The sequence below is a fragment of the Sphingomonas sp. DC4900 genome (assembly GCF_049896485.1).
Taxonomy (GTDB): Bacteria; Pseudomonadota; Alphaproteobacteria; order Sphingomonadales; family Sphingomonadaceae; genus Sphingomonas; species Sphingomonas aquatilis.
In genome coordinates, this window is record NZ_JAFCUK010000022.1 from 1 (window position 1) to 40,681 (window position 40,681).

General features: G+C 64.9%; 34 protein-coding genes and 2 pseudogenes. 22 read left to right on the forward strand and 14 right to left on the reverse strand.

Annotated features, from left to right (window positions below; all coding sequences use genetic code 11):
- Window positions 1-40: 40 nt before the first annotated feature.
- Together ACP690_RS16970 and ACP690_RS16975 are read right to left on the reverse strand one after the other, a co-directional pair.
- A complete protein-coding gene (locus ACP690_RS16970; protein ID WP_426261785.1) occupies window positions 41-724 on the reverse strand; it encodes an enoyl-CoA hydratase/isomerase family protein in 684 nt (227 codons plus the stop codon).
- A gap of 98 nt (window positions 725-822) precedes the next feature.
- Window positions 823-1,719: a LysR substrate-binding domain-containing protein gene (locus ACP690_RS16975; protein WP_426261784.1), complete on the reverse strand. Its 897-nt coding sequence runs from the start codon at window positions 1,717-1,719 to the stop codon at window positions 823-825.
- A 97-nt stretch (window positions 1,720-1,816) separates the two neighbouring features.
- On the opposite strand from ACP690_RS16975, the gene ACP690_RS16980 reads away from it, so the two are divergent.
- Genes ACP690_RS16980 through ACP690_RS16995 form a run of 4 tightly spaced genes read left to right on the forward strand, consistent with a single transcriptional unit; the run spans window position 1,817 to window position 4,629 of the window.
- Complete coding sequence (locus tag ACP690_RS16980; protein ID WP_426261783.1) at window positions 1,817-2,452, forward strand: glutathione S-transferase family protein; 636 nt, start codon at window positions 1,817-1,819, stop codon at window positions 2,450-2,452.
- Window positions 2,453-2,476: 24 nt separating this feature from the next.
- The gene (locus tag ACP690_RS16985; RefSeq protein ID WP_426261782.1) at window positions 2,477-3,151 is read left to right on the forward strand and encodes a peroxiredoxin-like family protein; all 675 of its coding nucleotides are present in this window, start codon (window positions 2,477-2,479) and stop codon (window positions 3,149-3,151) included.
- A 50-nt stretch (window positions 3,152-3,201) separates the two neighbouring features.
- Window positions 3,202-3,918: an SDR family oxidoreductase gene (locus ACP690_RS16990; RefSeq protein WP_426261781.1), complete on the forward strand. Its 717-nt coding sequence runs from the start codon at window positions 3,202-3,204 to the stop codon at window positions 3,916-3,918.
- Window positions 3,919-3,942: 24 nt separating this feature from the next.
- Window positions 3,943-4,629: an SDR family NAD(P)-dependent oxidoreductase gene (locus ACP690_RS16995; protein WP_426261780.1), complete on the forward strand. Its 687-nt coding sequence runs from the start codon at window positions 3,943-3,945 to the stop codon at window positions 4,627-4,629.
- Window positions 4,630-4,879: 250 nt separating this feature from the next.
- On the opposite strand, the gene ACP690_RS17000 is transcribed toward ACP690_RS16995, so the two are convergent.
- Window positions 4,880-6,514: an alpha/beta hydrolase family protein gene (locus tag ACP690_RS17000; RefSeq protein ID WP_426261779.1), complete on the reverse strand. Its 1,635-nt coding sequence runs from the start codon at window positions 6,512-6,514 to the stop codon at window positions 4,880-4,882.
- Between the two features lie 127 nt (window positions 6,515-6,641).
- Between ACP690_RS17000 and ACP690_RS17005 the strand changes: the two genes are divergently transcribed.
- The gene (locus tag ACP690_RS17005; protein ID WP_426261778.1) at window positions 6,642-7,433 is read left to right on the forward strand and encodes a LytTR family DNA-binding domain-containing protein; all 792 of its coding nucleotides are present in this window, start codon (window positions 6,642-6,644) and stop codon (window positions 7,431-7,433) included.
- A gap of 337 nt (window positions 7,434-7,770) precedes the next feature.
- Here ACP690_RS17005 and ACP690_RS17010 read toward each other — a convergent pair.
- A protein-coding gene (locus tag ACP690_RS17010; RefSeq protein ID WP_426254431.1) for an IS5 family transposase occupies window positions 7,771-8,480 on the reverse strand; the annotation gives its coding sequence in 2 pieces (ribosomal slippage) (window positions 7,771-8,150 and window positions 8,150-8,480; 711 coding nt in all).
- 112 nt (window positions 8,481-8,592) lie between these two features.
- Window positions 8,593-9,372: a hypothetical protein gene (locus ACP690_RS17015; RefSeq protein ID WP_426254430.1), complete on the reverse strand. Its 780-nt coding sequence runs from the start codon at window positions 9,370-9,372 to the stop codon at window positions 8,593-8,595.
- Window positions 9,373-9,894: 522 nt separating this feature from the next.
- Between ACP690_RS17015 and ACP690_RS17020 the strand changes: the two genes are divergently transcribed.
- From ACP690_RS17020 to cobA, 10 genes and pseudogenes are all read left to right on the forward strand, one after another.
- The gene (locus ACP690_RS17020; protein ID WP_426261777.1) at window positions 9,895-11,025 is read left to right on the forward strand and encodes a hypothetical protein; all 1,131 of its coding nucleotides are present in this window, start codon (window positions 9,895-9,897) and stop codon (window positions 11,023-11,025) included.
- A gap of 243 nt (window positions 11,026-11,268) precedes the next feature.
- Window positions 11,269-11,443 (forward strand): annotated as a pseudogene (locus tag ACP690_RS17025) (integrase core domain-containing protein); the annotation flags it as partial.
- A gap of 219 nt (window positions 11,444-11,662) precedes the next feature.
- Window positions 11,663-12,244, forward strand: coding sequence for an ANTAR domain-containing response regulator (locus ACP690_RS17030; RefSeq protein ID WP_426261787.1), 582 nt, complete (start codon window positions 11,663-11,665; stop codon window positions 12,242-12,244).
- On the forward strand, window positions 12,241-13,461 hold the full coding sequence (locus tag ACP690_RS17035; protein ID WP_426261776.1) for a CmpA/NrtA family ABC transporter substrate-binding protein: 1,221 nt from the start codon (window positions 12,241-12,243) through the stop codon (window positions 13,459-13,461). Before ACP690_RS17030 ends, ACP690_RS17035 begins: the two co-directional genes overlap by 4 nt.
- A 209-nt stretch (window positions 13,462-13,670) precedes the next feature.
- The gene (locus ACP690_RS17040) at window positions 13,671-14,909 is read left to right on the forward strand and encodes a nitrate/nitrite transporter (RefSeq protein WP_426261775.1); all 1,239 of its coding nucleotides are present in this window, start codon (window positions 13,671-13,673) and stop codon (window positions 14,907-14,909) included.
- A gap of 58 nt (window positions 14,910-14,967) precedes the next feature.
- The gene (locus ACP690_RS17045; RefSeq protein WP_426261774.1) at window positions 14,968-16,173 is read left to right on the forward strand and encodes an alginate export family protein; all 1,206 of its coding nucleotides are present in this window, start codon (window positions 14,968-14,970) and stop codon (window positions 16,171-16,173) included.
- Between the two features lie 315 nt (window positions 16,174-16,488).
- The gene (nirB, locus tag ACP690_RS17050; RefSeq protein WP_426261786.1) at window positions 16,489-18,930 is read left to right on the forward strand and encodes a nitrite reductase large subunit NirB; all 2,442 of its coding nucleotides are present in this window, start codon (window positions 16,489-16,491) and stop codon (window positions 18,928-18,930) included.
- An 11-nt stretch (window positions 18,931-18,941) separates the two neighbouring features.
- Window positions 18,942-19,274, forward strand: a complete 333-nt coding sequence (gene nirD / locus ACP690_RS17055) for a nitrite reductase small subunit NirD (RefSeq protein WP_426261773.1) — start codon at window positions 18,942-18,944, stop codon at window positions 19,272-19,274.
- Between the two features lies 1 nt (window position 19,275).
- Window positions 19,276-21,873: a molybdopterin-dependent oxidoreductase gene (locus ACP690_RS17060; RefSeq protein ID WP_426261772.1), complete on the forward strand. Its 2,598-nt coding sequence runs from the start codon at window positions 19,276-19,278 to the stop codon at window positions 21,871-21,873.
- Window positions 21,857-22,669, forward strand: coding sequence for a uroporphyrinogen-III C-methyltransferase (cobA, locus tag ACP690_RS17065; protein ID WP_426261771.1), 813 nt, complete (start codon window positions 21,857-21,859; stop codon window positions 22,667-22,669). The genes ACP690_RS17060 and cobA overlap by 17 nt, the downstream gene beginning before the upstream one ends.
- A 605-nt stretch (window positions 22,670-23,274) precedes the next feature.
- Here cobA and ACP690_RS17070 read toward each other — a convergent pair.
- From ACP690_RS17070 to ACP690_RS17085, 4 genes are read right to left on the reverse strand one after another with little or no spacing between them, the layout of a single operon-like run.
- Window positions 23,275-23,919, reverse strand: a complete 645-nt coding sequence (locus ACP690_RS17070) for a methyltransferase (RefSeq protein WP_426261770.1) — start codon at window positions 23,917-23,919, stop codon at window positions 23,275-23,277.
- The gene (locus ACP690_RS17075; protein ID WP_426261769.1) at window positions 23,916-24,569 is read right to left on the reverse strand and encodes a PIG-L deacetylase family protein; all 654 of its coding nucleotides are present in this window, start codon (window positions 24,567-24,569) and stop codon (window positions 23,916-23,918) included. The genes ACP690_RS17070 and ACP690_RS17075 overlap by 4 nt, the downstream gene beginning before the upstream one ends.
- A complete protein-coding gene (locus tag ACP690_RS17080; protein WP_426261768.1) occupies window positions 24,566-25,528 on the reverse strand; it encodes an acyl-CoA dehydrogenase in 963 nt (320 codons plus the stop codon). The genes ACP690_RS17075 and ACP690_RS17080 overlap by 4 nt, the downstream gene beginning before the upstream one ends.
- Window positions 25,525-26,544 (reverse strand): glycosyltransferase, encoded by a 1,020-nt coding sequence (locus ACP690_RS17085; protein WP_426261767.1) that lies wholly within the window; start codon window positions 26,542-26,544, stop codon window positions 25,525-25,527. The genes ACP690_RS17080 and ACP690_RS17085 overlap by 4 nt, the downstream gene beginning before the upstream one ends.
- 369 nt (window positions 26,545-26,913) lie before the next feature.
- Here ACP690_RS17085 and ACP690_RS17090 point away from each other — a divergent pair, with 369 nt between their 5' ends.
- From ACP690_RS17090 to ACP690_RS17105, 4 genes are all read left to right on the forward strand, one after another.
- Window positions 26,914-27,465 carry an RNA polymerase sigma factor gene (locus ACP690_RS17090; RefSeq protein ID WP_426261766.1) on the forward strand — a complete coding sequence of 184 codons (552 nt, stop codon included), beginning with the start codon at window positions 26,914-26,916 and terminating at the stop codon, window positions 27,463-27,465.
- The gene (locus ACP690_RS17095) at window positions 27,455-28,420 is read left to right on the forward strand and encodes a FecR family protein (RefSeq protein WP_426261765.1); all 966 of its coding nucleotides are present in this window, start codon (window positions 27,455-27,457) and stop codon (window positions 28,418-28,420) included. Before ACP690_RS17090 ends, ACP690_RS17095 begins: the two co-directional genes overlap by 11 nt.
- A 55-nt stretch (window positions 28,421-28,475) precedes the next feature.
- Window positions 28,476-31,574: a TonB-dependent receptor gene (locus ACP690_RS17100; RefSeq protein WP_426261764.1), complete on the forward strand. Its 3,099-nt coding sequence runs from the start codon at window positions 28,476-28,478 to the stop codon at window positions 31,572-31,574.
- Between the two features lie 66 nt (window positions 31,575-31,640).
- Complete coding sequence (locus tag ACP690_RS17105) at window positions 31,641-32,753, forward strand: pectinesterase family protein (protein ID WP_426254432.1); 1,113 nt, start codon at window positions 31,641-31,643, stop codon at window positions 32,751-32,753.
- Window positions 32,754-32,932: 179 nt separating this feature from the next.
- Here ACP690_RS17105 and ACP690_RS17110 read toward each other — a convergent pair whose 3' ends face one another.
- Both ACP690_RS17110 and ACP690_RS17115 read right to left on the reverse strand, forming a co-directional pair.
- The gene (locus ACP690_RS17110; protein WP_426261763.1) at window positions 32,933-33,346 is read right to left on the reverse strand and encodes a hypothetical protein; all 414 of its coding nucleotides are present in this window, start codon (window positions 33,344-33,346) and stop codon (window positions 32,933-32,935) included.
- 942 nt (window positions 33,347-34,288) lie between these two features.
- A pseudogene (locus ACP690_RS17115) lies at window positions 34,289-35,026 on the reverse strand (IS6 family transposase).
- A 146-nt stretch (window positions 35,027-35,172) separates the two neighbouring features.
- On the opposite strand from ACP690_RS17115, the gene ACP690_RS17120 reads away from it, so the two are divergent.
- Together ACP690_RS17120 and ACP690_RS17125 are read left to right on the forward strand one after the other, a co-directional pair.
- Entirely contained in the window at window positions 35,173-35,742 is a 570-nt protein-coding gene (locus tag ACP690_RS17120; protein ID WP_294217170.1) for a Dps family protein, read from the forward strand.
- Between the two features lie 28 nt (window positions 35,743-35,770).
- Window positions 35,771-37,273, forward strand: a complete 1,503-nt coding sequence (locus tag ACP690_RS17125) for an FAD-dependent oxidoreductase (protein ID WP_426261762.1) — start codon at window positions 35,771-35,773, stop codon at window positions 37,271-37,273.
- Between the two features lie 410 nt (window positions 37,274-37,683).
- Here ACP690_RS17125 and ACP690_RS17130 read toward each other — a convergent pair whose 3' ends face one another.
- Genes ACP690_RS17130 through ACP690_RS17140 form a run of 3 tightly spaced genes read right to left on the reverse strand, consistent with a single transcriptional unit; the run spans window position 37,684 to window position 39,733 of the window.
- Entirely contained in the window at window positions 37,684-37,968 is a 285-nt protein-coding gene (locus tag ACP690_RS17130; protein ID WP_294217175.1) for a DUF3325 domain-containing protein, read from the reverse strand.
- Entirely contained in the window at window positions 37,965-39,557 is a 1,593-nt protein-coding gene (locus tag ACP690_RS17135) for a PepSY-associated TM helix domain-containing protein (protein ID WP_426261761.1), read from the reverse strand. The genes ACP690_RS17130 and ACP690_RS17135 overlap by 4 nt, the downstream gene beginning before the upstream one ends.
- Complete coding sequence (locus ACP690_RS17140) at window positions 39,554-39,733, reverse strand: hypothetical protein (RefSeq protein WP_426261760.1); 180 nt, start codon at window positions 39,731-39,733, stop codon at window positions 39,554-39,556. Before ACP690_RS17140 ends, ACP690_RS17135 begins: the two co-directional genes overlap by 4 nt.
- Before the next feature lie 331 nt (window positions 39,734-40,064).
- Between ACP690_RS17140 and ACP690_RS17145 the strand changes: the two genes are divergently transcribed.
- A partial coding sequence (locus ACP690_RS17145) for a TonB-dependent receptor plug domain-containing protein (RefSeq protein ID WP_426261759.1) occupies window positions 40,065-40,681 on the forward strand: 617 nt, incomplete at its 3' end.

Sequence of the window (40,681 nt, forward strand, 5' to 3'; positions counted from 1 at the left end):
ATCCCGATCTCGCCGCCTGACACACCGCCAAGCGAACAGCCTAGAACACCAGGATGAGGGGTCCCTTTTCGACGCCGATCACCCCGCTAACGGGGTCCCTTTTCCACGCCGATCCACACTCGTGTGCGCGGGCGAGCAGGCGGTCGGCCGGGACGATCTCGTTGACCGCACCATAGTCCCTCGCGGTCTCGGCATCGAGGATCTGCCGGGTCAGCAGGAAGTAACGCCCGCGCACCGAACCGATCACATGCGGCCACAGGATGTGAACGCCGTCGCCGGGCACGATGCCGAAGTCGAAATGGGGTTTGTCCTGAAAAACGGTGTCGGGGGTGGCAAGGACGATGTCAGCGAGCAGGGCATATTCACTGTGGAGCAGCACCGGACCGTTGAGTGCGGCGATCACCGGCACCTCGATGTCGAGGATGTTCGACAGTATCTTGCGACCCTCGCGGAGAATTTTGTCATACCCCTGCGGCGTGAAGAAGTCGAAGCCGTCCGGGTCGATCGCATCCATAAAGGCGTCGCCCGATCCGGTCAGGATCACCGCGCGGGTATCGCGGTCCTCACCGATCTGATGGAACAGCTCCACGAAATGTTCGTGGGTGTGCCCGTTGAAGACGAGCTTGCTGCCATCGGTGTGCAGCGCGACTTCCAGCACACCATTGGCCTTGCGGGCCAGGCGGGCATTGGGAAATGCATCGCGATAGGTGTCGAACTTGGCCATGGTGCTGATCCTTGATCCTGGCGCGACCGGGGTGGTCGGCATGACGATCAGCTAGGCCATTGAGCGCGGAAGCGGACGACGGCGTGTGGCGATAAGGCTTATGCCGGTCGGGAATAGACCTCGTCGAGCGCGGCTTCGACGAAGCTTGCAAACGCACGGGCTTTCGCGCTGGCCATGCGCCCCGCCGGAAATACCGCCCAGAGATCGATCGGCGGCAACGACCAGTCGGTCAGCACACGCCTGATCCGCCCATCGGCCAGTTCGGGACCGAACATCCAGTCCGACCCGATCGTCAGTCCCATGTCGGCCAGCACCGCCGCGCGCAGGCCCTCCGCCGCATTGACTCGGACCCGTCCGTGCACGGTCACGGACGCCTCTGTACCGTCCCGTGTAAAGGACCAGACGTCGGTCAGCTGGCTGTAAATGATGGTCTCATGAGCGGCGAGATCGGCCGGGCTCTCCGGCTCACCAGCGTGTGCCAGATAGCCGGGCGTCGCGAACACCGAGCGTCCACCCGTAGCCAGCTTGCGCGCGACGGCCGCAGAGTCGGGCAGATTGCCCATCCGCAACGAGACATCCACGCCTTCCGCGACCAGATCGATCACGCGATCGTCCAGGATGACGTCGATTTCGAGATCGGGGTGATCGGCGAGAAAACGCGGCAGCAACGGCAGCACGTAAAGCCGGGCAAAGGTCGTCGCAGCCGACACACGAAGGCAACCAGACAGTCCGGCACCCGCACCGCGAGCAGCGAGGTCCGCCTCGTCCGCCTCGCGCAGGGCCGCCTTGGCGCGTTCGTAAAACCGCAGCCCGGCCTCCGTCGGCGTCAGTCTGTGGGTGGACCGCATCAGCAGGCTGACCTGCAGCCGCCCTTCCAGTTGCGCGATCGTCTTGGACACGGCGGGCTGACCGACATTGAGCTGGCGCGCGGCGGCCGAGAACGAACCGGTTTCGACCACTCGCACGAGGGTCGCCATTGCCTGATATCGATCCACGCTCATTCCTCCTGGGAATGAGCGTTATCGCTCATGGCCTGCTGCCATGTCCAGCGGGAAGACAGCATCTGTTCCTCACACCGCCGAGGAGCCCTCCATGATCAACGTCTATGCCTTTGCCACCCCCAACGGCATCAAGGTGCTGATCACCCTGGAGGAACTGGGGCTCGACTATACGCTGCACGGCATCAACGTCCGCAAGGGCGAACAGAAGGATGCCGCGTTCGTCGCGCTCAATCCCAATGCCAAGGTGCCGGTGCTGGTCGAAGCGTCGGCCGATGGCGAACGCTTCGTGCTCACCGAGTCCGCCGCGATCCTCGTCCATCTCGCCGAGACGACCGGCCACCTGCTGCCCGAAAGCGGTGAACACCGTGCGCGCGTCTTCGAACAGCTGTTCTTCCACGCCTCTGCGCTCAGCCCGGCCTTCGGCCAGGCCGGCTTCTTCCAACGCCTGGCCGCCGAGCCGCAGCCGATCGCGATCGACCGCTTTGCCATGGAAGCTCGTCGGGTTGTGTCGGTCCTGAACGGTGTGCTGTCCGAGCGCCGTTTCATCGCCGGGAGCGAATTCAGCATCGCCGACATCGCCCACTACGGCTGGCTTTGGCGGCGTGAGTTCGCCGCGATCGACCTCGACGATGCGCCGCACGTCGCCCGCTGGTTCGCCGAGATCGATGCCCGTCCCGCCGTCCAGCGCGCGATCGCCCGCGTCAACGCCCTTGTTCCCTCTGCCTGACCTTCATTCCCGAGGAGAAGACCCATGACCCTGCAAGCCAAGCTCGACGCCTTCAAGACCGACTTCGAAGCCGGCAAACCGCCTTATAACGTCCCACCATCGGTCATCGAGACGATGCACCGCGCCACAGCCGAACTCATCGCCAGCGGCGCAGCGAGCCGCGCGTTAAAGGCGGGCGATGAGGCACCGGCCTTCACTCTTCATGATCCCGACGGCCAGCCCGTCTCCTCGGCGGAACTGCTCGTCCAGGGGCCGCTCGTCGTCAGCTTCTATCGCGGCGTGTGGTGCCCCTATTGCAACATGGAGCTGCAGGCGTTGCAGGCGGCATTGCCGGAGTTTGAGGCGCTCAGCGCGAACCTTGTCGCCATCTCGCCCCAGACCGCCGTCAACAGCCGCAAGTCGGTACGCCAGAACGCGCTCGGCTTCCCGATTCTTTCAGACCCGCACAACGACGTCGCGGCCAGCTTCGGGCTGCGCTTCGAAATGCCGGACTATCTGGTCGACCTCTACAAGGCGCTGAAGAACGATCTACCCTCGTTCAATGGCGATCCGAGCTGGACGCTGCCGATGCCCGGCCGCTTCGTGATCGGGCAGGACGGCACCATCCTCTATGCCGAGGTGAACCCGGACTATACGCGCCGCCCCGAGCCCGAGGACATGCTGCCAGCGCTCCGCCGAGCGGCCAGCGTCGCCGCCTGAACGATCGGCCCGGTCGCCATCGCGACCGGAGCTTCCCGACGGAGCATTCCATGTCCCGCACCTTCCTCGTCACCGGCGCCAGCAAAGGAATAGGGCTCGCGCTGGCCCACCGTCTGGTCCGCAACGGCCATCACGTCGTCGGCATCGCGCGTGGTGACGCCCCGGACTTTCCCGGTACGCTCGTTCAGGCCGATCTGGCGGAACCGCAGGCTACCGAGAGGACGCTTGCCGGACTGACGAAGTGCAGCGCGTTCGACGGGGTCGTCAACAATGTCGGGCTGGTCCGTCCACAACCGCTGGGCCGGATCGCTCTGCCGACGTTCGAGGAGGTGCTTCGTGTCAACCTCCATCCGGCACTTCAGACGGTGCAGGCGCTGCTGCCCGGCATGAGCGCCCGTGGCTGGGGCCGCATCGTCAACATCACCAGTCTCACCGTCCTCGGCGCGGTCGATCGGACCGCCTATGCCGCTGCCAAGGCAGCGCTGGCGAGCTTTACGCGCAGCTGGGCGCTCGAGCTGGCGATGACGGGCATCACCGTCAATGCCGTGTCACCGGGGCCGACCGAAACCGAACTGTTCCGGGCCAATAATCCCCCGGGTAGCGATGGCGAACGCCGGTACCTGGCGAACGTGCCGATGCTCCGTTTCGGCCAGCCGGACGAGATCGCCGCAGCGATCGCCTTCGTGCTGTCGGACGATGCCGGGTTCATCACCGGTCAGACGCTGCACGTCGATGGCGGAGCCTCGATCGGCAAGGCCGCGTTCTGATTGCAAACACTATTGGAGACAATCATGACCCAACAGACCGTTCTTGTCCTGGGCGCCTCCCGAGGCCTGGGCTTCGCGCTTGCCAAGGAATGGCTTAGGCGGGGGTGGCACGTCATCGCCACCGCACGCGGCGCGTCCGACGCACTCGACCGCCTGAGCGAGCGACATCCAGGGCAACTCGACGTCGAAACCGTCGACATCAATGACGGGGACGGCGTGCGCGCACTTCATGGCCGGCTGCGTGATCGCCGCCTCGACGTGCTCTTCATCAACGCGGGCATCGCCCGTGCGATCGAAGCGAGTCCCGCCACCGCCAGCGAGGGCGACTTCCTCGACATGATGCTGACCAACGCCTTCTCGCCTGTCCGCGCAGCCGAGGCCCTGCATGACCTGGTTCCTGAGCGCGGGACCATTGCCATCATGACGTCCGAACTCGGCAGCATCGCCAATGCGAACGGCGGATGGCAGCTTTACTCATCAAGCAAGGCCGCGCTCAACATGCTGATGAAGGGATATGCCGCCAAGAATGCGAACGACGGCCACACGCTTCTGCTCGTCGCACCGGGCTGGGTGCGGACCGACATGGGCGGCAGCAATGCGTCCCTTTCGGTCGAAGAAAGCATTCCGCTCGTTGTCGACATGATCGAGGCCAACCGGGGCAAATCCGGGCTTCGCTATGTCGATCGCTTTAATAAGACTTTGCCTTGGTGACGAGACGCGCGATTGCCCTACCGCATACGCCTTTTTTGGGAGCATCGCCCGATCGATGAGCGGTGAGACCCACTTGCGGTCATTCACGGCTCGCTATCGGTATTCCAATTCCGGCCATTCATTCCTCCGAGCCCTTAGCCGAGATAGCCGCGAGATGCCGCCATCACGGGTCGGCCTTCCCTGAGAAAATCGAGAAACCGCAAAGCCTTGGCATTCCCAAAATCCCGTTCCATGCGGCTAAGGACGAAGACTATTCCAACCCCGTGCACGTTCCTCCGAGCCGTTGCCCGCCCTGCGGTGCGCTATAGCCGAGCTCTCGTCCACCATGTTTGGCAATCAGATAGCGCAGGCGCTGGTTTGCACTTGATCCGGCATCGAGCACCCACGCCTCCACCCGGCCTGTCGGCGTCATCACCGCTTCGGTTCCTGTGACGGCGACCGTGAACGCACCCAAGCCGCGATCATATTGGTAGAAGGGTAACGTGAAGCGCTTCCCCCGAGCCAGCGGCATCGCGGCGAAGGTCGGTCCGAACAGATTGCCGTCCCAAACGGGGGGCACCAAAGCCTGATCGATCGTCACGCGGTTGCCTTGGCGATCGAGCTTGTACCCGGTGACGCGATCCGGTTCGTAGGACAGTTCGGCGTGGGGTTTGCCGTCGCGCGTCGTCGTCAACGAGATCGGGCGCAAGGTGCGCGCATCGAGCGTGAAAGCATCACGCAGATCGAACCGGCCGTTTGCGAGACGCTGATGCACGACGATCCGCCAGATCGACCGCCCTTCCAACCTGTCCTGCCGAACGGACTGCAGCGTCGAACCGATTACGGGATAGCCCTCGGCCGATGATCCGACGATGGCATAACAGGCCGTATAGGGCCGTAACCGCGTAGCATCGGGCATGACCGCCAGCCCCGGTCGGCCTAGCTTTTCGACAAAGAACCGCACCACCTGCGCGTTGAAACGGGTATGAAATTTCGCGCGGTCGAAGCCCTGCGCGCTGGCGCAAAGCAGGGGCATAGTCGCAGGTTCGGCGCATGGGGCCAGAAAGTCGAAATGCCCTGCGCCGGGAACGGCATGGAACTCGGGCTTGTTCGGCAATGCAAAGCGAACCGCATCTGCCGACGATGGCGCCGGGAGGATCTGGTCGTTGTCAGCCCGCCAGAGCTGCACCGGGATGCGCACGCCGTCCAGCCCGCTACGGTCGAAGGTGAAGCCGATCGCCGGTGCCGCGACGGCGATCGCCCTGATGCGCGGATCTGTCATCGGCGGCCAAGCGCTCGACAGCGTTCGGGGCTGGGACTTCAGGAGAGTGCATACGAAGAAGGTGGGATGCTGCGCGCAGTGATCGACAAACCGCGTCATGTCCGGCCTCCCTCCGGCAGCCGCCAGAACCGTGAAGCCACCGGCCGAGAAGCCGAAGGCGCCGATACGATCGGGGTCGATGGCGGCGCGCCCCGACCAGCCCTGCAACATGTACGATATGGTCGCACTCAGCGCGGGAGGACGCCCTTCGATGCGGGTTGCCCGGCTATTGTCGCGCCAGTTGTCACCAGGATGGGTGAGTGCGGCGACGATGAAGCCGGTGCGTGCGAGCGCCACGGCGGTGTCGACGTGACCGGCGTAATCGCCTCCGGTACCGTGGGAGATGACGATCAGCGGATGCTTGCCGCCCGGAACGGCCGCATCGGGCACCACATCCTGCGCGTAAAGGCCGAGCCGCTGGCGAACGGGCGTCCCGGTTGCGGGATACCAGATGCCCACCTCGGTGCCGTCCCCCGTCACCTGTCGCTCGAAACCCGCCTGCGCTGGCCGGGCTTCGGCCGGGGAAGACACGAACGCAAGGGAGAGGATGGCAAGGGCTAGTCGCAGGGACATGACGAACTCCAAGGTGGCGCCCCTTGGATGACCCAAGCCAAACGCTTGGCGAAAGCTGTCTATTCGCGAATGGGCGAATGGGTACGCCAGTCGGCAAACGGGCTTCGCTCGCCCTCCCAACCGGGGTAGAAGATGCTGCGTGACCCAACTGCCCGCCTTCTTCAGCTCCGACCGGCGTTCGATCCTGCTCGCGGTGCAGTGGGTCGGCCTAGCCGTTATCGCCGGAATCCTTCTCGCGATCCTCGGGCCGTTCGGCAGCTACCTGAATGGCGGCCCCCTACGCCTGTTCGGCTACTGGATCGGCGCAATGCTGCTCGGCCTGCTGTTCTATGGCCCGGCATACAGGATCGTCGCCATCTCGACCGTTACCGGCTCGCGGGCGTGGTGGCTCGCCCTGATCGTGGCGAGCGTGGTCGCCAGCATGCCCGAAGCGCTGGCGACACGAATGCTGGCGTTCCGATTGTGGCCCGATCTGGCGCGGCTCGATCTTTCACCGGGACCATGGTTCGTGCAGACGGCCACGATCGGTGTGGTCGCAATGACGAGTGTCGGCCTGGCCCAGCGCCGCGCGCTTTCTGCCTCCCATGATGATCGCAAGTCATCGCCCTCGGCTGCTCCGATCACGGCACCGCTCGGCGGGGACGTGCTGGCACTGCAGATGGAAGACCATTACGTCCGCGTCCATAGGCCGGCCGGTTCCGAGCTGATCCTGATGCCGCTCGGCCGTGCCATTGAGGCGGTCGAGACCGATGGCCTACGGACACATCGATCTTGGTGGGTCGCGGCACATGCCGTCGCGGCAGTCGAGGGAAATGCCCGCTCCATGCGTCTCCAGCTATCCAACGGCTTGGTCGCACCCGTTGCTCGATCCGCTGTTACCCATCTCAAGGCGGCCGGGTGGATCAAGGATTCGGAAGGTGGCGCCGCATAATGACAGGCAAGCATCTGTCGTTCCGGCCTGGGAACGGCAGGTGTTGGGCGGTATTTCGTCCAATGGACCGTAACGGCAAAAGGACCCAGTTGTGGACATTCCGCGCTATCGTTCCCGTTCTCGCTTTCAGCCGTCTATTCATCCCGTCGACTGAGCGTCGCATTGCCCGCTGATGCTTCACTCGACGGCAAACCGCCCGGTTCGCGAAGGTAGTCTGTGCAGGCCTGCGGCTGCCGTCGCCGCCTGAGGCTTCGGCCGCGGCTCGAGTCGGCGAGATGCGAAGGTCGGCAAGCCTTCGTCAGAAGGGTAATTTTCACCGCTGGGCTAGGGCTGGGACTCACAACCACCAAGCGATGATGGCGGCGAGGCTGATGGCGGCGGCGTAGGTTGCAGCGAGCTTGTCGTAGCGGGTGGCGACGGGTCGGAAGTCTTTAATGCGGCCGAAGGGGTGCAGGTTCTTGCGGCGAGGTCCGTTCGGGATGACAGGCGTGGTGCCGCGGGCGATCAGCAGGCGACGAAGCGCGTCGCTGTAGTAGGCTCGGTCGGCGGCGAGCGTGTTGGAAGCGGGCAGCAGGGCGACTAGGTCTGCCGCGACTGGCGCGTCGCCGCGCTGGCCGGGCGTGATCGTGAAGGCGATCAGTCGCCCACGGCCATCGACCAGCGCGTGCAGTTTGGTCGTGGGGCCGCCTCGCGACCGGCCTATGGCGTTGGCGTGAGCCCCCCTTTGCCGCCGGTTGCCGAGCGGTGCGCCTTGGCCCATGTGCTGTCGAGCATCAGTTCGGTCGATGGACCACCCGCTGCTGCCAGCGTCTCGAAGGCACGCTGCCATACGCCCTTCTGCGCCCAGCGCACCCAACGGTTGTAGAGCGTCTTCTTCGGACCATAACAGGCAGGTGCATCCACCCAGCGACCGCCGCTCATCAACACATGCACGATGTCCGAGATCACCCGTCGGTCATCCACTCGCGCTACACTCCGTGTGTCGGTCGGCAGCAACGGCGCCAATCGACCGAACTGCTCCTCGCTTAGCCAAAATTCGCCTGCCATGATCGCTCTCCTCAAAGAGCTTGAATCACATCAGCCCCGGCGCGTGCATCCATTTTATGGGCCTCAGCCGTAGACGAACCACTTAGATCGAGCGTTGACCTCAGCGAACTTTTCAAATGGGATTTATAGAATTTCCGTCATGGGGCACATCACGATCGACTGAACTCTCGATGCGCTCCTGAACCCTTTTAATCAGTTCGGGTGAGAAGCCTCGGTTAGTGGCGACGATGAAGCGGTACTCATTGAGGTACATTCCGCAAATCGCCCTTACCCAATAATCTTCGGCGGCGTCACGGTGGTCCGCGCCGAATACGCCGGCCTTCACAAACGCGTCCGTGTCTGAAAGCGTCTGCATTACGTAGCACAGGAACAAGAAGCGACGAACAAATTCAATGCCGTCCGCCTTCCCCTCGTTCGTTGAAAGATTTTTGCCCATTTGCTTCTCTAGCCAGTCGATGATCTCGGGATCATTGCGTAGGAAGTAGGTGCAGTCTTCAGTGGAACGGAAGCTTAGATTAATGGCCTGCCATTGCGAAGTAATCGACTGCTGCGCCTCGGCCTTGGCGGATTTCTGGCTGAGGGTTTTGATCTCGTCGGCTACGCGTCGGGTCACATCGACGGCCCACGCGGCCACGACGAGCGCAACTGCGGCGAACGGCAGCGAGTAGTACTGGGCCGAATCCCGTAAGTAGGCTGGAAAGGCCGAGGGCGTCCCACGCACTTCATTAGCGTCGAAGAGATCGGCAACCCAGAGCGAGAGAGCACAGCCTGCCCCAAGCAGCAGGAGCACGGTGATGAACGTTCGCCAACGTCTAGTGATCGACACGATCCGCGGATGACGACGTGAGCGCAACGCCACTGTCACGATGGCTGCGGTTGCGGCAGGGTTCAATGCAGCCGCTCCCTGCAAGCTGCCAAAACGATTGGCTTTAGTTGATCGGCGTGTTGCAGCGCAACTGCCTCAACCGTGTGCTCAACATTTTTGCGGTCGACCATTCTCCGCCCCCCGGGAAGTTCCGACATCCTGAACGCACAACCAAGACTTGTCGATGACTATTTGATCACGCGGGAACTGATTGTCCCACTTTCATCATCCTGACCCAATAGTCGACACTCGCATGCCCATTCCGCCTTCCCAAGTTCGGCCGCTCGTTCATGTCGAGGAACGCGGGTCGGAATAGCTTGGTTTGGGACGAAGCCGCCATTCCGGTGAGAGCGGCGAACAACGGCTTTCGACGAGAGCGGCTGCTCCCGTCGAGCGTAGATGTCACCCGCGCCACGCGATGCTCACCGCAAGGTCGAGACCTGCATCGGGGCTCGGGAAGGAACTACCAGCGACGGCCTGGAGCGCGACCGTGCCGTCCGGCGGCACACGGCGCCTTCCCTTAACGACCAGGCGACCTAAATTACCCGCATGGTTCAGGATAATACACTTGAGGCAATCTCCCGGCTGTATCTGCCGCAGCAGCATTGGGCCGCTGTCGAGAGCAAGATTCTCCACCAGAACGAGGCGCTCGCTGCACCGATCGTCCCGGCCGATCAACTGCAGCAGGTGGCGGTATCGCCGAGCCTGCTCGCGTTGTCGGATGCGATCGGCAATCTCACGCACCAGCTCGTGCTCGACCGCCCAATCTATTGGTGCATCACGCGAGCACGCGTCGTGAACGCGATGATCGCGGGCTACCGCTCACCCGACATGTATTGCGTTGTCATCGCCGAGGGCGCGCTCGACACGATCCTCAATTTCTGCGCGGCGATCATGGCGAGCGAGCCGCTATTCCGGTTCCTCAGCGAGGGTATCGATCCAGTCGATGAGATGAAGCCTCCCGAACGGTCGCGCCGCGAAGCCTGGATGCATATTAGCGCCGAAGCCGACAGCCGAGTGACCGACGAGAATATGGTGAGGTCGTTCCTTCTCACCTTCATCGCCAGCCACCTCCTGATGGCGCATGAGATCGGGCACCTCGCGGGCGGGCATCTGCCGCTTTATACGGGCAGCTTCACCGCCGAAGCGGACGGCTCCGGCCGGCCCAACTTGGCCGAGAGCCGCACCCTCGAGCGCGACGCGGACGCACTGGCGGCAGGGGCAACCTTATATCTGCTCGGCAATTCGGACTTTGTGGCAAGTTGGGGCGATGTCCTCAAGGAGCGCGAGGCCGGGATGCGGTACTTCCTGACCACGGCCTATATTTTCTTTTCGGTGATGGACCTGTTCGGACCAGAAGATCCGTTCGCCATTGAGCGCACCCATCCCCCGGCTTTGGTGCGTGTCGGTGTCATGTCGACGATGGTGTCACTGCTGCTCGACAATTTCGGCGGCTATACGAAGGATGAAGCATGGGAACTGGCGCGCCGCTCGATTCGTGCCGTGGAAATCGCGGTGATGGAGCTGGGCGGCGGCATGATGACGGCCGAGGAGATCGCGTTGCTCGACGCCGATCTCGAGCGCAATTTCAAGGAGCATGCCAATGTGTGGCCTGCGCTCAGCGCCCGGCTGGATCGCGGCCATCTCGAGAAGTATTGGTGGTCGCAAGGGCTGCGGTAACTGGGGCGCCCAGGCGGCCGGCCGGTTTGCACGACCTGAACGGCGGGTTCCCGTAGAAGCTGACGCTCACATCAACAGCCCTGAATGTCTTGAGTTGGTTGCGAGCTGCCGCTCTGCCCTTCTGTCCTGGCGACCCACAACACGACATTCAGCGGTCATTTCGCACTCCCCAACTTCGGACAACCATTCATGTTCGCCGACGCCTCGACCGGCGATGGTGGAAATGGCGAGAATTGGGATGACCACGGTCGCCCGCGGGACGAGCACCTGAACACACTGGTTCCTGTCCGTCGAAGACGCGCGGGCTAAGATCGAGGCCTGGCGGCGGAACTACAATGAGAGCCGCCCTCACACTTCGCTTGGCTGGCTGACGCCGGTCGAATATGCTGCTGCCGCGGCTAACATCGCGGCCGAATGAACGCCGGAAACTCATTCTCAAACTGGATGAGAAGCCAGGGGACCCTCAACACCAGCCCCTGAATCCTGTCATGTCTGGTAGAGCTTTGGGGGCACGTCAGCAGCATGACGCAACGTGACGAAGGCGCTTGAGCGTCGCTCCGCAATCACGACGTCTGCTGGATCGCAGTTTGACGTTCGCAGATGCAGCAATCAGAGTGGCGATCGGGAGGATAAGATCCTGCGCATCGTGATCATCGACGACACGGGTCTGCGCGCGACCGTCCTGGAGGAGGGGCTGCGCGAGGCGGGCTATGACGACATCCATGTCGTGCCACCACGAGGCGCCTTCGTCGCCCGGCTGGAGCGGATGGCGCCCGACGTCGTGCTTATGGACCTGGGCGATCCCAGCCGCGACACGCTGGAGGAGATGCTGGTCGTCAGCCGCGCGCTTGCGCGCCCGATCGCAATGTTCGTCGACCGGTCGGACGAGGCGATGATCGGCGCCGCGATCGACGCCGGCGTGTCGGCCTATGTCGTCGACGGGCTGCGCAAGGAACGGGTGAAGCCGATCATCGACCTCGCCATCCGCCGCTTCAACGCCTTCGCCCGCATGCAGGCCGCGCTGGACGAAGCGACCACCGCGCTGGCCGACCGCAAGACCATCGACAAGGCGAAAACCATCCTGATGACCAGCCGCACCCTGTCGGAGCCCGATGCCTATGCGCTGTTGCGCTCGACCGCGATGAACCAGAACCGCCGCATCGTCGACGTCGCCGAAGCGCTGATTACCGCCTCCGGCCTGCTGGGCGGCGGCGCATGACGCCGCTGTCGATCGCCTTCCTGCCGCTGACCGACAGCGCGGTGCTGGTCGCCGCGCGGGAGAAGGGCTTCGCCGCCGATCGCGACATCGACCTGACGCTGGTCCGCACGACGTCCTGGGCGACGGTGCGCGACCGGCTGGTCTTCGGGCAGGTGCAGGCCGCGCATATGCTCGCGCCACTCGCCATCGCGGTGACGCTGGGACTGAGCCAGCATCCCGCGGCGCTGGCCGCGCCATTCAAGCTGAACGTCAACGGCAATACGTTGGTGATGGCGAACCGCTTCGCCGCCGCGCTCGACCCCGATGTCGAGCGGCGCACCGCCGATCCGCTCGGCACCGCGCACGATTTTGCCGCCGCGATCGGGCTGCATCATCGCAAGCCGGTGATCGGCGTGGTCCATCGCTTCTCCAGCCACGCGCTGATGCTGCGCTATTGGCTGGGCTATGCGGGTATTGACGCCGATCGCGACGTGGCGCTGCGCGTGCTCCCGCCGTCGCTAATGGTGGAGGCGCTGCGCACCGGCGAGATCGACGGTTTCACCGCGGGCGAGCCCTATGGCAGCGTCGCGGTGGCCGGCGGCTTGGCCGAAACCGTGGCGCTGGGCCCGCGCATCTGGCAGCGCGGCGTGGAAAAGGTGCTGGCGCTGCGGCGCGACTGGATGGAGGCGAACGCCGACACGGTCGACCGCCTACTCCAGGCGCTCGCCGCCGCCGCCGCCTGGTGCGACGATCCGGCGAACCGCGACGAGCTGGCCGCGCTGCTCGCCCGCGACGACTATGTCGGCCAGTCGGCGGCGCATATCCTGCCCGCGCTGTCGGGGCGGCTCGTCCTGCGCGCCGACCGGAGCGCGGTCGACGTGCCCGATGCCTTGCTGTTCCATCGCGAGGCGGCGGGTTTTCCGTGGCGCAGCCAGGCCTTGTGGATCTATTCGCAGCTCGTCCGTTGGGGCATGATCGGCGCCAGCCCGGAGCATGAGCGCCAGGCTGCGGAGGTGTTCCGCTCCGACGTGTACCGCCGCGCGCTGGGCGAGACGGGCGAGCCGATGCCGGGCGCCAGCCTGAAGCTGGAGGGCGCGGTGACGCAGCCGATGGCGGTGGGCGGGCATCGTGGTGCGCTGACGCTCGGGCCCGACCGGTTCTTCGACGGGGCGGTGTTCGATCCGGCGGACGTGGCGGGCTATCTCAGCCGATATCGCGCGGGCGGTTCCAACGCCTGATATTTTGCACTTGCGAAACGATCGGACTTCGGTCAGCTTTCGCATCTGACCCGCGATGCCGCGGGCGTCAGCCGGGATGCCCCGCCAGCGCGGGCGGGTGTTCCCAATCGATTTCGCCAGCAAAGCCGCTGACCGCCCTTTCGTTTCGGAAGGGGCGGCCGGTGGCGTTTGTCGTGCGAGCAGGCCCCCTTTTCCGACGGAGACATCCGATGGCCACCGCATATTGGAAGGACAGCCCCGCCAAGGCCGACACCAGCTTCTGGTCGAGCGGGCACACCCCGACGCTGATTGCCGCATTCCTGTATTTCGACCTTGCCTTCATGGTCTGGGTGCTGCTCGGGCCGCTGGCGCCGGACATCGCCAAGACGCTGGCGCTGACCCCGGCCGAAAAAGGCTTCATGGTCGCGACGCCGACGCTCGCGGGCGCGGTGCTGCGCGTCGTCAACGGCCTGCTGGTCGACCGGATCGGTCCGAAGCGCGCGGGCGCGATCAGCCAGATCATCGTCATCGGCGGTCTGCTGTCCGCCTGGGCGCTGGGCGTCGATAGTTTCGGTGGCACCGTCGCGCTCGGCGTGATCCTGGGCTTCGCCGGCGCCAGCTTCGCCATCGCCCTGCCGCTCGCCAGCCGCTGGTATCCGCCCGAGCATCAGGGCAAGGCGATGGGCCTTGCCGGCATGGGCAATTCGGGCACCGTGCTCGCCGCCCTGTTCGCGCCGACGCTCGCCAAGCTGTTCGGATGGAACGCCGTTCTGGGCCTCGCCTGCATTCCCCTCTCCCTCGTCTTCATCGCCTATATGATGATGGCGAAGGACGCACCGGGCCGCCCCGCGCCCAAGAGCCTTGCCGAATATCTCCAGCCGTTGCGACAGGCGGATTCCTGGTGGCTGATGGGCTTTTACGCCGTCACCTTCGGCGGGTTTGTCGGACTGGCCGCCAGCCTGCCGATCTATTTCACCGACCGCTTCGGCCTCACCACCATCACCGCGGGCTATTGCACCGCGGGTTGCGTCTTCGCCGGATCCTTGGTCCGGCCGATGGGCGGCGCGCTGGCGGACAAGATCGGCGGGGTGAAAACGTTGACCGGCGTGTTCGTGGTCGCCGCGCTCGCGCTCGCCGGGGTCGGTCAGGCGCCGACGCTGACGCTGGCGCTGCTGCTGTTCGTCGTCGCGATGCTGGCGCTCGGCACCGGCAACGGCGCGGTGTTCCAGTTGGTCCCGCAGCGGTTCGCCGCCGAGATCGGCGTGATGACCGGGCTGGTCGGCATGGCCGGCGGCATCGGCGGGTTCTACCTCGCCTCCTCACTCGGCCTTGCCAAGCAGTGGACCGGCAGCTTCGCGCCCGGTTTCCTGATCTTCGCCGCGCTGGCGCTCGTCGCCCTCGGCGGCCTGACCCTCGTCAAGGGCAAGTGGCGGCGGACCTGGGGCGCCGCAGACGGCGTGCGGATCTGATCGCATCGGGGGCGGGTGGCTATTCACACGCCGCCCGCCCGTTTTCAGGGGGGAATTCATGCAGAAACTGATCGCAACGGCGGCCGCACTGGCCGCCGCCGGGCCGGCATGCGCCCAATCCGTCACGCTGACGCCGCTGATCGACGCCCGCACGCGTTACGAACATGTCACGCAGGACGGCATCGCGCAGGACGCCGACGCGCTGACCGTCCGGCTGCGCACGGGGGTGGAGGCGAAATCCGGCGGCCTCTCCGCGCTGGTCGAGGGACAGGGTACGCTGGCGATCGTCGACCGCTATTTCGACGGGCTGAAAGGCATCCAGACCCGCCCGCTGGTCGCCGATCCGCAGAATATCGCGCTCTATCGTGCCCAACTGCGCTATGCCGGCAAGGAATTCGCGCTCACCGCCGGGCGGCAGCGGATCGCGCTGGACGACGAACGCTTCGTCGGCGCCATCGCCTTCCGCGACAACGGCCAGACCTTCGATGCCGTCCGGGCCGAAATCGCGCCGACGCCGCGGCTGAAGCTGGACCTCACCTATGCCTGGGCCCAGCGGACGATCTGGGGCATCGACGGCCGCGGGGCGCGGCAGCAGGCGGTGTCGGGCGACAATGTGTTCGCCAATGTCGGGTACAAGACCGACCTCGGCACGCTCACCGGCTTCGCCTATCTGGTCGATCAGGACGAGGCCGTGGTGCAGGGATTCCGCCTGTCGAGCCAGACCTATGGCGCGCGCTTTGCCGGCGCCTACGCCCTCTCGAAGGCCGCGAAGCTCAGCTATCAGGCGAGCTACGCGCGCCAGCAGGACTGGCACCGCAATCCCAATCGCTATCAGGCGGATTATTACCTGGTCGATGCGGGACTGGCGCTGTCCGCGTTGAAGCTGGGCGCCGGGTACGAGGTGCTGGGTGCCGATCGCGGCGTGGCGCTGACGTCGTTTCAGACGCCGCTCGCCACCGCATTCAAATTCCAGGGTTGGGCGGACAAGTTCCTGACGACACCGCCCGACGGCGTGCGCGACTTGTATGGCAGCGTCGGCTATGGCGTGCAGGCCGGGCCCCGGCTCGGCGTCGTCACACTGCAGGCGACCTATCACCGCTTCGAAAGCGACCGGCTGGTCCGCCATTACGGTGACGAATGGGATCTGATCGCCTCGGCCAAGGTCGGGCGTACCGCCGTCTCGCTCCGCTACGCCGATTATCGCGCCGACCTGTTCGCGGTGGATACCCGCAAGGTCTGGGTACAGGCGGACTGGACGCTGTGACGATGCTGCGCCTGCGAAAAGGCTCTTGCGGGTCGCAGCGAATCACGGCATCCTTCTACCCGATTGGGCGATGAAGCCCGTCGACCATAGGTCGGCCGCTCCAATGATGGAGGTGGCCGGCGCATCGCCCCGGTCGCGGCCCGTCCGCCACCGATCACGATGATGGCAAGGCCGCCATGCAGGCGCTGGGTTCACCAGCGTCCGCATGGCGGCCTTTTCCGTTTCCGGAGCATTGAGCACATGGATTTCGAAGGCTTCGCACGTACCGAGACAAAGGCGTTGGCCGACCCCGGTTCGGCCGGTGCGCCGACACCGATGGCGCAACGCCGGCATCTGGTCGTCGTCGGCAACGGCATGGCGGGATGCCGCGCGGTCGAGGAACTGATCGCACGCGATCCCGGCCGCTACCGCGTCACGATCTTCGGCGCCGAGCCGCACGTGAACTACAACCGCATCATGCTGTCCCCCGTCCTCGCGGGCGAGAAGACGTTCGACGAGATCGTCATCAACGGCCATGACTGGTACGCCGAAAACGGCATCGAACTGATCGCCGGCGATCCCGTCGAAACGATCGACCGCGCCGCCCGAACGGTGACCGCACGGTCGGGGCGCAGCGTGGCCTACGACAAGCTGCTGCTCGCGACCGGATCCGACCCCTTCATCATCCCGGTGCCGGGCAAGGACCTGCCCGGCGTCATCACCTTCCGCGACATGAAGGACGTCGACCACATGCTCGCCGCCGCGGATAATGGCGGCAACGCGGTGGTGATCGGCGGCGGCCTGCTGGGGTTGGAAGCAGCGCATGGCCTGTCGCTGCGCGGCATGCGCGTGACGGTGATCCACCTCGCCAAGACGCTGATGGAGCGTCAACTCGACGATTCGGCCGGCTGGCTGCTGAAGACTGCACTGGAGGCGCGAGGGCAGGTCATCCTGACCGAGGCGAACACCGCAGAGATCGTCGGCACCGACCATGTGGAGGGGGTAAAGCTCGCCGATGGCACGCTGATCCCCGCCAGCCTTGTCGTCATGGCGGTCGGCATCCGCCCCGCCACCGCGCTCGCCCGCGCCGCCGGGCTCGACGTCGGCCGCGGGATCAGGGTCGACGACCATATGGTCACGTCCGACCCCGACGTGCTCGCGGTCGGCGAGTGCGTCGAGCATGACGGGCAGGTCTATGGCCTCGTCGCGCCCTTGTGGGACATGTGCCGCAGCCTCGCCGACGGACTGGTCGATCGGCACAGCGGCTATCGCGGATCGGTGACGTCCACCAAGCTCAAGGTGTCGGGCATTGACGTCTTCTCGGCGGGCGACTTTTCCGGGGGCGACGGCGCGGAGGACATCGTGCTGCGCGACGCCAGCCGCGGCGTCTACAAGCGCGTCGTCGTGAAGGGCGACCGCATCGTCGGCGCGGTGCTCTACGGCGATACCGCGGACGGCAGCTGGTATTTCGACCTGCTGAAGAAGGGCGAGGACGTTTCGGCCATCCGCGACGTGCTGATCTTCGGCCAGGCCTTCGCCTCGGGAGGGGGGCAGACGGACCCTAAGGCGGCCGTTGCGGCGCTCTCGGACGATGCCGAGATCTGCGGCTGCAACGGCGTCAGCAAGGGCAAGGTGTGCCAGGCGATCATCGATGGCGCGATCAGCCTCGACGCAGTGCGATCAACCTGCAAGGCCTCGGCCTCATGCGGATCGTGCACCGGCCTGGTCGAACAGCTGCTGTCCATCACCCTGGGCGAGGATTACGGCGGCGAGCGCACCGTCAAGACGCTCTGTAAATGCACCAGCTTCGGCCATGACGACGTCCGTCGCGAGATCGTGGCGCAGGACATGCGCTCAATCCCGGAGGTGATGCAGAAGCTGCACTGGTCGACCCCCGACGGCTGCTCCGCCTGCCGCCCGGCGCTCAACTATTATCTGCTGTGCGCGCTGCCCGGCGAATATAAGGACGACCAGCAGAGCCGCTTCGTCAACGAACGGATGCACGCCAACATCCAGAAGGACGGCACCTATTCGGTCGTGCCGCGGATGTGGGGGGGGCTGACGTCGCCTCGCGAGCTGCGCGCGATCGCCGACGTGGTCGACAAGTACAACGCGCCGATGGTCAAGGTGACGGGCGGTCAGCGGCTTGACATCTTCGGGATCAAAAAGGAGGATCTGCCCGCGGTCTGGGCCGACCTGAACGCCGCCGGGATGGTCAGCGGCCACGCCTACGGCAAGTCGTTGCGCACGGTGAAGACCTGCGTAGGGTCCGAATGGTGCCGCTTCGGCACGCAGGATTCGACCGGCCTCGGCGTCAAGATCGAGCAGATGACCTGGGGGTCGTGGATGCCCCACAAGTTCAAGATCGCGGTGTCGGGCTGCCCCCGCAATTGCGCCGAGGCGACGATCAAGGATTTCGGGATCGTCTGCGTCGATTCAGGGTACGAGCTCCACGTCGGCGGCAACGGCGGGATCAAGGTCCGCGCGACCGACTTCCTCTGCAAGGTCGCGACCGAGGCGGAGGCGATGGAGGTCTGCGCCGCCTTCGTCCAGCTCTATCGCGAGGAGGCGCGCTACCTCGAACGGACCGCGCCGTGGATCGAACGCGTCGGCCTCGACCACATCAAGGCGAGCCTGCTCGACGATCCCGATGCGATCCCCGCGCTCGCCGAACGCTTCCGCTTCTCGCAGCAGTTCATGCAGGACGACCCCTGGCAGAAGCGCGCCGCGGGCGAGGACGCGCATTTCTACCAGCCGCTGCTGGTCGCGGCGGAATGATGGAGACGATCATGCAGGACTGGCTCGACATCGGCACGCTGGCCGACATTCCCGCGCAGGGCGCCCGCACGCTGACGCTCGACGGCACCCCCGTCGCGGTATTCCGCACGGTAGACGATCACGTCTTCGCGCTGGTCGACCGCTGCCCGCACAAGGGCGGGCCGCTGAGTCAGGGCATCGTTCACGGCCATGCGGTAGCGTGCCCGCTGCACAACTGGAAGATCGCGCTGGCGAACGGTCAGGCGCAGGGCGACGACAGCGGCTGCACGCCGACGCTGGCGGTGCGGCGCGAGGGGACACGGATCCTGCTCGCCCGCACCCTGCCCTTTGCGGATGCCGCCTGAGATGGCGGAGCCGGTCCGCACCACCTGCGCCTATTGCGGGGTCGGCTGCGGCATCGTGGCGACGCGGACCGGCGAACGGACGGTCGCCATCGAGGGCGACCCCGACCATCCCGCCAACCGCGGCCGGCTGTGTTCCAAAGGCACGCATCTGGGCCAGACGGTGGGTCTCGAAGGGCGGCTGCTGACCCCGATGATCGGCGACCGCACGGCGAGTTGGAATAAGGCGCTCGATCTCGTCGCCAAGCGCTTTCGAGACACGATCGCGCGGCACGGGCCGAACAGCGTCGCCTTCTACGTCTCGGGCCAATTGCTGACCGAGGATTATTACGTCGCCAACAAGCTGATGAAGGGATTCATCGGCTCCGCGAACATCGACACCAATTCGCGGCTGTGCATGTCGAGCGCGGTCGCGGGGCATATCCGTGCGTTCGGCGAGGATATCGTGCCGGCGAGCTACGACGATATCGACGCCGCCGACCTGATCGTCCTGGTCGGCTCCAACACCGCCTGGTGCCACCCGATCGTCTATCAACGGATCATGGCAGCGCGCGAGGCGCGGGGCACCCGGCTGGTGGTGATCGATCCCCGCCGCACCGAGACGGCGGAGGGCGCCGACCTCCACCTCGCCATCCGCCCCGGCAGCGACGTCGCGCTGATGAACGGCCTGCTCGCGCATTGCCGCCGCGCCGGCCTGACCGACGATGCGCCGCTCGACATGCCGGACGGCTTCTGGGACATGATCGAACGCGATGGCGACGTGTGGTCCACGGCGCGCACCTGCGACGTGCCGCACGCCGACCTCAACCGCTTCTTCGAGCTGTTCGCCGCCACCCCGCGCACCGTCACGCTGTTCAGCCAGGGGATCAACCAGTCGCTGCGCGGCACCGATCAGGTCAACGCGATCCTCAACGTCCATCTCGCCACCGGGCGGATCGGCAAGCCCGGCGCGGCGCCCTTCTCGATCACGGGCCAGCCGAACGCAATGGGCGGGCGCGAGGTCGGCGGCCTCGCGACCACGCTCGCCGCGCATATGGATTTCGCGCCGGAGAATGTCGCGCGCGTCGGTCGCTTTTGGGCGGCGCCCAATATGGCGACCAAGCCGGGGTTGAAGGCGGTCGACCTGTTCCGCGCACTCGGCGAAGGCCGGATCAAGGCGTTGTGGGTGATGGCGACCAACCCCGCCGTCTCGATGCCCGACGCCACACGCGTGCGCGAGGCGCTGGCCGCCTGTCCATTCGTCGTCGTCTCCGACGTCATCGCGCGAACCGACACCAGCGTCCACGCGCACGTCCGCCTGCCCGCCGCCGCCTGGGGCGAAAAGGACGGCACGGTCACCAATTCCGACCGCACCATCAGCCGCCAGCGCGCGGTGCTGCCGCTACCCGGTGAGGCCAAACCAGACTGGTGGATCGTCAGTGAGATCGCACGACGCATGGGATGGGCGGCACATTTTTCGTACGATCGCCCCGCCGATATCTGGCGCGAACATGCGCGCCTGTCGATGTACGGCAATACGGGCGAGCGGCTGTTCGCGCTGCCCGGCCATGCGGCGACCGCCAACGCCGCCTATGAGACGATGACACCGTTTCGCTGGGGCGGAACCCCGTTCGCCCACGGGCGCTACCCAACGCCTGCCGGTCGCGCGCGGCTGGTCGCGACGCAGCAGGCACCGATCGCCGCGCCGCTCCCGCAATGGCCGATGACGCTCAACACCGGTCGCTATCGCGATCAATGGCACACGATGACCCGCACCGGACTGAGCCCGAAGCTCGCCCGCCATCGTGAGGAGCCGCTGGTGGAGGTCCACCCCGCCGACGCCGCCGCGCTCGCGCTGACCGACGGCGGCCTCGCGCGCGTATCGACGCCGCAGGGCTCCAGCCTCTATCGCGTCGCGCTGAGCGAAGGGCAGCGCCCCGGCGAACTGTTCGTGCCGATCCATTGGACTGACCGGACCGCCACCGGTGGGCGCACCGGATTGCTCCCCCGTCCGCTCGCCGACCCGCATTCGGGACAGCCCGGCTTCAAGGCCACGCCCGCCGCGATCGGTCCGGTCGCCACCGCATGGCGCGCCTTCGCCATCGTGCGCACCGACTTGCCTCCGCCGCTGCCCGACGTCACCTGGGCAACGCGCGTGGCGGTGCCGATGGGGTGGATGATCGAGCTCGCCGGCGATGGCGACCCCGCCGCGCTGGAGCCGCTGCTCCCCCTCGGCGAGCGCGTGGAGACGCATGACCGCGCTCGTGGCGGCTGGCGCGTCGCGGTACTGGACCAGGGGCGCCTCGCCGCATGTCTCTTCTTCGCCCGCAACGGATCGCTGCCGCCGCGCGACTGGTTGATTCGTCAACTCGGCGAACCCGCTGGGCCGACCCTGCTCGCGGGCCGCGCACCCGGCTTGCAGGTGGATCGCGGCCCGATCGTCTGCGCCTGCTTCGATGTCGGCCTGACGATCATCGTCAACGCGATCGCGCAGCAGCGGCTGACCGATGTCGGCGCGATCGGCCGCGCGCTCGGCGCCGGCACCAATTGCGGCTCGTGCCGCCCCGCTCTCGCTCGCCTCGTGAGCGATCATCAGGAGATCGCCGATGCCGTCGTCCGTTGACTTCGCCCCCGGCACCGTCTGGCTCGTCGGCGCGGGACCCGGCGACCCCGACCTGCTGACGCGCAAGGCCGAGCGGCTGATCGCCGCCGCGGACGTCGTCTTCTACGACGCCCTTGTTGGCCCCGGCGTGCTGGCGCTGGCTTCCGCGACCGCCGAGCGCGTCTCCGTCGGAAAGCGATCGGGACGTCATTCCAAGGCCCAAGGTTCGATCAACGACCTGATCCTCGCGGCGGCGAGGGCCGGGCTGCGGGTGGTCCGGCTAAAGGGTGGTGACCCGTCGATCTTCGGCCGCTCCGCGGAGGAAGTGGCACATCTGACGGCGCAGGGCGTCCCCGTCCACATCTGTCCCGGCATCACGGCGGCGAGCGCCGCCGCCGCGTCGAGCGGCATCTCGCTGACGCTGCGCGGGTTGGCGCGTTCCCTGACCTTCGTCACCGCCCATGCGCGCCAGGGCGACACGATCGATCTGGACTGGCCCGAGCTTGCCCGGCCGAACGGCACGCTCGCGGTCTACATGGGCCGTGCGGCCGCCGGCGAGGTCGCAACGCGACTGATCGCTGCGGGCCGCGCGCCCGCGACCCCCGTGCTGATCGTCGTCAACGCGTCGCTGCCACAGGAACGATGCATCCGCGGCCGGCTGTCGGCGCTCGCCTTTCTGGTCCAGACGATCAGCGATGACGACCCCACCCTTCTCTTGATCGGCGAGGCCGTGCGGCCGCCCGAATGCGGTCTTGGTGTGCCATTGACCGTCGCCGACGGCTCTGAAGTGTGCGCAGCACAGGCGGCATATCCTTGATGGTCGATAGACGCCGATTTGCCATCTTCAGCACGCCTGCTGGCGGTTGGCGACGTTTTGCAATTTTCACCGCGATTTGCTGCTTCTTCGTCCTCGTTACTGCGCTTCTTTAGTATTCTCCTGACCCTTCGGGGATCTAATCGGGTGAGCCGATTCCTGTCATGTATCACGCCTCTCCCCTTCCGGGCTTTGGATGCCCTCTCAGATGACCGGACGAATGCAGAGCTCGTCAAGAGACTGATATCACCTGAGAGCAGGTTACACGCAGCAGGGTTAGTCTGTGACGACCCAGAAACGGACGTGTATGGGGGCAGCGGCGCTGCTCGAAAGCAGACGCTCATTCATTTATGAGTGAGGACCCAACTGATTGCCTTCGGTTTTGAACGGGGGCCTGCCTTGTCACCGGTTATTAGCAAGCCAGTTGACCGGTCTAGGTCCGAAACCTGCAATGATGACAGGCCTGCGTTGTCGGCGTGATCACAGTCTTGCCAATTGCCACACCCAAGTGCTGCGGGATGCGATACGATCCAGCACTGCCACGTCAGCAAACCCCTCGACCGAACGATCTGTCGGCGTCCATCCTGCCGGCCATACATGACGACGACCTATGGTTTAGCCCAAGGCCGATATTGCTGATGTAAGGACAGCTTTGGCCGAATTGCTTGCCCCCCGCTTGCGCGAAGGCGGCATGCGAGCACGATCCAGCGGCCGGTGCGGCGCGCCACCCGCACCTGCCAGCAACGCCCTGTGGCCGCCAGAAATACCCGCTGCACATCCGCGGCGTGCTGCGCAAAATCGGGATAGTCGACGCGATGATGCGCCAGCACCAGCATACCGCCCGGGCGTAAGGCGGCTGCGGCATCACGTGCCGTCTGGGCCATGTCGCGCGCCGTCAGATAGTACAGCACTTCGGCGACGACCACGATGTCGTACCGCGGTCGCGGCAGGCGGGCGGGTACGGCCAGTTGAATTGCCCGTGCCCGCGAGCGCCCGGCGACGGCCTTGGCGACCAGCGCCACACCGCTCGCCGTCGCCTCGGTGGCGTCGAGGCGCAAGGCGCGCGGCGCGATGGCAGCGCTGTTCGACCCGTTCCCGGCGGCAAGTTCAAGAACGCGACCCCGCGGTCCGGGACCGATCGCATGCAGGATAGCGCAGCGCTTCAGCGCCTCGTCCCGATCGGTCAACGTCGACCAGGGGTCGTCGTTTGCGACGAACTTCGCCGCGAAGCCGTCAAGCGTGATCGGCCTCATCGCCGCCGCTCCACAAAGACTTCGCGCGGACCGGTGAAGGCCGCGATCTGCGCACGGGTCATTGTGAAGCAGTTCGGATCGTCGGTGATGCACCCGGTCTGGGTACGATAGCTGCGGATCGCGCGGCGCTTGGCCAGCCGCTCCTGCGCCGTCAGGAACAGCGCGCCGCCCCCCGCGACCGCGCGGCCAGCCGGCCACACCGGATAGGTCAGCATACGGACGCCGGGTCGGCGCAGAGCTTCCACACGCGCCGCCACGGTGCGGTGATCGACATGGTCGTCGTCATGGGCGGGCGACACGATAAGCGTCGGGCCGTGGGCCCCAATTGCGCGAGCGAGGCCGCGACGCGCCGCTGCCGTCTGCGTATGCAGCAGACCATCCGGCAGGTCGAGGAACGTCACGGCAGCCGCCGAGACGCCAATCTGCCGCAGCACGCGTTTGCTCTCGCGTCTGCGCTCGGCCACCAGCCGCCGACGCGGCCAGCGTGCACTGGAGGGATGCGACGCGGCGCCGTCGGTGACGACGACGACCTGCACCGTCACGCCGCGTCGTTTCAAGCGGGTCATCATAGCATGCGCACCGATCGCCTCGTCGTCAGCATGCGGCGCGATGACGAGCAGACGGCGCGGCATTCCCAGCCGCAGCGTCACAGGCGTGCGGCCAAGGCGCCCGCCGCCACGGCAGCACCGACCTGCATACGCTGCGCGTCAGGCGATGGCTGGCGAAGATACATCGACAGGTCGGTGATGATCGCGGCGAGCGGATGCCCGACGAATAGCGCTTGGACGCCCACCGCCTGCTCGGCCAGGTCGATCGCCTGCCCACCGGCCGCATAAACCGCGGCACGCGCGGCAGCGACCAGCGGCAGACGCGCGGCGACGTCGTCAAACCAGCCAGCCGCGGCAGTGCGGATCGCGCCAGCTGCAGTCTCGGCCAGACCGTAGAGCGCCGCCAGGCGCCCTTTCTGATGCGGATCGTCCGCACGACCTGCCGCGACGAGATGCGCGGTCGTATGATCGAGCAGAGCGGCGATACCCCCGGCCTGCACGGCGACGAAGCGCAGCGCGCCGCCGCTGAACCATGGCTCGCGCACATAATCGCCCGGCACACCAATCACGTCATCCGCCGCGACGGGCGCGTCGTCCCAACGTACGACATGCGTCTCCGACCGTTGCATCCCGGCGACCTGCCAAAACGTTCGGTCGATCACCGGCGCCGTGCGTGCCAGATCGAGCAATATCAGCTGGCGTCCGCCGTCCCCATCGACCGTGACCAACGCGTGCGAGAGGATCCCTGCGCCGCTGGCAAAGCTCTTACCGCCGCTGAGCCGGTGCCCATCGAGACGGAGCGGCTCCCCCGTCAGATCGGCATTCCACACGCCGCACGCACCGCTGGCCGCCACCCGCTCCCGCTGATGCGGCGTGCCATAGCGCCATACGATCTGCACCGCGTCGACATGCCCCTCGAAAAGGCGGCCGAGGGGCAGATCGACGCGACCCGTTTCGTAGAGCAGCCGTAGCAGCTGCATCAGCGCGCCGGAGTCGGTCGGATCGCCGAGCGTCGGCAGCAGCGCCGAGCGCTGCGCGATGGCGCGTCCCATGGAATTCATGCGGCGAACCTTCCAGCCCATAGCGCCGCCAGTCCGCCTTCCGCCGCTGCCAATGTCACCTGCCGCATGCCGCCCGGCGGCACCGGTACGACGCGCATCGCAAAGGCTTCGCCATTGGGACTGTCGCGCAAGACGCCGACGAGATGGTCGCAGGTCAAGCCGATCGCGTCGGAGAGCGCTGTCACGTCGCCGTTGTCGTAGGCTCGGCGCGCCAGGGCATGACCGCGATACTGCCATGCTGCATCCTCGGGATGGGCGACTGCGATCCCGTCGCCATCACCGCCGAGCGCCCGCAACCCGCCTGCAAAACCGTGGATCACCCGGCCGATGCGCCGATCGGACGTGTATACCACGCTCGCCGCGTCGCGCCGCACGCGCAGCCCCGCACGCGATGCATCGTCAACCAATTGGGCATCCTCCCCTTCAGGGATCGGCGGAAAGCCGCCCAGCCTCCGATAATGGTGCACGGAGATCCCCAGGTTGGCGCCGCTCGTCTGATGGTGGGTTGCTCCCACCTCCCATACGACGGGATCGAGTGCGCGCCGTATCGCGTAGAGCGATTCATAATAGCGTTCCAGGCGATCCTGGACTGGATTTGGCCGGGTGACGGTGCGCATCACCCTGCCCGCGACGACGTCGGCCTGGCCGAGCGCGGCGACCATCGCTTGCAGCCAGTCAACGGCGGGCAGGCTGTCGGCGTCGGTAGTCAACAAAAGGCCGCTACCGCCCAACGTCCGCTCGCCGAGCAGCATCGCCCCGTGTCGTGCACGACCGACATTCGGCTCCGGCTGGGCGGCATGGTCGATCCACACCGGCAGCGACGCATGCCCGGCATAGTCGCGCGCCACCGCAGCGCTCCGGTCGTTGCAGCTGTCCAGCATGAGGCACAGGACGGGCTGCACGCCCTGCCGGTCGAGCCTATCCAGCGCTGCGAAAAGCCGTGGCAGCCCCCGCGCCTCGTTACGAGCAGGCACGCAGATGGCGACACGGGTACAACCCGCGGCCGACTGTTTCATCGAGTGAGATCGCCGACCGACATTCCGTCAGCCTAGCGGCATACCTGACATATGGCACTGATCGGGATCAAGCCTGGCCGTCATGGTAGGAATATGTCGGCCGAGCACCAACACCCGCTGCCCCTTCTTGCACAGGAGGTACAGCGGACGCCTTACTTTGTTGCCGCATTGACCCACGAGGCGACACTCCAGCCGTATTGTGCGCAGCTGGAGGCTGGCCATTCCCTAATCGCAGCCGTCGACGAGATAATAGTTTCGATGCACGCTTGATCGACCGCGCGCCCCTCGGAGGCCCCACGCCGCCCTATTTTGCATCTTGGTTGACGGAAACCGCATTCCAGTGCCTCGTTCCCAATGAGAGGGGCGACTGTGACCGAACGCGAGGTTCTGGCTGAATGGGTGGGGCGAGAAATCCTACCGCATGAGCGCGACCTTCGAGCATGGTTGCGGCGTCGGGTCGCGGGGGACGTGGAGGATGTGGTGCAGGAATGCTATTGCCGCCTCGCACAGATCGCGGACGTCACAGCCATCGGCAACGGGCGGGCGTATTTATTCACGATGGCGGGCAACATCGTCAAACGCCAGCATCGCGGGGCGCGGATCGTGCCGATCGGCGTGGCCATCGATGACGTCCATCAGCAGATCGAAAGCGAGCTGCCCGACCCCGAACGCACCGTGATCGCACGTGACGAATTGCGCCGCGTCCAGGCCGCGCTTGCCACGCTATCCGACCGTGCCCGCCGGATTTTCCTGCTGCGTCGGATCGAGGGGATGCCGCAGAAAGAGATCGCCCGCACGCTCGGCGTCAGCGAAGCGGTCGTCGAGAATGAAGCGAGCCGCAGCCTGCGCGCAATCCTGACGATGATGACCGACGACACCACCACGGCAATCGATATCCGGAGGGGCCGTCATGTCCGATAGCGTTGAGGCAGCGGCCGCCGCCTGGGCCCTGCGGCATCCGTTGCAGGAAAGCGAACGGGGCCAGTTCGAGGACTGGCTGGCGCGCGACCCGCGCCATGCCGGCGCTCTGCTGCGCGCTCAAGCCGGGCTGAGCGTCATCGATCGAGCGATCGTGCCGGATCATGCCGTGGCGCACACGCCCGCCTTGCCGCAGCGGCAGACGAACCGTCGCTGGGTGCTCGCTGGCGCGGGCAGTGCGATCGCGGCGGCCATCGCAGGGCTAATCGGCTGGCAGCGCTGGTCAGGGGAAGAGGTGACGACGAAGCGCGGCGAAATCCGCCGCTTTCCACTGGCCGACGGATCGGTCGCGACGATCGACACGGATAGCGCGCTCCGCGTCGTCCTCGATTCGCAAAGCCGGCGGATCGCGCTGCAACAGGGGCAGGCCTGGTTCCAGGTCGCGAAGGAGCGCCAGCGGCCGTTTGTCGTGGACGCGGGCATCGCCCAGGTTCGCGCAGTCGGCACCGCCTTTGCGGTACGCCGCACCGACACCGGCGTACAGGTCGCCGTCACTGAAGGCACGGTGGCGGTCTGGCCGACCGATGCGAGCGGCGCCATGATAATTCTGGAGGCGGGACATTTCGCCACGTTCGTGCGTGGCCAGTCGGCGCCGATAACCGGCACCGCTCCCGCGGCGATCCAGCGATCGCTGGCATGGCGGGACGGCGAAATTGCCTTGGAAAACGAGACACTCGGTTATGCGATCGGCGAGTTCAACCGGTACAACCGGCGACCGATCGTTCTGACCGACGACAGTTTGAAGGACGAGCGGCTGGTTGGACTGTTCCAGATCGACAATCCCGACGAATTCATCGCTATGCTGTCCGCGTCGCTGGACGTGGTCGCCACCGTCACGCCGCACGACGTTCGGCTGAGCAGGAAAAAAGCGCGGGACGACGACGGAAACGCGCAATAACGGGCTCTTACCCCTTGAGCGCACCGAAGACAGGGCGCCAAAACTGGAGGGGATTATGACCGACATGCGCGCATTCTGGCTCGGTACTAGCGCTATCGCCTGCGCCGCAGCGCTGCCGTCGGGAGCGGAGGCGCAAGTCCGCCGCTTCGACGTTCCGTCGCAACCCGCCAGCACCGGCATACCGCTCTTCGCGCATCAGGCGGGCATTCAGATCCTCGCCCCTGCCGCCGTGACGCAGGGACTGACCGTCAATCGCATCGCCGGTTCGATGGAGGTGGAAACCGCCCTCCGCCAGCTTTTGTTGGGAACCGATTTGACACCGGTTACCGTCGGCCGGTCGATCGTACTGAAGCGTCAGCAGCTCGCCGCGGCACCCTCGTTGCAACGCATCGCCCAGACGAGCACCCCCGCGCAGGATCAGCAGGGCGGCGCCATCCCGCCCCAGACCAATCCGACGGACGTTGCTCCGCTGGCTGCCGGCTCGCAGGTGGATGGCGAGGGTCAGCCGGACATCATCGTGCGTGGCTTTCGTAGCAGCCTTGGGCGTGCGCTGAACGAGAAGCGTCAGGCGAACGGCGTCGTCGACATCATCAAGGCGGAGGATATCGCCGACTTCCCCGACAATAATTTGGCGGAATCGATCCAGCGCGTACCTGGCGTCTCGATCGCACGCGATGCCGGCGAAGGGCGGCAGATCACCGTCCGCGGCCTCGGCCCGCAATTCACCCGCGTCCGCGTCAACGGTGTGGAGGGGCAGAGCACCGCCGGCGGCACCGACAGTTCGGGCGGGAACAACCGCAATCGTGCCTTTGACTTCAACGTCTTCGCGTCGGAGCTGTTTAACTCGATCGCGGTGCGCAAGACCGCGTCGGCAGAAACCGAAGAGGGGTCGCTGGGCGCGACCGTCGATCTCACGACCGCGCGGCCGTTCGACTACAACAAGTTCACCTTCGTGGCGTCGGCACAGGCCGGCTACAACGACCTGTCGCAGAAGGTGGATCCGAAACTGAGTGCGGTGATCAGCGACACCTTTGCCGGTGGGACGCTGGGCGCGCTCGTGTCCGCCTCCTACACCAAGCGACGCATTTTCGAGGAAGGCCATGGTTCGGGGGGCTGGCTGGATGGCACCAACGTCGGCGGCTATAATCCGGCATCGCCCTTCGCCGCGGCCAATTCGATCAACACCTACAGCCCCCGCTTCCCGCGCTACGGTCGGTTGACGCACGATCAAGAGCGGCTGGGCATCACCGGTTCGTTGCAGTGGCAGCCCACGAGCGACACGCTGATCAGCGGCGACGTTCTATACTCGAAATTCTCCGCAACCCGGACGGAAAACTGGCTCGAAAACCTGTCCTTCGCTCGCCCGCTGTCGCAGGGCGGGCGCCCGGAAGCAGTGGTCCTGAACGGCGAGATCAACGGTAAGGGCGAGATGGTCTACGGCGTCTTCAACGACGTCGACATCCAGAGCGAGACCCGCCGGGACGAGCTGAGCACTGAATACACGCAATACACCCTGACCGGGGAACAGAAGTTCGGCGATTCGCTGAAACTGACGACGTTGATCGGCTATTCACGATCGTTCTTCGACAACCCGGTCCAGACGACGGTGATCATCAATCGCGAAAATACCGACGGATACAGCTATGATTATCGTCCGAACCGTAACCTGCCGGTCATCAATTACGGGTTCGACGTCAACGATCCGGCGAGTTTCGGCTTTGGCATTCCGCGATCCGAAATCCGGTTGCGGCCCAATTCGGTCGATAACACGATCCTGACCACGCAGGCCAACCTCGCCTACACGGTCAACGACGGGCTGACGCTGAAGGTCGGCGGAAACGTCAAGCGGTATCGGTTCAATTCGGATGCCAAGGCGCGCGTCAACGAAGGCATCGTGCCGCAGCTGCCGGCCGGCACGACGCTCGCCTCGCTGACGACGCTGTTGACCGGCTTCGGTCGCCATCTGGGCGATCCCGCCGGCAATGTCTCGTCGTGGATCACACCCGACATCGACGCATTCGCGAAGCTGTTCGATATCTACAGCAATACCGGTCTGTTCACGCTCAGCGGCGCGAGCAACGCCAACGCGCGGGGCAATATTCGCGGCGTGCAGGAAACGGACACGGCTGGCTATGTGCAGGCAGACTTCAAGGCGGATATCGGTATTCCGATCCGCGGGGATATCGGCGTCCGATACGTGCATACACGCCAGGAATCACGCGGCTATCAGCTGGTCGCGGGATCGGCCCAACAGGTCAGCGTCACGCGATCCTATGACGATTGGCTTCCCGCGCTCAATCTGACCGCAGAGGTGACGCCCGATGTCCTCATCCGGCTGGCGGCTGCGAAGGTGATGACGCGGCCCAATCTGGGTTCGGTGACGCCGGGGGGCAGCCTTAGCACGGTCGGTGTCTTCTCGGTGAGCTCAGGCAACCCGCAGCTCGAGCCGATCCGCGCCAACACGCTCGACCTGTCAGCCGAATGGTATTTCGCGCCGCGCGCCTTCCTGGGCATCGGCCTGTTCTACAAGGACATCAAGTCGTTCATCCAGACGGCGCGGGTTACCCAGCCGTTCAGCGCATCCGGCCTGCCGACGTCCCTTCTGACCGGCCTCGGCGTTTCGGCAAACGACCAGTTCACTTTCAGCCAGCCGGTCAACACGCCGGGTGGATCACTGAAGGGGTTGGAGATCAACTACCAGCAGCCGTTCAGCTTCCTGCCCGGAGCTCTCGCCAATTTCGGCACCCTGCTGAACTACACGTTCGTGGATTCAAAAATCCGCTATCTGTCGACACTGGCGTCGAGCGGCTTCATCGAGGCCGACCTGACAGGTCTGTCCAAAAACGCTTTCAATGCGACCCTTTATTACGAGGACAAGGCGTTCAGCGCCCGCGTCTCTGCCGCCTATCGCGACAATTACCTGACGGCAGTGCCCAGCGGGACCAGCTTCAACGACGCCGATGGCGTACGATCGACCCTGACCTTCGACACGTCAATTTCCTATGCGCTCAACAGCCATATCAAGCTGACGCTGGAAGGGTTGAACCTGACCGACCAGTTCAATCAGCAGTTCACCGACACCAACCGGGATAGCATCCTCGTGAACAGCCACACAGGGCGGCAGTTCTATCTGGGTGTCCGCTACGCTTTCTGACCGACTTGGCGCGGCCTCGTCACGCCTCCCCGGCCGCGCCTTTTTTTCTATTACGAGGACAAATGCATGATCGATCGCCGACAGTTGCTCATCAGCGGTGTCGCAGCAGGGCTGGTCGGCGATCCTGCACCTGCGAGGGATCGCTACGATACGGTCGTTGCTCCCGCTGCCCGGCGCGACGTTCCCGCCGGGCGCCGCTTCGCCGACCTTGGCGCCGCGCTGGCGGCGGTACCACGGGCGGGTGGACACCGCATCTGGCTGGCGGATGGCGAATGGCGTGGCCAGCATGTGATCGACACGCCCGATGTGGCGCTCATCGGTGAAGACCGGAAGCGGACGCGGATCGCTTTTACCGCAGCATCCGGAATGACCGCGCCCGACGGCAAACATTACGGCACGTATCGCACCGCGACGCTGACCGTCTCCGCGCCCGGCTTCGCCGCCCGTAACCTGACCATCGCCAATGATTTCGATGGCATCGCGGAGATGCGCAAGACCGGTCCGCGCCTGCTGTCGGACGATCCCGCCGGGCCGCAGGCGGTCGCCCTGCGTCTGGCCGAGGGAAGCGACCGCGCGAGGCTCGACGCGGTCGACATCCATAGCCATCAGGACACGTTTTTCCCCGACGCCGGCCGCGTCGTCCTACGTGACTGCACGATCAGCGGCAGTTATGACTTCATCTTCGGCGCGGGCGCCGCGCTGTTCGAACGATGCGAGATCCACTCGAGGCTTCGCCCCGATCCGCGTCAGGTGACGGGGTATATCGCAGCGCCTAGCACGCTGATGACGCAGCCGTTCGGCCTGGTGTTCGACCATTGTCGCCTGACCCGTGATCCGGATGTCGCCGACGGCAGCGTCTTTCTCGGCCGGCCTTGGCGTCCGTCGAAACGCTTTGCCGACGGCCAATACGGCAATCCGGAAGCAGTGGGCATGGCCACCTATTTGAATTGCTGGATGGACGCGCACATCGCCACCGCTGGGTGGACGGAGATGTGGTATACCGGTCGCGACGGTAATCCCCGCCACATGCTGCAGCCCGAAAAGGCGCGGTTCAGCGAGTTCGGCAGCCGCGGCCCCGGCGCGTCACGGTGGCGACGCTTGCCAACCCTCAGTGCTGCGCAGGCCGCGGAAATGAAGAGCCTCGCAACAAGTCAAGCGGACAGACCCCATCTCAGATGAGTAACGGCGGCCGGCCAGACCCACAAAGTGACATTGGGCAGACGTTTAACGCTTCCGAACTTCAGACATTCGTTCAGGTCAGCTCGCATCCTCGACGAAAGCCGCAGAACGGTAATCTGGCCCAATCCTGTCCGACGCAGAGCGATAGTGGCGACGATGATTTTGTGCCAAGGCAGCCTCTACAACTTTTCGACGTCGCGACCGAGCTGATCCCAAAACCGATCGACTAGGATCTCCCGGTCGACCTCATCGAGCTTGCCGATCGGCTTTAGGAGATTTTCCTGCTCGAGGATGCAAGCGTTATCGATCCCGAGTTGGGGAAAAACATTCTTCAAGCCGTTTTGGGCAGTTCCAGCGATTAAATAACGTCCACCACCGATCCATTCGCGTTCCGGCCTTCCTCCCCCTGTAGTGTAGAACGGGACGCCGATGACGATTTCCTTGTACCGAATTATTGCAGCCGCGCGTGCGCCTTTGCCCTCCTTTGATCTAATCTCCTTTTTTTCGATGATACGCTCCACTCGTCCTCTTATGAGGACAATGTCACCGGCCTTCAGGACTGCGATATCTGCATTTCCCTTGTTATCGGTCATGCGTTGACTTTCCTCGCGAAGCGACACCAATCATGCTCGATGTAGATCAAGCATGCGTTTGATGTAGAAGCACGGTTGAAAATTAGCAGGGGTTGTTTGAGGGGCGACGCCAGGCGCCGCCCACAGACCCGGACTTTTGTACATCAACACATCGGGCGCGGGCTGATCGAGGTGCGATAGCCGGTCCAGGGTTTCTAAGCTGCTTCTTCAATTTCCTAAACGCCAACCGGGCGGTGCGGCACTCTGCCTGTAACCAAGATGTTGCCGATGAGCCGGCGAACTGGCATAAGGCAGCCATGGCGCGATCGCGTCGAAAAGTTCGGAAGTGAGGGTCGGAAAAAAGCGGAGCGTCGCCATCGTCGCGTGGGCAGTCGCCATCGGGATCACCATCGTAAGTACAGTGGACATCAACGTTCACTTACCACCAATGGAGGTTCACATGAGTGCACACGTAGACTTGAAGGTGCAAGGTGAAGCAGGCGGGAACGTGGTCCACGGTGGGGCTGATCCACGCAAGCGATGGGACGCAAAGCATCTGATCTAAGCGACCGGAGTACCGCCAAGCGGGGGGTTCGAATCCCCCCGGCCACACCAGTTTGAGAGAGCCCGCTTCCGCGGGCTCTCTATTCTGCTCATGCATTACTCCGACGCCAGCTAGGTCCTGCACGACCCACAAGTGGACGTTCAGGCCGCCCTGCTCGCTTCCCAGCTTCGGTCACTCATTCATGTTAAGTGATCCGCTCGCTGGAAGCGACGTGTCGAGGACGCGGATCGGCGAAAAGTGTGACATTTCTGCCGCTCACCGGCGACGCGGCGAACAGCGGGCCTTATCAAATGCCGACGTCAGCGATCGCACCTCTGATCTCATTGGCCGACTGGGTGCTGTCAGTCTAACGCGAACCGCTCTTCACACGATGCATGTCGGTCTTTGAAGGCCGCGGCCTAGCTTATAAGGCCCTGCCACTCCGCCAGTGCGGCGGAGCGTCGTTCGCGATAGGTCTGGCGGTCGATGAGGTGGCGCTCGAGGCTGAAGTGGTTGTGGACGTTGGCGTGGACGGACGCAAACTTCTGTAGCGTCTTCGTCTGCCTGAACCGCAGCATCGCCCGCTCACTTCGTCGGAATGGCAGATGGCTGTTTTCTAGCCTGTTGTTCGCCCAGCGACCGATCTCCTGTCGGTCGCGGCAGCCCAGTTCATCCATGGCGGCACCGTAGCTGCGCAGGCCGTCCGTCGTGATCGTCTCGGGTGCACCGTGGCGCCTCATAGCCTTCTTTATGAAGGCCAGCGCCGCCCCCTTGTCGCGCGTCTTCGTGACATAGGTCTCCAGTGCCTCGCCCTCGTGATTCACCGCGCGCCACGGGTAGACCATCTCGCCATTCAGCTTCACGTACATCTCGTCTAGGTGTCAGCGCCAATGACGAAAGTCGCGCATCCGGCTGACCCGCTGGCGGCGGATGTCACCGGCGAAGAGCGGACCGAACCTGTTCCACTACAGCCGCACCGTTTCGTGGCAGATGTCGATACCGCGCTCGAACAGCAGATCCTCCACGTTTCTCAGCGACAGCGGGAACCGGACGTACATTAGCACCACCAGCCGAATCACCTTGGGCGAGGAGTTGAAGTACCGAAACGGCGAAGCTGGCTTGCGAGCGCGGGCAAGCTCCTGCCCGACCCCGTGCAGCCCATCAGCACAGCCAGTGCATTTTGTCTGACGGAGCCCGTCCGACCGCTATTGGGGTGCGTGCGCCTGGGACCCGTATGGATGCAAGGGAACCCTTAGGCATACCAATCACTTTGGCAGCACGTCGATGGGACCGGAGCGAAATCATGGCAAAAAAAGATCAGGCGCAACCCAAGTATCAGATCGAATATCGCGAAATTCAGGCGTTCGGCACGTTGAAGGATCTGCCACTTGGCCTGTCAGACAACGCGCGCAAGCAAAGCGTCGAGATTCTCAATCAAGTCCTGGCTGACACGATGATGCTGCGCGACTTATACAAAAAGCATCACTGGCAGATGTCGGGTGCGACCTTCTATCAGCTTCATCTGCTGCTAGACGCACATTATGAGAAGCAAGCCGAGCTAGTAGACATGGTTGCCGAACGAATCCAGTCGCTGGGCGGGATTAGCATCGCAACCCCGCATGATGTGGCCGAACTGACTAAAATTCCGCGTCCGCCAAAGGGGCGCGAGGATGTACCGACGATGCTCGCGCGATTGCTGGAGGCGCATCGCATCGTACTGGAAGAGGCGCACGAAGGCGCGAAGGCCGCCGATGAGTCAGGCGATGACGGCACGAACGACCTGCTGGTGAGCGACATCATTCGCACTGGCGAGCCCCAAGTGTGGTTCATCGGCGAGCATTTGGCCGCAACATCGCTGCAGCGCGCGGACTAATTGGGCATCTGGACGGAAGGGCGCGGCGATGGTGAAACGTGATCTGGTGAACGGCATTGACTCAACCGATTTGACGGAGGGACAGATCGTCGCGGCCAAAGTTAACGGCACCGACGTGGTGCTCGTTCGGCATGAAGGTCGAGTGTGTGCGCTTTCTGGTATGTGTACGCATCTCAAGGCCCCGCTGTCGGAGGGCATCTTGGTCGACGGCACGATCCGTTGCCCTTGGCACCACGCTCGATTCGACGTCGCAACAGGCGAGGCGGTTGGAGCGCCTGCCTTTCAGCCCTTGGCAAAATTCGAGGTCACGGAAGAGGACGGAGTGATCCGGGTCGGTGCGCCATCGTCCGCCGACATCCGGGTTTCGAACTCGTCCGCGCCCGAGATGGGGCAGATCGTCATCGTTGGTGCAGGGGCCGCGGGCCATGCCTGCGCCGAGATGCTGGCGCGGCACGGTGCGGGTGCCTCAGTGACCCTAATAAGCGACGAAGCCGACGCACCCTACGACCGCACCTTCTGCTCGAAGCAATATCTGGCCGGTAAAGCCGATCGTGATGGCATGACTTTGCCTACTATGGACGGTGTCACCCTCCATACCGGGGTGCGCGTCGCCGCGATCATGCGCGAAGACAAGAAGGTGGCATTCGATGACGGTGTCACCCTCCCCTATGACACCCTTATCCTCGCCACCGGCGCTGAACCGCTATCCCCAGATTTTTACGGGGCTGAGCGAAACGACGTCTACGTGGTGCGGACAGTAAGCGATGCCGATCACCTGATCACGGCGAGCACGCAGGCAACACGAGCTATCGTCGTTGGGTCGAGCTACATCGGTCTGGAAGTCGCGGCCTCGTTGATTGCACGCGGGCTCGAGGTGTCAGTCATATCTGACACCGAGTTGCCACTGCAAAAGACCGCTGGCAACGAGGTTGGGGTAATGGTGCGTGACTTGCACCGCGCGAAAGGCGTGACTTTCTATGCGGATCGTCATGTCGCGCGGTGGGATGGTAGCGTGGCGACATTGAACGACGGCACCCGCGTTGAAGGCGACCTAATCGTTGCGGGCATTGGCGTCACACCGCGGCTGGAACTGGCCCAGGCAGCCGGACTGTTGTTGGCAGAGAAGGCGGATGGCGGGGGCGTTCAGGTTGATGATCATCTGCGCACTTCCGACGCTGCGATCCACGCCATTGGAGATATTGCCAGCGCACCCGATCGTCGTCTTGGGCGTTCGATCCGGGTAGAGCATTGGGTAGTGGCGCAGCGCATGGGACAATGGCTGGCTCGGCATCTGCTAGGACAGGTCTCAGCCGGCTACGATGACGCGCCATTTTTCTGGTCGAGTCATTACGACCTCAGCCTTCGCTATTTGGGCCACGTCGCGTCTCCTGAAGATCGGATAGTTGAGGGTGACGTCAGTGCACAGGATTTCGCCGTGCATTTCAAAGAGAACGGGCGCGAGCAAGCTCTGCTTACCGCTGGGCGCGATCGGCTGTCGCTAGAGCGTGAGCAAGAATGGGAGAAGCGCTAACGCGTTTATCAGGTCTGCTTCGCGTCTGCAGTTTATGGGCCGAACATAATTTAGCCGATCAACGTTGCGCCTTTGTGGCATCGGCGCCAGGAATCGGCCGAATGCCTTTTAAGCCCTACCGGCGCGCGCGACGCGGACCGGCTAAAGCGATTTGAACCGCCAGAGTATGAATCGTGTCAGCCCGGAAGTTTACGAGTAGCAGCGGTACCGTTAAGGCTTAAGCATCCGGAAATAGTGATGTGCGCTAAAGATCGTTGAGCATCATCCAGCAACATGAACTCGGCCACACAGGCTGCCAGACTGCCAAACCTTGAGGGGATTCTTTGCCCTCAGCATTGCAGCGGTCTTCCATGGGATATCGGCGACCCTTCGGAGCCCGGCCTCATCGCGGAGGTTCGTATCGTCTCCACTCATCGATTGGCCTTCCGTGACGGTGGCTGAAGGTTGAGCCAGAGGAAGCTAGACGCTGCGCCGGCCATGACCAGGCCGGTCCACAGCACCGGCCCGAATACCCACCCCCGCGCCATGATCGCCAAGACGAAGGCGACCGCCAGCAACGTCCAGCCGGCCAGGCGCCAGCGGCGGGCGTCCGGGGCGGGCAGGCGTCGGCCGAAACGGGGTTCGTGATGGCGGTCAGTTGCAAGACCGAACGCCAGGAACGCGGCAAGCGCAAGCAGGGTAGCAAGGACGATCATTCCGTCGCGACCGCTTCTGGCAGGCGAGGCGTACCAACAGCCGTTTGGATCGGGCGGGACTTGTGGACGCGGGGCTGGTGACGGGCGACGCGGCGCGCCGTCCAGCCGAAACCGGTCGCCAGCACGAGCAATACGGCATCGACCGTGACCATCGGCCAGTCGGCGCCCGCGATCCACTGGACGAGGCCCCGGTGCAGCACCAGCAAGTCACAGGCCACCACCGCGACCAGCCCGATCCCGGTCGCGGCAAGCAGCACTGACCAGCCGCGCACCGGCTTGAAGCCCAGCGCCGCCAGCGCGGCGATGCCCCAGGCGGCGAACAGCATCGTGATCTCGCGCTCCGCCCGATCGGGGGTCGCAAGCGGCAACAGCCGGTTGGCAAGGAAGAATGCGGAGCAGCCGAGCGGGAAGCCGGCAATGACCGCGATGTTCAACCGCTCGACGATGCGGAAACCCAGCGGCGGCCAGAGCGGATCGGGCAGCTTCTCGCGCCGCTTCACCGTCCACAGGATGAGGCCGCTGGCGACCATCACCGTGCCGCCCAGTCCGCACAGGAAATACAACCAGCGCATCATTAGGTCGCCGAAGCGACCGGCGTGAAGGCCGATCATCGCGCCGTACGTCGTGACCGCGCCGTTCGGCGGGGGCGATCGCCAGATCGGGCGGCCGGTGACTCCGTCATAGGCGACGCGCGTACCATAGGTGGACAGGCTCGCCCGGCTGGCGCGGGTCATGGTGACGCGCGCTGCGGCGTCGCCGGGTTCGGCGACCTCGATGAAGCCGATCGGGCCGCCCAGCCGGTGCTCGCCGTCGCGCACTAACGCCGCCAGATCGACCAGCGGTGCGGGGCGGTCGGCGCGGATGACCTTTCCGGCGGTGGGAAACAGCGCGGTGAACAGCTTCGTGCTGTCGGGATAAGTGGCAACCGTCACCCAGGGCACGAGCATGGTCGCCAGCGTGACGAGGCCGGTATAGGTGATCATCAGGTGGAACGGCAGGCCGAGCACGGCGGTGGCGTTGTGGCCATCGAGCCACGAACGCTGGCCCTTCTCCCGGCGCAGCGTGAAGAAGTCCTTGAAAATCTTCTTGTGCGTCACGATCCCCGTCAGGATCGCGACCAGCATCATCATCGCGGCAAACCCGACCAGCCAGCGCGCCCAGAGCACCGGCATGTAGTGAAGGTCGAAATGGAAGCGGTAGAAGAAATCGCCGCCCCGCGTGTCGTGTGCGGCGGGCACGCCATCCGCGCCGATCAGCGCGAACGTGTCACGCCAACGTCGCCGCTCGCCCTTCGCATTCGGATCAGGCTGCGGCAGCCAGAAAACGGTCGTGCCCGGGCCATCGGTGCCAGCAAGAGTGATGTACCACGTCTTTGCGTCGGGCGCCGTGTGCGCCAGGAACCGTTGCGCGCCGGCCAGTGCGTCGATTGGTCGGTCGACGCGCGGCGTCTCCGGCCGCATCCAGCGGTTGAGCGGCTCGCGCCAATAGGCCGCCGTCCCCGCGACGAAGATGATAAACAGCACCCAGCCGAGCAGCAACCCCGACCACGTATGGAGCGTGGCCTGCGACTGACGGAAGACCTTGCTCATGAACGGCCCGTCGACCAGATCGAGGCACAGACGATCGCGCCAGCGACGCTGCCCGACACGAGCAGCGTCCAGGTGGCAAGCCAGCCGCTACGCGCCGCATAGGCCCACATCGCGAACCCCGCGCACAGCGCGAACGCGAGCAGCGTCGCGGTGATTGTCGCAGCCTCGTTCGACATCGGTAGCAGTCTTGCCAGAGCCATCGCCCAGAGACTGGCGACGCAATAACCGAGCGGCATGGCAGCCAAGAGACGGAGCCCGCCGTCTCCCCGCCGACGCCACCTACGCGCCGTTTCCCCTCGGCGGCCGGTGAAACTTCCAGATGGTAACATGCTCGATCAGCCTCGCTGGCCGCGTTCGTTCGCCAAGGCGACCGCTCCGATGAATAGGCCGCAGCACATATCGCATTGGGAAGCACAAGTCCACGCTATTGCGAAACGTTATCATTGCCGATAGATGTCGTTTCATAGCGAGAGCCTGAGCGGCCCGCACCACGAATTGGGGACTCTCATGCGCCGCAAGACACCATTTCTGATCGCCTGCGCGCTCGCCTCCATGGTGTGCTCGCTCTCAGCAAAAGCGCAGACGACCGGCCATATCAGCGAGCAGGATGCCGAAGAGGCGGTGCAGGGTGATGATGGCAAGGAGATCCTCGTTCGCGGCCGATATACCGTTCCTGACCGCATCGACACGGCGACGGGGCTTGGGCTGACGGTTCGCGAGACACCGCAGTCGGTCAGCGTCGTCACGGCACAGCGCATCATCGACCAGAACCTGACCAGCGTGCGGGATGTGATCGAGAACGGCGTCGGCGTCGCAGTCAACGAGACCGACGACGTGCGCAATTCGTTCTTCGCGCGCGGCTTCGAGATCAGGAACACCCAGATCGACGGCGTGCCCACCGCCTGGGCGCTGGGCGGCGATCGCGGCGAGACGATCGCCGACGTGTCCATCTACGATCGCGTCGAGATCGTGCGCGGTGCCACCGGCCTGCTGAGCGGTGTCGGCGATGTCAATCGGCGTCCAAAAAGGACCCCCTATCGGCGTGCAAAAGGGACCCCCTTCGTCGAGCAGCGTAACGGGTATGACGGGCGCACTGTTCGTGCTGGTTGCGGCGTAGGGCGGGC

What these genes read in the sequence shown, in the direction of transcription:
- ACP690_RS17080 (WP_426261768.1), bottom strand. Translation starts at nt 25,528, where the DNA reads ATGAATTCCATGGGACGCGCCATCGCGCAGCGCTCGGCGCTGCTGCCG.
- ACP690_RS17125 (WP_426261762.1), top strand. Translation starts at nt 35,771, where the DNA reads ATGGTGAAACGTGATCTGGTGAACGGCATTGACTCAACCGATTTGACG.
- ACP690_RS16990 (WP_426261781.1), top strand. Translation starts at nt 3,202, where the DNA reads ATGTCCCGCACCTTCCTCGTCACCGGCGCCAGCAAAGGAATAGGGCTC.
- ACP690_RS17110 (WP_426261763.1), bottom strand. Translation starts at nt 33,346, where the DNA reads ATGACCGATAACAAGGGAAATGCAGATATCGCAGTCCTGAAGGCCGGT.
- ACP690_RS17120 (WP_294217170.1), top strand. Translation starts at nt 35,173, where the DNA reads ATGGCAAAAAAAGATCAGGCGCAACCCAAGTATCAGATCGAATATCGC.
- ACP690_RS17040 (WP_426261775.1), top strand. Translation starts at nt 13,671, where the DNA reads ATGGCCACCGCATATTGGAAGGACAGCCCCGCCAAGGCCGACACCAGC.
- ACP690_RS17045 (WP_426261774.1), top strand. Translation starts at nt 14,968, where the DNA reads ATGCAGAAACTGATCGCAACGGCGGCCGCACTGGCCGCCGCCGGGCCG.
- ACP690_RS17140 (WP_426261760.1), bottom strand. Translation starts at nt 39,733, where the DNA reads ATGTCGAACGAGGCTGCGACAATCACCGCGACGCTGCTCGCGTTCGCG.
- cobA (WP_426261771.1), top strand. Translation starts at nt 21,857, where the DNA reads ATGCCGTCGTCCGTTGACTTCGCCCCCGGCACCGTCTGGCTCGTCGGC.
- ACP690_RS17035 (WP_426261776.1), top strand. Translation starts at nt 12,241, where the DNA reads ATGACGCCGCTGTCGATCGCCTTCCTGCCGCTGACCGACAGCGCGGTG.
- ACP690_RS16985 (WP_426261782.1), top strand. Translation starts at nt 2,477, where the DNA reads ATGACCCTGCAAGCCAAGCTCGACGCCTTCAAGACCGACTTCGAAGCC.
- ACP690_RS17060 (WP_426261772.1), top strand. Translation starts at nt 19,276, where the DNA reads ATGGCGGAGCCGGTCCGCACCACCTGCGCCTATTGCGGGGTCGGCTGC.
- ACP690_RS16970 (WP_426261785.1), bottom strand. Translation starts at nt 724, where the DNA reads ATGGCCAAGTTCGACACCTATCGCGATGCATTTCCCAATGCCCGCCTG.
- ACP690_RS17070 (WP_426261770.1), bottom strand. Translation starts at nt 23,919, where the DNA reads ATGAGGCCGATCACGCTTGACGGCTTCGCGGCGAAGTTCGTCGCAAAC.
- ACP690_RS17105 (WP_426254432.1), top strand. Translation starts at nt 31,641, where the DNA reads ATGATCGATCGCCGACAGTTGCTCATCAGCGGTGTCGCAGCAGGGCTG.
- ACP690_RS16980 (WP_426261783.1), top strand. Translation starts at nt 1,817, where the DNA reads ATGATCAACGTCTATGCCTTTGCCACCCCCAACGGCATCAAGGTGCTG.
- ACP690_RS17130 (WP_294217175.1), bottom strand. Translation starts at nt 37,968, where the DNA reads ATGATCGTCCTTGCTACCCTGCTTGCGCTTGCCGCGTTCCTGGCGTTC.
- nirD (WP_426261773.1), top strand. Translation starts at nt 18,942, where the DNA reads ATGCAGGACTGGCTCGACATCGGCACGCTGGCCGACATTCCCGCGCAG.
- ACP690_RS17100 (WP_426261764.1), top strand. Translation starts at nt 28,476, where the DNA reads ATGACCGACATGCGCGCATTCTGGCTCGGTACTAGCGCTATCGCCTGC.
- ACP690_RS17085 (WP_426261767.1), bottom strand. Translation starts at nt 26,544, where the DNA reads ATGAAACAGTCGGCCGCGGGTTGTACCCGTGTCGCCATCTGCGTGCCT.
- ACP690_RS17095 (WP_426261765.1), top strand. Translation starts at nt 27,455, where the DNA reads ATGTCCGATAGCGTTGAGGCAGCGGCCGCCGCCTGGGCCCTGCGGCAT.
- ACP690_RS17135 (WP_426261761.1), bottom strand. Translation starts at nt 39,557, where the DNA reads ATGAGCAAGGTCTTCCGTCAGTCGCAGGCCACGCTCCATACGTGGTCG.
- ACP690_RS16995 (WP_426261780.1), top strand. Translation starts at nt 3,943, where the DNA reads ATGACCCAACAGACCGTTCTTGTCCTGGGCGCCTCCCGAGGCCTGGGC.
- ACP690_RS17020 (WP_426261777.1), top strand. Translation starts at nt 9,895, where the DNA reads ATGGTTCAGGATAATACACTTGAGGCAATCTCCCGGCTGTATCTGCCG.
- nirB (WP_426261786.1), top strand. Translation starts at nt 16,489, where the DNA reads ATGGCGCAACGCCGGCATCTGGTCGTCGTCGGCAACGGCATGGCGGGA.